This window comes from Salmonella sp. 5800 (assembly GCF_046558195.1).
In the GTDB taxonomy this organism is placed as follows: Bacteria; Pseudomonadota; Gammaproteobacteria; order Enterobacterales; family Enterobacteriaceae; genus Salmonella; species Salmonella enterica.
The window spans coordinates 57672-115342 of record NZ_JBGDOX010000005.1 but is presented as its reverse complement, the minus strand read 5'-3'; the positions used below and the strand labels follow the sequence as shown (position 1 = coordinate 115342).

Sequence of the window (57671 nt, the reverse complement as noted above, 5' to 3'; positions counted from 1 at the left end):
CCCCGTTTGAATCCCTGGATGCGAGTAATAAAATTGTGGGCTTCGATATCGATCTGGCAACCGCATTATGCAAGCAAATGCAGGCAGAATGTACTTTTACCAATCATGCTTTCGATAGTCTTATCCCGGCGCTGAAATTCAGAAAATATGATGCCGTCATTTCCGGAATGGACATTACCCCGGAGCGCAGTAAGCAGGTCGCCTTTAGCAATCCCTATTATGCGAACTCCGCGCTGGTGATTGCCAAAAAAGACACCTATAAGACCTTTACCGATCTAAAAGGTAAGCGTATCGGTATGGAAAATGGCACCACGCATCAAAAATATCTCCAGGATAAACATCCGGAGGTCAAAACCGTGGCCTACGACAGCTACCAGAATGCGATTATCGACCTGAAAAATGGCCGTATTGACGGCGTCTTTGGCGATACCGCAGTGGTCAATGAGTGGCTGAAAACGAATCCGCAACTGGGTCCGGCAACAGAGAAAGTGACCGATCCGCAATACTTCGGTACCGGACTTGGCATCGCGGTGCGCCCGGACAATAAGGCGTTGCTGGAAAAACTGAATAATGCGCTGGCCGCCATTAAAGCGGACGGCACTTATCAGAAAATCAGCGATCAGTGGTTCCCGCAGTAAGACGTATATTATTACCCCACTGTATTGCGAAATGGCAGTATAAATACCTTATTCAGCCCACGGGTCGCCATCGGAAACTATCCTGGCCTGATAAGCGTAGCGCCATTGGGCATTCTACAGTTTGTCATCAGTCTCAAACGCCTGCATCAACAGGCGATTCGGACTAATACTTGCCGGGTGACGCTGACGCGTACCCGGCTTACAACATTGTTATGTTTTTAGACAACATCCAGACCCAGACGGCGATACTGCTCCGCCGGAGCATCATTTTCTTTCATCAAACGGATAAGTAAGTTGATCATCCTTGCTTCGATGGCCTCATCATGAATAGGATGTTGCTGCTGCGGATCGTCTCTGAGATCAAACAAGAGATGACCAAAGCTATTCACACCTTTATATTTTTCCCTGGCCGGAATACGTAATACCTGAAGCCCTTTAGTAAAGTTAAACGGAGGTGCCAGAGATAATTTTCCCAGTTCATCCACGTCATAACGCGCATTCATCTTGATCGGCATTAACGTGTAGTTCGCAATGTCATGCTCACGCCCCGGCTGCGCGGCCCGCATATAAACATAGCGTCCGTCGGTAACATTAACATGTCCGCTAAACACGCCAAACAGCGCGCCTTCCCTGACGGGTTCATCGCTGGCAATGACTTTCGCCAGCGGTTGGCCCTGCATATCTGCGGGAATAGGTTGCTGAAAATAATCCAGTAGCGTTGGCGCCCAGTCAATCATCTGCACCAGCGACTGCCGTCGCGCTCCGCTTACCGCGCTGCGCGGGTCCCAGATAAACAGCGGGTTATTCGCCACCTCGTTATAATAGGGCATTTGATTTTTAGCCCACCAACCGTGCTCCCCCAGCAAGAAGCCGTGATCGGTACCGACAATCAGCATCGTATCGCGCCAGAGATCGTGTTCATCCATCAGATCAAGGATACGTCCCAGATTGCGGTCGCACATGGAAACCAGGGCCCGATAACGACAGCGAATATGCGCTATCGCCTCCTCACTTTCACTGACTTTGCCGCGCGGCCAGTCATAATGCGGGCCTTGCCACTCATCGTCATAGAGCGATAAATATTCCTCGGTGGTATAAAACGGCTCATGCGGATCAAACGTCTCAACCTGCAATAACCAGTTATCTTCGGCATGATTTTTATGGATAAAATCGCACCCGGCGTCAAAAACTTTCGTCTGGGGAAAATCGGCTTCCTGCTGGATGTATTCGCGGTTCGCCCAGTCATGACGCCATAGCCCGGAAACGCCGCCTCCGGTTTGTTTTTGTGGAACGCGCAGTACTTCTGGAATGGGCGGCTCGCCAACGCTCGCCTTCCAGTGATCGCCCTCCTGACCGCGTACTACGTCCCAGGAGCTATAGCGGTTATGGTAGTTACCGCCGCCGTCTTCCCAGTAATGCAGATGATCGCTGATAAGATGGGTGTAGATCCCCGCTTTTTTCAATAATTCCGGCATGGAATCATCAAAGGGTTCCAGCGGCCCCCACTCGCGATGCAGGAAATTATAGCGCCCGGTGTGCAGTTCCCGACGGGCTGGCATACAGGGCATACTGCCGACATAACTATTGTCAAAGGTGGCGGCATGTGCCGCCAGGCGTTGAAAGTTAGGCGCTTTCGTTAGCAAATCACCATAGGGCGGCAAATAGTTTTTATTCAGACTGTCAAACAGCAGAATAATCGCTTTCATGACTCACCCTCATTTGTTGAGCAGGTGCGGAAAATGTTTCTCTACCACATCGTAAATCTGTTTACCTATTGATTCGCCATCCATGATATTTTCAATGGGAATGAGATATTGTCCGTGTTTAGGATCGAGGCTAACAACATCAAGCAATTTTTTCGAAATCGCATAAATATCTGCCCAGTCGGTAAATCCACCGACCTCTCCCGCTGCCGTATGCTCCATATCAAAAGAGAAGTCATATTTTGCTAACGCTTTTTTAACAACAGTCTGTAACATTACGCTACTGCCTACACCATAACCGCATACGAATAAAATATTTACAGAATCTTTCATAATAAAATCCTTTATATAAACCGAATCAATTAAATGGAATAAGGACCAAGATGGAACGTTGAAGCAATAAATTTCAGTAATTCACAAATTGCAGGCCACAGAGTCGCCCAGTCAAATATTCCCGTCCAGCCCACACCTTCTTTTGCCAGCCCGGTTAAAGGAATGGCCCATACCGTACCGAAAGTCTGAATAATCCCTAACAGGAAAGTACAAATAATAACGGAACGATATCCCCCCATTCGGTTGGCTAATACGCCGATGGGACCGCCGGAAAAGAAGAGCGGAACAAAACCAGGCAATACCATAATAGGGCTATGGATGAGCAGCAGAATGCCCATGGAAAAAATCGTGCCGAAGGTACAAAAGACGAATCCCAGCGTGGCCGCGTTCGGCGAAAAAGGTAATAAAGCAGCAACATCCACAGCCGGTATAGCGTTAGGAATAAAGCGATCCTGCCATCCTTTAAACGAACCGTTAATTTCGCCTACCATCATCCGCACGCCCTGCAGCAAGATGACCATATACATAGAGAATTGCAGGCCCAGATTGATGATATAGATATACCAGGGTTTGCCTTTCGCCATTAACTGTACGTTATCGATCCCTGTCGCCAATAGAAAACCGCCAACGAAGAGCGTCATCACAATGGCGATTGCCGTCACGTTGTGGTTAAAAATGGCTAACCAACCGGGAAGTTTCAGGTTTTCGGCGTCATGCTTTTCCGGATCGCCGAATTTATGCGCGAATTTCGAGAAAAACCACAGTCCCAGCATCTGGTTATGCGCAATGGTAAAACCGGCGTTATTGGTCACTTTGGCGATGGGTTTAACAATAAGCGTAGTTGAAAACGCCCAAAAGACCCCGGTCAATACCCCGGCAATCACAATGGATTGTACCCAACCGAACCCCAGCCAGAAGACGATTAACCACAGTACCGCCTGTGAATGAGAGACCCCGGTATTACCGGTAAGAAATATACCTTTTGCGCCGGTATAACGGCCAAATAAAACTAATAACAGGTTAGTAAAAAACGCCAGTACAAAAACGTATCCTACATAGCCGAAATTATCGCCCAGCGCTATTTGCGTCGCGGCTTTCATGGCATATGAATCCATTAAGTATCCATGCACGCCATAAGCTTTGCTGACTGCCTCTGCAACCGGTTTAAAAGTGGCTGAAAATTGAAAGCCGCCAAATAACACCATCATCAAACCGACCATCGCGCTGATCATACCGGTGATAATTTTTATAGGCGTCTTTTTATCCAGCGCATAGCCAACACCGACTAATATCCCAATTAATATTGCCGGTTCAGTTAAAAACGTTTGAATAACATCTATAAATTTGGCAAACATCGTCTGAACGCCCTCCATAAGCGTGCCTATTCGTTGTCATGATTGACCCCTTTACTGACGTTACGTATTGCTTCGCTGATGCTATTGAAAGTTACCCGATAAACCACCTTGTCTAATTTTGCCTTACACGCACTGTAATAATCAAAATTAGTCATTAAAAGATTTAAAGTGATTATTTGTGATTTGATTTGCAAAAATAGGGTAATATATAACCACGATCGATCGGAGTTTTTTATCGATCGATCATGGTTATTATTATTTATGGATAATTAGATAGTTAATATAGATATTTTGTATGTCTGGCTTTTGGCGCTACAGCCTGCAAAGCAGTGTTAACACTTCATAATGCGCGGTATGCGGGAACATATCGAAAAGCTGAACACGTTGAATACGGTAGTTCGGCAGATGACGAATATCCTGCGCCATCGTCTGCGCGTTACAGCTTGAATAAATAATAAAACGCGGCGCCATTTGTGCAAGGTAATCGCACAACGGCTTGCCAATGCCGCGGCGGGGAGGATTCACCAACACCAGGTCGGGCGTTTCACCTTGTGCGGTGGCGAATTGGGTGGAATCCAGCGCCTGGAAATGAAGGCGGGTCAATCCCAGCTCGGCAGCGGATTGCTTCGCGCAGGCAATCGCCTCCGGCGCGATCTCAATACCGGTTAATTGCATCTGCGGCGTCGCGCAGTGCAGGCCGAATCCGCCCACTCCGCAAAAAAGATCCCACATATGGCGTACCGGCAGTTGCCCTACCCAGTCGCGCGCCGTCGCATATAATCGGCTGGCGACCGTAGGGTTGGTCTGAAAGAAACTTTGCGGACGAATCCACAGCGGCACATCGTTAAAACGTTCCGCCAGCGCCTGCTGATCCGTCAGGTAGATTTCCGTCTCCCCTTCCATAATCGCCATATGTACCGGCTGAATATTTGCGGTGATCACTCTGAGCTGCGGCAGTTGCGCACGCAGCCACGGTAACGCCGCGCGCAGTTGCGTAAGTTTGGTTTCTGAACGCAACACGAAGCGTAGCATCATGCCGCCATCGAACTGACTTTCCGTCAGCAACAGGTATTTCAGTTCGCCACGTTTTCGCGCCACGTTATAAGGCGTGAGTCCGGCACGGGCAATAAAAGGTTTTAGCGCGCTGAATACGGGAGCAAAGGAGGCGGGATACAGCGGGCAGCCGCAAAGATCGACCGGCGTACCGTCGCGATGCAGCATCCCGAAGAGCGGTTTTTCTACACTACCGCTCACGACCATTTTCGCTTTGTTGCGGAAATGCTGTTCCGGGCCGCCAGTCGGCGCGCACCACTGTTCAACAGGCAGCCCGGCGAGCAAACGATGTAAATCGGCTGTTTTTGCGGAAAGTTGTTCGTTAACCGACTGCGTAATCCATTGACAGGAACGGCAGCGACCCGCGTCATAGAGTGCGCACTGCATACCAAAAAACCTTCATATTATCCGGGGCGACGATTATACACATTATTGCAGCCGGAAGAACCGACGGCTGGGAGCGGGAATAAACAGCAGAAACAGAATTAAAAGATCGGGGAGTTTTTGCATGACCAGGGAATGCAGGATATCACGCTTCGATTCTCCCGCGATGCTAAACAACTCCGGATACCCGTAGCCTAACGACGCCGCCCACAGATATCCGCTCACAATAATTTGTGTCGCCAGGTACACCCAGCGTGCCCAGCTACGGCCTTTCACCAGCGAAAACGCACAATAAATTTCAACAAAGACCAGCACTAAGCTGGCCAGAAAGACAAGGGTTAAGCTCCACGTCTGCACGCTGCGATGAATAAACTCGCCCATCCCGCGTATGCCGAGGGTATTCATAATCATCAGCACATCGAGACCGCGAATCAAAATAATCGCCATAGCCGCAACCTGCACCAGCGTAGGCACATTTAAACGGGCATGTGATGAGGTTGATTGCTTTATAAATCCCAATGAATGTCTTCCCTGAAAATGATGCCGCGACCCGCGCGGCAACGCATTGCCATAGTGGAAGATTTTAGTGGCTTCAGCCGCGTCTTGCACGCTGGATATCGCGAATCCGCTGTTTTTCCGCTCGCGCCATCAGGTACCAGGCAATAAATCCGACGATTCCTACCACGCCGAGGATTAACGTCGCCAGCGCGTTGATTTCCGGGTTCACGCCCATGCGCACGCTGGAGAAAACCAGCATCGGTAGCGTGGTGGCACCGGGACCGGAAACGAAGCTGGCAATCACCAGATCGTCAAGGGAAAGCGTAAAGGCCAATAGCCAGCCCGAGATCACCGCTGGCATGATCATCGGTAACGTAATGACGAAAAAGACCTTCAACGGCGCCGCGCCAAGATCCATCGCCGCCTCTTCAATCGAACGATCCAGTTCGCGTAATCGCGAAGCGATCACCACTGCCACATAGGCGGTACAGAAAGTGACGTGCGCCAACCAGATGGTCAGCATCCCGCGATCGGAGGGCCAGCCGATAGCATGACCGAGCGCGACAAACAGCAGCAGCAGCGACAGCCCGGTAATCACATCCGGCATCACCAGCGGCGCGGTGATCATAAACGCAAAGCCGTTTGCGCCGCGAAATCGTCCAAATCGCACCATCACCACCGCGGCGATAGTACCGAGCACCACCGCCATCGTCGCCGCGCAGGCGGCAATTGTCAGGCTTAGTCCCACTGCGCTCATCATGGCGGTATCCCGAAAGAGCTCGCCATACCAGCGCGTCGACCATCCCGCCCACACCGTCACCAGCTTCGAACTGTTAAACGAGTAAATCACCAACATTAACATCGGCGCATAGAGAAAAGTAAACCCCAGCACCAGAATCAGAATGCGCCAGGGCGAGCGAACGACCGGTAAGTTATTCATCCGTGCTCCCCCACACTTTTTTGCTGATGTTTATGGAACCACATGATCGGTACTATCAGCAGCAGCAACATAATAATGGCGACCGCAGAAGCCACCGGCCAGTCGCGGTTATTGAAAAACTCCTGCCACAGGACGCGACCAATCATGATACTGTCCGGCCCGCCAAGCAGTTCCGGGATCACAAACTCGCCCACCGCCGGGATAAAAACCAGCATCGAGCCGGCGATGATTCCGCCTTTGGTGAGCGGGACAATGATGCTAAAAAATGTTTTCAGCGGTCGGGCGCCGAGATCCAGCGACGCTTCCACCAGCGAATAATCAATACGCGTTAATGCGGTATAAATGGGCAGAACCATAAACGGCAGATACGCATAAACAATGCCGATATAGACGGCCAGGTTAGTGTGCAGGATCGTCAGCGGCTGATCGATAACCCCGAGCCACAGCAACACATTGTTCAGCACACCGTTGTTTTTCAAAATGCCCATCCAGGCATAGACGCGTATTAAAAAAGACGTCCACGAGGGCAGGATCACCAACAGCAGCAGGATATTGCGCGTGGAGGGCTTGCTGTGCGCCACCGCCCACGCCAGCGGGTAGCCCAGCAGCAGGCAGCAGATTGTGGAAATACCGGCAATTTGTAACGATTGCAGATAGGCTTCGAAATAAAGCGGATCGTCGGTCAGTTGCAAAAAATTACCGAGATTGAGCGTAATCGACAACTGACCGTCAGCCCATTCCAGCAGATCGGTATACGGCGGGATCGCCCGCGCCATTTCCGCCAGGCTTATCTTAAAGACGATAAGAAACGGCAATAAAAACAGCAGAATGAGCCAGATATAAGGCAAAGCAATAACCAGCTTACGCCCATGTTTCATTTGCATTCGCGCCAACCATAGCGCCGCGCCGCCAGGTTTACTAATGCGTGCCGGAGGTTCAAGTGTGCTCATGTTTCCCCCTTATACCGTCAGGACCACGCAGCTATCCGCTTCCCAGCACAAACGCACTTCATCGCCCCAGGTCGGTAACCCTTTCCGGTAACGGTGCGCATTCTGCAGTTGAGCGCTGATCATCTGCCCGCTTTTTAGCCGCACATGATAAATAGACAGATCGCCGAGATACGCAATATGCGCCACTTCGCCGACGGCGAAATTATAGCCATCGGCAGGCGGCGACTCACACAGCATGATTTTTTCCGGACGTAGCGCCACATATACCGGCACATTATCAACGACAGAGGCATCTGCATCGACTTTTAACGGATGAACCAAACCGGGCGCGTCAATGACCAGACCATCCTCTTCACGCGCTTTCAGTAAGCCCTCAAAAACATTTACCGATCCGATAAATTCGGCGCTGTAGCGGGTCGTCGGATGCTCGTAAATCTCCTCCGGTTCGCCAATTTGCACAAATTTTCCACGGTTCATGATGGCAATGCGCCCCGCCATCGTCATGGCTTCTTCCTGATCGTGCGTCACCATGACGCAGGTCACGCCGACGCGCTCAAGGATATCAACTACTTCAAGCTGCATCCGGTCGCGTAATTTTTTATCCAGCGCGCCCATCGGTTCATCCAACAAGAGCAGCTTAGGACGTTTCGCCAGGCTACGCGCCAGGGCCACGCGCTGACGCTGACCGCCGGAAAGCTGATGCGGCTTACGTTTCGCAAACTCCTGCATGTGCACCAGACCCAGCATCTCATTGACGCGGCTGGTAATCTCCGCCTTCGGCAGTTTGTCCTGCTTCAGACCAAAAGCGATGTTCTGCTCTACCGTCATATGCGGAAACAACGCATAGGACTGAAACATCATATTAATCGGACGCTGATACGGCGGAACATGCGCCAGATCGACGCCGTCGAGCATAATTTGCCCGCTGCTCGGCGGTTCAAAACCTGCCAGCATCCGTAGCAGAGTCGATTTTCCACAACCTGACGCGCCCAGCAGGGCAAAAATCTCGCCTTTATAGATAGTCAGACTGACATCATCGACAGCATGTTGCCCGTCGAATGACTTCGTCAGGTTGCGAATTTCCAGAAGCGGCGTCAGCGCTTTACGGGTTTTCACCTGCGGGCGGTGGGGGACATCATTCACAAGGCGCTCTCCGGCATAACACAATCAAACGATACAAACGGTGGAATGCCCGATAGCGCACGCTTATCAGGCCATACCGTTAATAAATTACTTACCGCTTTTCACCTTCGTCCATGCGCGGGTGCGGACGCGATCAATCTTCGGCTCCTGCACTTTCAAGGTAAACAACTTGGCCCGCACATCCGCCGGCGGATAAATTCCCGGGTTATCGCGCACCTGCTGGCTGACCAGCGCCGTCGCCTCTTTATTCGCATTGGCGTAGAAAACGTGATCGGAAATATGGGCAATCACATCAGGGCGCAGCAGATAATTAAGGAACTGGTAGGCCTCGTCTTTATTTTTGGCGTCAGCCGGCATGGCAAACACATCAAAAAACGCCATTGCCCCCTCTTTGGGGATCGAGAAAGAGATATTGACGCCATTTTTCGCCTCTTTCGCCCGGTTAGCGGCCTGCCAGACATCGCCCGCCCAGCCGATGGCCACACAGGTATCGCCATTAGCCAGATCGTTAATGTATTGCGAGGAGTGGAAATAGCGAATGTTTGGCCGTAGCTTCAACAACAGATCGGTTGCCGGGCCGGTGTAGTCATCCGCTTTGCTGCTATTCGGATCTTTACCCAGATAGTTCAGCACGGTGGCAAAAATTTCTTCAGGCGCATCAAGGAAAGAGACGCCGCAGCTTTTTAGCTTCTCCAGATTTTCCGGCTTGAGGACTAAATCCCAGCTATTCACTGGCGCATCATCCCCCAGCACCGCTTTCACTTTATCAACGTTATAGCCAATGCCCGTCGTGGCCCACATATAGGGCATGGCGTATTTGTTGTCAGGATCGTGCTTCGCTACCAGTTTCAGCAGTTCAGGATCGAGGTTTTTCCAGCCGGGAAGTTTGCTTTTATCCAGCGGCTGAAAAACGCCCGCGGTGAGCTGGCGCTCAAGAAAACTGGCCGATGGCACCACCAGATCGAACCCGGTGCTGCCTGCCATTAACTTGCCTTCCAGCACTTCGTTAGAGTCAAAGACATCATAGATAACGTTAATCCCGGTCTCTTTTTCAAAGTTCGCCACCGTGTCCGGCGCAATATAATCTGACCAGTTATAAATGTGCAGCGTTTTTTGTTCGGCAGCGAGCGTGCCGACAGAGACGACCATCAGAGCACCCGCAACCAGACCCGATAGCCATTTTTTCTTTAAGGCGGTCATCATCGCTTTCCTTCTGAAATCCGTTAACAAATGAACCCATTAGGCGTGTTTTAAAACATGCCTGAAATGTGCATACCTTTTCATTTGATACAAATGAAGAAGAGAGGTCGCCCTCCCTGCCATCAAGCTCGCTATAGAAGCTTCGCAAGAATAACTTTAGCTAAGGTTTGAGGCTATAGCCCAGATTAAAAAACGCCTTTTATCAATTTTTTATGCAGGTTTTGTCTATGTGATAAAGCGAAATGGTCAGAAAGGAGGTGAATAATTCTTTAAATAAAGGTTAACGGTAGCATAAAAAAACGTAAACAGCAGCCGCGCTGGCAGCGACTGCCTGATTATCGGGAGGGATCAGTGAAGAAAATGGTCAACCACGCTGGTTTTTTGCGCGTCTTCTTCCGCGTTAAACAGAAGCTGATGCGCCCCGGCCTCAAGGATCACCATAGAAATCTGCTCTTCACTTTGGCGAACAAACCATTCGAACTGTTCGTAGGTGACGCCTTGCATAACGGATAAAGACTGGCACACAACCAGTTTTGGCAGATTATCATCCTGCATATCGAGAAAGGCTTTTACCGTCAACGAACTGGCGTTGATAGCAGAGAGATCGGCCGCCAGCGGCAGCAACGCGGAAGGCCTGACCTCCGCCATCGCGGAAAAAAGAATGGTGTTGTCCACCAAATCGATTTTAGCATCGTAGACGCCGTCAAAATTCTGCATATGCGGCAAATGCAGCGCCTGGCAGGTATCACATTCGAAGAAATTCATGCCCAGGTCGTCGAGCCATTGACGCAACGTATCCAGAGTGGGAACGACCAGTGATATCATAATAATGTGCTACCTCTTACGATGACGATGAAAAAATTACCGACACAGCTTACGCAAAAAGCGTGCTTCGTACTACGGCGGAATCCACGATTGCGATTAGCCGCCGATTTTAAGGCAAAATTCAGGCGTAGCGTGACGTTCTATCCACTGAATCATTCGCCCCGCGATATCCACGCCCGTAGTCTTTTCGATACCTTCCAGTCCCGGCGAGGCATTCACCTCCATCACCAGCGGCCCGCGCGCGGCGCGTAAAATATCGACGCCCGCCACATCCAGCCCCAGCGTCTGTGCGGCTTTGATGGCGATATCCCGTTCACGGGGCGTGATCGTCGCGATGCTGGCCACCCCGCCGCGATGAAGATTGGAGCGAAAATCACCGGCTTTCGCGCACCGCTCAATCGCCGCCACAACCTCATTGCCGACGACCAGACAACGAATATCGCATCCTTTAGCTTCGGCAATGTATTCCTGAACCAGGATATGGGCATTCAGCCCCCGAAACGCATCAATAACGCTTTCAGCAGCCTGACGCGTCTCCGCCAATACCACGCCGATCCCTTGCGTGCCTTCTACCAGCTTCACGACCAGCGGCGCCCCGCCAACCATCTTAATAAGATCGCTGGTATCATCCGGCGAATGGGCGATCCCGGTAATGGGGAGATCGATCCCCTGGCGCGCCAGAAGTTGTAGCGATCGCAGCTTATCGCGCGCGCGGGTAATGGCGACGGATTCATTCAGCGGATAACTACCCAGTAGCTCAAACTGACGTAGCGCAGCGGTACCATAAAAGGTAATGGCCGAACCAATACGGGGAATAACGGCGTCAAAATGGGGCAGACGACGCCCCTTGTAATGGATCGACGACGCTGCCGGATTAATATTCATATAGCAGGAAAGAGGATCGAGTATCTCGACCAGATGGCCGCGCCGCATCGCCGCTTCGCGCAGACGTTTGCAAGAATAGAGCGTTCCATCCCTGGACAATATGGCAATTTTCACCCTGCACCTCGCTGAAAACCCTGAAAAACCCGCGTATCATACACTGGCCCGCAGGTTTTAGCGCGTCGCCCAGCCCTGTTTATGCAAATATTCAAGGATAAATGGGCGATTTTCTTTAATCAGGGTGCGACGGATATGATCGCTCCAGGTATCGCGTCGCGTATTACTGCCGCGGGTCAGATAATACTCAGCCAACTGCTCGTCATAGCGCGCCAGCAGCTTTTCATCAAGCGGTTGATACTGGTTCTCATGAACCACAAGCTCGGCAGGCAGGCGCGGTTTCAGATCCGGATTATCCGCAGGCCATCCCAAACACAGGCCAAAGAGCGGCAATACATGCTTCGGCAATTTTAACAGTTCGGTAACAGACTCAATATTGTTACGGATGCCGCCGATATACACGCCGCCTAACCCCAGTGATTCCGCCGCCGTCAGCGCATTTTGCCCCATCATCGCCGTATCGACGACACCGAGCAGCAGTTGTTCGGCAAGCCCCAACTGCGCGTCAGGGCAGATCTGCAAATGACGATTAAAATCGGCGCAAAATACCCAGAACTCAGCGGCCTGCGCCACATGCTTTTGCCCGCCCGTCAGGGGCACTAACGCCTCGCGCAGCGCCCGATCGGTAATACGGATAATAGAGCTGCACTGTAAAAAACTGGAACTGGACGTGCTGCGCGCGGCGGCAATAATGGCCTCTCGCTGCGCGTCAGTCACGGGTTCATCGGTGAAATGGCGAATAGAACGATGGCCACAAAGAAGTTCAATGGTCGGACTCATTATGCTTTTCTCTATCTGAACGGGAAGAAATGTCGGGCGGACGTTTCATCAACTGCGGCGCCAGTAACTGCGCAATACGCCACATCATCGCCACCGCGGCGGGGAGGATCAACACGACGCCGAGGAAAACCATCAATACGCCAGCCAGCGGCGTATTGAACGGCGCGGGCAGCGTAAGGTAATGATTAAGCGATAGCAGAGCAAGCGCCAGCAAAATCATACCGAGGTATTCCAGTATCAGTACGCTTTTGGGTAACACGCCAATCGTGCGCATATCAAGCCTCCCGGTTAACTGACGCACAGTGTAGAACGTTCTGGTCCGGCGTGCTTAACAGATATAGCCCTGGGTTATCAAAGGAACAGGCGTAACCTGCTTTTCATCTGCCGTAAATCGCGGCATGATAACACCTGTTCGCCGTCTGGCTTTATGTTCGAGGAGAGATATGTTTACTGTTATTTTTGGCCGCCCAGGGTGCCCTTATTGCGTGCGTGCAAAAGAGTTGGCGGAAAAACTGAGCAAAGAACGCGACGATTTCAACTACCGCTATATTGATATCCATGCTGAAGGCATTACTAAAGCGGATTTGGAAAAAACCGTAGGTAAACCTGTAGAAACCGTACCGCAGATTTTTGTCGATCAAAAACATATCGGCGGCTGTACGGATTTTGAAGCATGGGCAAAAGAAAATCTGAATCTTTTCGCCTGATTGCTCTGGCAACGCCCTCTACCGGAGGGCGCTATCGGCGTTTTTTTCGCCGGTGGCTAAACAGGCTGCTAATAAACAAATAGCAGAGCGCGCCTAACGCACACCAGAATACGGCGCTAAATAACCACGCCAGTTCTTGCCAAAACGATCGGGTAGGCATAAATACCACGCGCATTAACACCAGGCAAAACGGCGCCGCCAGCATCGCCCCGATCAGCGGTCGGATCACCTCGCGTCGGTGAGAACAAAAACTGGCCACCGCACCAGGCAACGTAAAAAATAACAGTCCAATCTCAGGATGCCCTGCCGCGCGAAAAGCGCCTTGTACATGCATAGTTAATGAAAGACACACCACAATAAAGAGTACAAAGCAGCAGACAACGCTTGCCCACCCGTGTTTATGTTTCAATCGTTCCTCCTGACACTCTCTATCGAACACGCTTTCCGCCGTGAGGCATCCAGTCAGATAAAGTCATGTGGCATTCCATGCCAAAAACACACCTGCACGATTCTTATAGCCGTTAGTACGCAATAAGATTAAACTAGCAGGATATATTGTTGTGTTGTTTTTATTTGGATGCTGTATGCAATACGATTGCACCCTTAATTCATGATAAAAACAGTAGCGTAAATTACCATTTCTTTCAACAGCTTACTCGTAAACAAGAAGTTAGTCTCCGTGAATATAAACGTCGCAGATTTGTTAAATGGGAATTACATCCTGTTATTATTTGTGGTCCTGGCTCTTGGCCTGTGTCTTGGCAAGTTACGTCTGGGTTCAGTCCAACTTGGTAATTCCATTGGCGTTTTAGTGGTCTCTCTATTATTAGGGCAGCAACACTTCAGTATTAACACCGACGCGCTAAATCTGGGATTTATGCTGTTTATTTTTTGTGTCGGCGTCGAGGCTGGCCCCAACTTTTTTTCGATTTTTTTTCGCGACGGTAAAAACTATCTGATGCTTGCCCTGGTCATGGTCGGTAGCGCTCTGCTAATCGCCTTAGGCCTTGGTAAGCTATTCGGCTGGGATATCGGCCTGACGGCCGGTATGCTGGCCGGCTCAATGACATCCACGCCCGTGCTGGTTGGCGCAGGCGATACCCTGCGACATTCCGGCATCGCCAGCACCCAACTCTCCTCCGCTCTTGATAATCTGAGCCTGGGCTATGCCCTGACCTATCTGATTGGCTTGGTCAGCCTGATCGTGGGCGCGCGCTACTTGCCTAAACTGCAGCATCAGGATTTGCAAACCAGCGCCCAGCAAATTGCTCGCGAGCGCGGTCTGGATACCGATGCTAATCGAAAGGTTTATTTGCCGGTTATCCGCGCCTATCGGGTTGGTCCGGAACTGGTGGCCTGGACTGACGGAAAAAACCTGCGCGAGCTGGGTATTTACCGCCAGACAGGCTGCTATATCGAACGTATTCGTCGTAACGGTATTCTGGCGAACCCGGATGGCGATGCGGTGCTGCAAATGGGCGATGAGATTGCGCTGGTCGGCTATCCGGACGCGCACGCCAGGCTCGATCCCAGCTTCCGTAATGGTAAGGAAGTGTTTGATCGCGATCTGCTTGATATGCGCATCGTGACGGAAGAAATTGTGGTGAAAAACCACAATGCGGTCGGTCGCCGCCTCGCTCAGCTCAAGCTGACCGATCATGGCTGCTTCCTTAACCGCGTCATCCGCAGCCAGATCGAAATGCCTATCGACGATAACGTCGTGCTGAATAAAGGCGACGTGTTACAGGTGAGCGGCGACGCCAGACGCGTAAAAACCATCGCCGATCGCATTGGTTTTATTTCGATCCATAGTCAGGTGACGGACCTGCTCGCCTTCTGCGCTTTTTTTATCATCGGGTTAATGATCGGGATGATTACCTTCCAGTTCAGCAATTTTAGTTTCGGCATCGGCAACGCGGCCGGATTGCTGTTCGCCGGGATCATGCTCGGTTTCCTGCGCGCTAACCATCCTACCTTTGGTTATATTCCGCAGGGCGCGCTTAACATGGTGAAAGAATTCGGCTTGATGGTATTTATGGCAGGCGTTGGTTTAAGCGCCGGCAGCGGTATCAGCAACGGTCTGGGCGCGGTTGGCGGACAAATGCTGATCGCCGGGCTTGTCGTCAGCCTGGTACCGGTGGTGATCTGCTTCTTGTTTGGCGCTTATGTGCTGCGCATGAACCGGGCGCTGCTGTTCGGCGCCATGATGGGCGCGCGTACCTGCGCCCCGGCGATGGAAATCATTAGCGATACGGCGCGCAGTAATATTCCAGCGCTGGGTTATGCGGGGACTTACGCTATCGCCAACGTTCTGCTAACGCTGGCGGGGACGCTTATTGTCATCATCTGGCCGGGGTTAGGATAAAACTGAAGTTTGCCTTTAAGTGAAAAAATTTTGCCAATAGGTCGAACTTTTCGTTAAAGCATCAGTCATACCTATTGCCACTGCTTTTCTTTGATGTCCCCATTTTGTGGAGCCCATCAACCCCGCCATTTCGGTTCAAGGTTGGTGGGTTTTTTGTTGCCTGACGCAGAGTGACACGACATTGACGCTCCGGCGATTCGCTTTACCATCTGTAAAATCGCTTCACGCGCCAGCGGCGTTCGATCCGTTACAAAATGCAGCGTCATCCCCTCGATAAACGCATCCAGCGCTCGGGCGGTCTGTGCGTCAAACCACTGCGCCAGCGTATTCTGGCTACGCTGCATCCAGTTTTGCATGACTATTTTTAACGCCGGCTTATCGCTGGCATAGGCATATAACTGATACATTAACGCCATATTATCCGGCGTCGTAACCTGCGAGCCGTAAATCATTTCCGTTATCGCCTGGCACGCCCCCTCCGCATCCGTCACCTGCGCAAAAAAGTCCTGGTATTGACGCGACATGTTCTCGGTGAAAAGTGTAAAAGCTTCACTCAATAACGCATCCATACCGGCAAAATAGTAGGTCATCGAGCCAAGCGGCACCTGAGCGATAGCGGCGATTTTCCGGTGCGTCACGGCATGAACGCCATAGGTCTTTACCGCTTCCAGTGTGGCCTGAATTATTTTTTCCCGTCGCTTAGGATCATTGGCGCGTCTTACGGCATTTTCTTTCATGATGAGTTCCACATCTCATTCAGGATGCAGGCGATAGTAGCCTGCCGCTTACGCTGAAAAAACAGACAGTAAAAACTGTCTGCACAACGAAGTATGACGACGATATGTACAAATGTACACAAGCTTGCTAATGTTTACCTCTCGCTTCTATTTTCTGGCCTGACGCTATGACCGTCCTCTCCTCACGTAACGCCTTAAAACGCCGTACCTGGGCGCTGTTTATGTTCTTCTTTTTACCCGGACTGCTGATGGCCTCCTGGGCAACCCGAACGCCTGCTATTCGGGATATTCTTTCCGTCTCTACCGCGGAAATGGGGGCGGTCTTATTCGGGCTTTCTATCGGTTCAATGAGCGGTATTCTTTGTTCCGCCTGGCTGGTGAAACGATTTGGCACCCGGAAGGTTATTCGCACGACGATGACCTGCGCAGTAACCGGGATGGTTATTCTTAGCGTCGCGCTGTGGTGCGCCTCGCCGCTGATTTTTGCCCTTGGATTAGCCGTTTTCGGCGCCAGTTTTGGCGCCGCCGAAGTGGCGATTAATGTCGAAGGCGCGGCGGTCGAACGCGAGCTGAATAAAACCGTTCTGCCGATGATGCATGGTTTCTACAGTTTCGGCACGCTGGCGGGCGCTGGTGTCGGCATGGCGTTAACCGCATTAAGCGTCCCGGCTAACATCCATATCATCCTCGCGGCTGCCGTGGCGATCGCGCCCATTTTTATCGCCATTCGGGCGATCCCTGACGGTACGGGTAAAAACGCATCGGAAGATGCTCACCTTCAGGAAAAAGGATTACCTTTTTATCGGGACATCCAGCTTTTGCTTATTGGCGTGGTGGTGCTGGCAATGGCATTCGCCGAAGGCTCTGCGAATGACTGGCTGCCGCTACTGATGGTAGACGGACACGGTTTTAGCCCAACCTCCGGCTCTCTGATCTACGCCGGTTTCACGCTTGGTATGACCGTTGGCCGCTTTACCGGCGGCTGGTTTATTGACCGCTATAGCCGGGTGACGGTTGTTCGCGCCAGCGCGTTGATGGGAGCGCTGGGCATTGGCCTGATTATTTTTGTCGATAGCGACTGGGTCGCCGGCGTCTCGGTCATTCTTTGGGGCTTAGGCGCTTCGCTCGGCTTCCCGCTGACCATTTCCGCCGCCAGCGATACCGGTCCCGACGCGCCGACGCGCGTGAGCGTTGTCGCCACGACCGGCTATCTGGCGTTTTTGGTCGGGCCGCCGCTGTTGGGCTATCTGGGAGAGCATTATGGATTACGCAGCGCCATGATGGTTGTGCTGGCGCTGGTTATTCTGGCGGCGCTGGTGGCGAAGGCCGTCGCCAAACCTGTATCGACTCCGCAACCGGTGATGGAGCATAACGCATGAGTATCAAATTAATCGCCGTCGACATGGACGGCACTTTTCTGAGCGATCAAAAAACCTATAACCGTGACCGGTTTATGGCGCAGTACCAACAAATGAAGCGGCAAGGCATTCGCTTTGTCGTGGCCAGCGGCAACCAGTATTACCAGTTAATCTCGTTCTTTCCGGAAATTGCGCACGAAATCGCTTTTGTCGCGGAAAACGGCGGTTGGGTGGTCAGCGAAGGAGAGGATATTTTTAACGGCGAGCTGACAAAAGCCGACTTCCAGACGGTTGTCGAACACCTGCTCACACGCGCCGATGTGGAGATTATCGCCTGTGGAAAAAACAGCGCCTATACGCTGAAACGGTACAACGATGCGTTAAAAGCCGTTGCGGCAATGTATTATCATCGTCTGGAGTTTGTGGATAATTTTAATAACATCAACGATGTCTTTTTCAAATTCGGCCTTAATATTACCGATGAACGGATACCGGAAGTACAGGCGGCGCTGCACGACGCCATTGGCGATATCATGGTCCCCGTTCATACCGGCTATGGCAGTATTGATTTAATAATTCCCGGCGTGCATAAAGCCAACGGCCTGCGTCTGTTACAGCAGCGCTGGGGCATTCATGATAGTGAAGTGGTGGTATTCGGCGACGGCGGCAACGATATTGAGATGCTGCGTCAGGCCGGGTTTAGTTTTGCCATGTCGCACGCCAGCGAAGCGGTCGCGGCGGCGGCGAAATACCGCGCCGGATCGAACAACCAGGAAGGCGTGCTGGATATCATCGACAGCGTATTAAACAACGAGCCGCCGTTTAACATCTAGCGGATGCCTCTCTATGCCTGATAACAGAAAGCTTATCAGGCGTAGCCGCTCTCTCAGACTGTTTGCAAATTCCCCGTCCGCTTATCTTTTAAGAAGACCAGCATCAGCAGTAGCCAAAGAATACCGTTTGCCAGATTAAACAGGCTAAATAGCCCATTGCCGCCGCTTAACCAGGCGTGTTTACTGACTTCAATGCCAACGGTAAAAATCAGCATTTGTAGCATTCCCATCGCCGCCGAGACCGTTCCTTTACTCATATCGCTGGAGAAGAGCGTCAGGCGCACCAGTCCGGCATTCGCCAACCCAATGCCAAAAGCGTATACGCTTAATCCCGCCGTCATCCATAAATAAGCATGGGATGAAACCACCGTCGCCGCCGCGGCGATGATCAGCCCCGCGACGATAGGCCAGCCGCCCATCACGATCAGCGAGCGAACCGTACGTCGGGAGGTTAAACGCGCCAACACCAGATTACCGGCAATGAGCGCGCCAAAAACGGGCACCTGCAGCAGACCATATTCATAGCTGCTGAGCTGTTCGCCGCTAATGATGATAATCGGCGACTGCGCAATCCAGGCCAACAGCGGCAGGCTGACAAATCCCAGCGCTAACGCCCCTGCGACGAACCGCCGGTTTTTTATCACCAGCCGATAGTCACGGCCCAGCGCCTTAAATGACAACGTTTCGCCCCGCCGCGTGGCGGTCTCCGGCATTGCGCGCTGTAGCCCGAAAAAGGCGATAGCGGCCAGTGCGGCAAATAAAATAAACATCCCCTCCCACGGCAGAACATGCACCCATGCCGCCCCAACCAGTGGTCCCAGTAGCGGCGCGATTAACGCCACGTTCGCCATCAGCGCGGTAATTTTTATACACACCGCTTCCTCAAAGGATTCCTGAATCGCGGCATACCCTACAGCGCCGATAAAACACAGGCTAATCCCTTGCAAAAAACGCAGGAATGTAAATTGTTCGATGTTTTTCGCCAGTAACGTCGCCAGGCAGGTGATAATAAACCACACGACGCCTGCCAGCATCACGGGACGACGGCCAATCCGGTCAGACAACGGGCCAAGCAGCCACTGTAAGAACATACCGCCCGCCAGATAAGCGGTCATGGACGTCGGAACCCAGTCCAGGCCCGCCTGATACTGCTCAACCACCGCCAGCATACCCGGCTGGATCATGTCGTTGCCAATATAAGTAGAAAACTCGTACAGCACCAGACAGAGAGGAAAAAGCAGCGCCTGACGTCCCAGCCTGCCGCCTGATTGTAAACGATTCTGCATACCATCTCTTCGCCAATAAAAACCGCGCAGAGTGTAATGAAAGTCGGGGAACTGAGATAGCGAATTATGAGGCTGCAAGGGAAATAGCGCACATTTTTACAGAAAGCCGCTTAGCGCTTGCGTACTTTAAGGTTAATTTAAGTTTGCGCCGTTATCATCAACGTTATTTTATGCCATTGTCTTAAATCTCTTCATGTTGCCGCCAAATAAGACAATACTGCTTTTCCTCTCTGTTACGCTGCATTTATGCTCAGTTTGCACGGGGATGAGCTGGCTATCCCTTTTGATTTCATTGCTCCGAGCCTGGATGTTATGCTGGAAAACCTTAACAACTCGCTGTTTTATTTTATTAACGCCACGCCTGATTCCGCGCAGTGGACAATTTCGCTCGCTATCTTTATCGCCAAAGATGTCATCAACATCGTCCCGCTCTTAGCCGTGGTACTCTGGCTGTGGGGTCCCCGCGATCGGGTCTGCGCCCAGCGCCAGCTGATCGTTAAAATCGGCATCGCGCTGATTATCAGTCTGGCGGTCTCCTGGACAATGGGACACCTTTTCCCGCACGACCGTCCGTTTGTCGATCATATCGGCTATAACTTCCTGCATCATGCCGCCGATGACTCGTTCCCCAGCGATCACGGTACGGTGATTTTTACCTTTGCGCTGGCGTTTTTGTTCTGGCACCGCCTCTGGTCAGGCATCGTGATGATGGCGATAGCTATTACCATCGCCTGGTCGCGCGTCTATCTCGGCGTACACTGGCCGTTAGATATGATTGGCGCGCTGCTGGTAGCGATGCTTGGCTGCCTGAGCGCACAGCTGATCTGGCAATGGTACGGCGCGCCGCTCTACCAGGCGCTGCAACGTTGTTACCGTTTCTGTTTCGCATTGCCCATTCGAAAAGGCTGGGTACGTGACTAACCAGCGAAAAAAAGAGTAATATTAAGCGCTCTGTATGGTGCGGAGCGCTTATTTAACTCTCCAGGGGAACTATGGAAACGCGACGCGACGAGCGTATTGGTCAATTGCTGCAGGCCTTAAAACGCAGCGATAAACTTCATCTAAAAGAAGCCGCGACCCTGTTGGGCGTCTCTGAAATGACCATTCGTCGCGACCTGAACCATAAAAGCGCGCCTGTCGTATTGCTGGGCGGCTATATCGTACTGGAGCCCCGCAGCGCCAGTCATTATCTGTTAAGCGATCAAAAATCTCGTCTGGTGGAAGAAAAACGCCGAGCCGCTCAGTTGGCTGCGGGCCTGGTACAAGCGCATCAGACGGTATTTATTGACTGCGGCACCACCACGCCGTGGATCATTGAAGCCATTGATAATGACCTTCCCTTTACGGCGGTGTGCTATTCACTTAATACCTTTCTGGCGCTGCAGGACAAACCCCATTGCCGCGCCATCCTGAGCGGCGGGGAGTTTCACGCCAGCAACGCCATTTTCAAACCGCTTGATTTCCATGAAACGTTAAACAATATTTGTCCGGATATCGCGTTTTATTCCGCCGCCGGGGTTCATACCAGTAAAGGCGCTACCTGCTTTAATCTGGAAGAGCTGCCGGTAAAACATTGGGCAATGACAATGGCACAGTGCCACGTACTGGTGGTGGATCACAGTAAATTCGGCAAGGTACGTCCGGCGCGGATGGGGGAATTATCACGCTTTGATACGATTATCAGCGACCGCCGTCCCGATGAGGCCTTTGTGGCCTACGCTAAAGCGCAACAAATTACTCTGATGTATTAACCGCAGGTTTGCCGGATGCGACGCGCACCCGGCAACGGAGTTATTTTACGAGAACCAACTGCCAAACCACTGATGGAGTTTCATCAGCACAAAATCCCACATCCGGCTGAAAAATCCCCCCTCCTCGACGTTTTCCATCACCATTAACGGGCGTTGCTCAATGGATTTTCCGTTAAGCTGGAAATCGATGGTGCCGACAACCTGCCCTTTCTTCAACGGCGCCGTGAGCTGTGGTTCGTTCAACGTAAAGCTGGCCTTCAGGTTTTTAAGCTGCCCACGCGGAATCGTCACAGACCCCGCATCGCCCGCCCCTAAATTGACCTCACGCTTATCGCCAAACCAGACCCGTTGCGTCACGAATGTCGCGTCAGGTTTAATCGGCGTGACCGTTTCAAAGAAGCGGAAACCCCAGGTCAGCAGTTTTTCTGACTCATTAAAACGAATACGGTCCGTTTTCGCCCCCAGCACGACAGAGATCAGGCGCATATCGCCCTGGGTGGCGGAGGCGACAAGGTTATACCCAGCGCCAGCCGTTGTCCCCGTTTTCATGCCGTCGACATGCAGATTGGTGCTCCACAACAGGCGGTTGCGGTTCGGTTGACGAATATTATTAAAAGTAAATTCTTTCTCTTTATGAATGGCGTATTCGTCAGGCACATCGTGAATCAAGGCCTTGCCGAGCAACGCCATATCGCGAGCGGTACTGAACTGCCCTGGCGCATCAAGACCGTGTACCGTCTGGAAGGTTGTATTGGTTAACCCCAGTCGTTTCGCATAGGCGTTCATCAGGCCGATAAAGGACTCCTGGCTTCCGGCAACGTAGTCGGCAAGCGCGATACAGGCATCATTACCTGACTGAATGATGATGCCTTTATTAAGATCCGCAACCGACACCTGATCGCCTGGCTTCAGAAACATCACCGACGACCCACGTAGCGCCGGGTTCCCCGTCGCCCAGGCATCTTTGCCCACCGTTACCATATCGGTTAGCTTGATTTTCCCTGCCTTCAGCGCCTGGCCCACCACGTAGCTGGTCATAATTTTTGTCAAACTGGCAGGGTCGAGTTTCTCATCGGCGTTGCCTTCCGCCAGTACTTTACCGCTGGCGTAATCCATTAAGATCCAGGCTCGCGCATCAACGCCCGGCGGCGCGATCGTTTGTTCCTCTGCCTTTACAGGCGAAGCGAAAAGGAATAAGAGAACCGAACCTGCCGCGAGGCTACGAAGGGAAGAAGCGTATTGCGTCATAGTACCACCCGAGTATCCATTCCAAAAACACACGTCACACCACCGTGTAATAAGTGCGGTGAGTAATAACGCACTCACGACGTTAAAGAAACCGTAACTTGGTAAAGTTTTTAAAGTTTATGCAATAACATCCCGTTACGCTTCCTTCATAACGATTTTTTTACAGACCATTGTGTAAATGTTAGGTTTATCTCACGGTAGGCCGATTACTGTCATCATCCTGATAAAACAGAAGGGGTTAATATGATTACGCTGTGGGGCCGGAACAACTCGACTAATGTTAAAAAAGTGTTGTGGACGCTTGAAGAGCTGGAACTGCCATACGATCAAATTCTGGCAGGCGGAAAATTCGGCGTTAACCAGGATGCCGACTATCTGGCGATGAATCCTAATGGGCTGGTGCCGCTGCTTAAAGATGATGAAACCGACCTGTTATTGTGGGAATCCAATGCCATTGTCCGCTATCTGGCGGCGCAATACGGCCAGAACCGGCTATGGGTTGATAATCCGGCGCGGCGTGCGGAGGGCGAAAAATGGATGGACTGGGCGAATCAGACGTTAAGCCCGGCGCACCGCGTGATCCTGATGGGACTGGTCAGAACCCCGCCGGAAAAACGCGATCAGGCGGCAATTGAAGCCGGTATCGAAAAGTGTGATGGCCTGTTTGCGCTTCTTGATGATGCTCTGGCCCGCCAGCCGTGGTTCTCCGGAGATAACTTTGGCACCGGCGATATCGCTATTGCGCCTTTCGTCTATAACCTGTTGAACGTGGGTCTGAAGTGGACGCCGCGCCCGAATCTGGAGCGCTGGTATCAGCAGCTTACCGAGCGCCCTGCTTTTCGCAAAGTGGTGATGATCCCGGTGACCTAACGCGTGGCTGCAGGACTTACCTTGAGTAACTGCCCGTCGGACTCATCGGTTAACACATATAAGTAGCCGTCAGGTCCGACACGCACATCCCGAATACGCTGCTTTCTGTCACCCAGAATACGGCCTTCTTCCGTCACCGTATTGCCATCGACGCGCATCACAATGACCTCTTTATCTTTTAGCGCGCCGATAAACAGTTTGTGCCGCCACGGCGCAAAAACGTCGCTGGCATAAAAAGCCATCCCGCTGATCGCCGGAGAATCCTTCCAGTAGTAAACCGGTTGCTCCGTTCCCTCGACAATTTCACCTTTGGCTTCCGGCACTTTCAGACCACTATAGTTGACACCCCATGTGGCCAGCGGCCAGCCATAATTTTTGCCTTTTTCCGGGATGTTAATTTCATCGCCGCCGCGCGGACCGTGTTCATGCAGCCATAGCGCGCCGCTCCAGGGATTGATGGCCAGCCCCTGCGGATTACGAATACCGTAAGACCAGATTTCCGGACGCGCGCCCGCCTGATGCACAAACGGATTATCCGGCGGAATTTCGCCCTGCCCGGTCAGGCGCACCAGCTTACCCTGTAATTTATCCAAATCCTGCGCGGTAGCGCGCTGGTTATTTTCACCCAGGGCAATAAAAAGAAACCCTTGCGCATCGAATACCATACGTCCGCCGAAATGGTTGCCGGTAGACAGCTTAGGCATCTGGCGAAACACGGTACGAAAATGCTCCAGACGCTGAAGATCGTCGCTCAGCCGTCCAAAACCGACTGCCGTACCGGCGTTTCCTTCGCGGTCAGCTTCAGCATAGCTCAGCCAGACGCGGCGAGACTGGGCAAAGTCAGGCGCCAGCACGACGTCCAGCAAACCTCCCTGCCCGTTTGCCCACACTTTCGGTACGCCAGCCAGCGGTTCGGAAAGTCCCCGTCCCACCTGCCAGTGGCGCAGTTGTCCCCCTTTCAGGGTAATGAGCATCCCACGGTTATCCGGCAAAAAAGCCAGCGACCACGGGTGATCGAGTCGGGTTTGCAGCACCTCAACGTTCACCGGCGCAAGATTGGCGTTCGCCCATGAAGAGAAAAGAGAGAATGAAACTATCGCGAGAAGTATTCGACGCATACCGCCTCCTTCAGGGCTCTGCGTTAAAGCGTAGTCAGCATCGCAAGAGGTCGGGTTTATTTTTACAAAACATTAAGCGGCGCGGTCCGGTAAAAAGGGGGAGTCGCCTCCCCCTTATTCAGACCTGTGTAAGCGGTGAATGTGCTTTCAGACTCTGAATACTCAGCGTCAAAGTTGTCAGACAGTTTTCAAGTTTATCTGCGTTGACGGCAATAAAGGTCGGACAATCATGGTGTCCGCTCATTAAACAAACGGCGGCGGCTGCAAGCGCGCCTTCGGCACGGCGCAGCGCGTTCCACTCTTCCTGATCGAGATGCAGTCCCTGCCGTAAAGCGTGATCGTGGAGCTCGCGATTCAGTTCAAAAAAATTGTCACGCAGAGTGTCACTTTCGCTGACTGACATATACCCCTTCGCTTTTCGCAATTGCAGATAAGCGGCAAGATCGATACGCGCGTTTATCAGCTTGTTGAGAAGATCGGTTCTCAGTCTGTCAACGACCATACCTTTTTTCCTCCTCTTTTCTACCAGGGTTCAACTTAATAGTATGGTCGTTTTTTAGACAAAGGGGTGTCAGAGATCAAGAATTTTCTTAGAATTGCCCTTTTTCACCTTTTGCTGACAACCACAACGGTTGATGCCGCCGCTCCTGATGAGATTGCGATACAATTTTTGTTCGGATATCTGTAGAATCCCTGCCCTGACCATTCCAATAAATGAACACTTTTTAAGCTATGAGTAATGTAACCCACCAGCCAAAGATCGGCTTCGTTTCCCTGGGCTGTCCGAAAAACCTCGTTGATTCGGAACGCATCCTGACTGAGCTGCGTACCGAAGGCTATGACGTTGTGCCACGCTATGACGATGCGGATATGGTTATCGTTAATACCTGTGGCTTTATTGACAGCGCGGTACAAGAGTCGCTGGAAGCCATTGGCGAAGCGCTGAACGAAAACGGTAAGGTAATCGTCACCGGCTGCCTGGGCGCAAAAGAAGATCAGATCCGCGAAGTGCATCCGAAAGTACTGGAAATCACCGGGCCGCATAGCTATGAGCAAGTTCTGCAGCACGTACATCATTACGTACCGAAGCCGAAGCACAATCCATTTTTAAGCCTCGTACCGGAACAGGGTGTAAAACTGACGCCGCGCCATTATGCGTATCTGAAAATTTCTGAAGGCTGTAATCACCGCTGCACGTTCTGCATCATCCCGTCGATGCGCGGGGATCTGGTCAGCCGTCCGATTGGCGACGTATTAAGCGAAGCGAAACGTCTGGTTGATGCCGGGGTCAAAGAGATTCTGGTGATTTCGCAAGATACCTCCGCCTACGGCGTAGATGTGAAGCACCGCACCGGATTCCATAATGGCGAACCGGTGAAAACCAGTATGGTGAGCCTGTGCGAACAGTTATCAAAACTGGGCGTCTGGACACGTCTGCACTACGTCTACCCCTACCCACACGTTGATGATGTGATTCCGCTAATGGCGGAAGGCAAAATCCTGCCCTATCTGGACATTCCGCTGCAACATGCCAGCCCGCGGATTCTTAAACTGATGAAACGTCCCGGTTCCGTTGACCGCCAACTGGCGCGCATTAAGCAGTGGCGTGAAATCTGCCCGGAACTGACCCTACGCTCCACCTTTATTGTCGGCTTCCCCGGCGAAACAGAAGAAGACTTCCAGATGCTGCTCGACTTCCTGAAAGAGGCGCGCCTCGATCGTGTAGGCTGCTTCAAGTACAGCCCGGTGGAAGGCGCAGGCGCGAATGACCTGCCGGATCAGGTGCCGGAAGAGGTGAAAGAAGAGCGCTGGAACCGCTTTATGCAACTGCAACAGCAAATCTCCGCTGAGCGCTTGCAGGAAAAAGTGGGCCGCGAAATTCTGGTGATCGTCGATGAGGTTGACGAAGAAGGCGCTATCGGGCGTAGCATGGCGGATGCGCCGGAAATTGACGGCGCGGTCTATTTGAACGGCGAAACCAACGTCAAGCCGGGCGATATCGTGCGCGTGAAAGTGGAAAACGCCGACGAATATGATTTGTGGGGCAGTCGGGTTTAACGCCACCTCCCCCGGCGCGGGTGCCGGATGTGTTACCCCACCTGGCGAGCCCGTTCCAGGCCCGCCAGGCGTCAACGCCACCGGGCTGGCTTACCCCTTAATCTTCGGGTCCAGCGCATCGCGCAACCCGTCGCCTAACAGGTTAAACGCCAGCACAGTCAGGAAAATCGCCACCGCCGGGAAGAGCGCTACGTGCGGCGCGATGACCATATCCGCCCGCGCTTCATTGAGCATCGCTCCCCACTCCGGCGTTGGCGGCTGCGCGCCTAATCCGAGAAATGACAGGCTTGCCGCGGAAATAATTGACGTACCGATACGCATCGTAAAGAAAACCACAATTGACGAGACCGTTCCCGGCAAGATATGGCTAAACAAAATCGTCGTGTCGCTGGCGCCGATACTGCGGGCAGACTCAATAAACGTCTGCTGTTTTAAGACCAGGGTATTTCCGCGCACCAGACGTGCAAACGCCGGAATAGAGAAAATCGCCACCGCAACGATCACATTAGCAATACCGCTGCCTAACACCGCCACAACGGCAATCGCCAGCAAAATGCCGGGGAAGGCGAACAGCACATCGCAAATGCGCATAATGAAACGATCCCACCAGCCTTCATAATATCCCGCCAGCAATCCCAACACCGTGCCGATTATCGCGCCGATAAATACCGCGAACACGCCCGCCGCCAGTGAGATCTGCGCCCCAACGAGAACCCGGCTAAAGATGTCTCTTCCCAGCGAGTCAACGCCAAACCAGTGCTGCAAAGAGGGGCCATTGTTCAGGCTATCGTAGTCAAAATAGTTTTCCGCATCGTAGGGCGTCAGCCAGCGGGCAAAAATCGCCACCAGAATTAACGCCAGTACGAATCCCCCGGCGACCAACGCGACATGCTGGCGGCGAAAACGACGCCAGAACTCCCGCCATGGCGTGCGTATCTGGTCGGGTTTTACCACCGGCATAGCATGTAAAATCGCCTGACGGCGCCAGTTAAATAATCGCATCCTTACTTATACCTGATAGCCGGATTAATGGCGGCATAGAGGACATCCACCACTAAGTTGATAAGAATAAATTCCAGAGAAAACAGCAGCACTTCCGCCTGAATCACGGGGTAGTCGCGCATGTCGACCGAGTCGACCAGTAATCGCCCAAGCCCCGGCCAGTTAAACACTTTTTCGACGACGATCGATCCGCCAAGCAGAAAGCCAAATTGCAGTCCCATCATGGTGACGACCGGGATCATCGCATTGCGCAGGCCATGTTTTAACACCACCCACGTTTCACTGACGCCTTTCGCCCGCGCGGTCCTCATGTAATCCTCGCTCAGGACATCGACAAACGAGGAGCGCGTAAAACGCGCCATGACTGATGCCACCGCCGCGCCAAGCGTCAGGGAGGGTAAAATATAATGTTGCCAGCTATCCGCCCCCACGGTCGGTAGCCAGCCCAGATCCACGGAAAAAATCTGCATTAACAACATTCCCAGCGCAAAAGCCGGGAAAGAAATGCCGGTCACGGCAAGCGTCATTCCTACCCGGTCAGGCCAGCGATTACGCCACACGGCGGCGGCGATGCCGATCGCCATGCCAAACAGAACCGCCCATATCATACTGGTTATCGTCAGCCACAGCGTCGGCAAAAAGCGGCTGGCTATCTCCTCAGAAACCGGGCGGCGGGAAACCATTGACGTACCGAAATCGCCTTGTAAAACATGAGTGATGTAATGCCAAAACTGGACATGAAGCGGCTGATCAAGCCCCAGCTGCTGACGAACCAGCGCGATCACCTGCGCGTCGGCTTCCGGTCCGGCTATCAGCCGCGCCGGGTCGCCGGGCAACAAATGAACAAATAAAAACACCAGCACTGCCACAATCAACAGCGTAGGAATTAATCCCAGCAGGCGCTTGAGAACATAGTTAAGCATCACACGAACCTTTTACCGGATGGCGGACAACGCGCGCGCCATCCAGCCCCATCGCATTACTTACTTCAAATCCGCATCGTCAAAGCTGAAACCGGTATCCGGCATAATCCAGAAACCGGTCAAATTCTTACTGTGCGCAGAAACCAATTTCTCCACCACCAACGGTATCCAGGGCGACTCTTTCCAGATAATATCCTGCGCCTCTTTGTATAGTCGTGTTTTCTCCTGCGGATCGTTGGTCTTTAAGGCCGCCGCCAAATCGCTGTCGACCTGCTTGTTGCTGTAAAAAGCAGTATTAAACTGCGTCGGCGGCCAGTTTTGTGATGCGAAGAGCGGCGATAACGCCCAGTCAGCTTCGCCCGTCGACGCCGACCAGCCGGTATAGAACATTCGCACGCCGCTCTCTTTTTGCCCTTTGCCCTCGACTTCCGCGGCGCGCTGGCCGGCGTCCATCGCGGTTATCCGGGCTTTAATGCCAATCTGCGCCAGTTGCTGTTGGGTAAACTGCAACACTTTTTGCGCGGTGCTATGGTTGTGCGATGACCACAGCGTGGTACTGAAACCGTCTGGATACCCCGCCTCTTTCAACAGTTCGCGCGCTTTAGCCGGATCATAGGGCCACGGCTGATAGCTTTGCGCATAGGCTATCGACGGCGGCACCACGCCCGTCGCCGGCGTGGCGTATCCGGCAAACGCCACTTTAACCAGCGCCTGACGATTGATAGCGTAATTCAACGCCTCACGCACCTTAGGATTATCAAACGGTTTCTGCGTCACATTCATACTGATATAACGCTGCATAATGGACGGGCTGGCGACCAGTTCGAGGTTTTTATTTTTCGCCAGTAACGCGGCCTGCTCATAAGGGATAGGAAAAGCAAATTGCGCTTCGCCGGTTTGCAGCATCGCCGCGCGGGTATTGTTGTCAGTAACCGGACGCCAGGTAATAGAATCCAGCTTGGGTAAGCCCTGCTGCCAGTAACCGGCGAACTTTTTCACTTTGACAAAGTCGGTCTGATTCCAGGTTTCAAGCTGGTATGGACCGGTACCGACCGGATGAAAACCAATATCCTTGCCATATTTTTCCAGCGCTTGCGGCGAGATCATCGCCGTCGCCGGGTGCGCCAGAATATTAATGAAAGCGGAGAACGGCTGTTTCAGGGTAATTTTTACCGTTGCCGGATCGACAACCTCCGTTTTTGCGATATTTTTATACAGGTTATAACGCTTGAGGTGGTTATCCGGATTGCTGGCGCGATCGAGATTCGCTTTCACCGCCGCCGCATCAAAATCCGCGCCGTCCTGAAATTTCACCCCCTGTCGTAGGGTAATGGTGTAGGTCAGACCGTCATCAGAAACGGTATAGCCTTTCGCCAGGACGTTTTTTACCTTCATGTCTTTATCCAGGCCAAACAGCCCCTGATAAAATGACTTCGCCACCGCCTGCGAGAGCGTATCGTTGGCGTCATACGGATCGAGCGTGGTGAAATTAGACCCTACCGCCACCACCACATCTTTGGCCGCCAGGGCCGGAAAAGCCGCAATGGATGAGGCCAGTCCCAGCGCCGCCAGCCATTTATGCGTAATAAATTGCGTCATGTTGTTCTCCTGAAACCCTGCCTGTCTGAATGTTATAAGCGCGAGAGCGCATTATCCTGCAGCGGCCGCGCAACATAATGTCCCGGCCCGACCAACTGTAATGAAACGGCGGGCGTCTCTTCGCCACGTTTATGAATATTGCTGGGTATATCATCTGATAGCAGAACGCGCCGCGGCCGGTGTCTGGAGGGATCGGCAACCGGCACCGCCGCCATCAATTTACGCGTATAAGGATGCTGCGGATTTTCAAAAACGGCGCGCCGCGGCCCCATTTCAACAATTTGACCAAGATACATCACCGCTACGCGATGGCTAATTCGCTCCACGACCGCCATATCATGCGAAATAAACAGGTAGGCGATCCCCATTTCCCGTTGTAAATCAAGCAGTAAATTAATGATCTGTCCGCGAACGGAAACATCCAGCGCGGAGACCGCCTCATCAGCAATAATCACTTTAGGATTCAATGCCAGCGCGCGAGCTATGCAGATGCGCTGACGTTGACCGCCGGAAAACTCATGCGGATAACGCCAGGCATGTTCAGGACGTAATCCGACACGCTCAAGCAACCAGGCCACGCGCTTTGCCGCAGCGTCCCCCTGCCCCAGGCCATGAATCCGTAAAGGTTCCATAATGGAATACCCCACGGTCTGGCGCGGGTCGAGCGAGGCGTAAGGGTCCTGGAAAATACATTGAATATCGCGGCGCAACGGCTGGAGTTTGCCCGCAGACAGCGAGTCAATGCGCTGGCCGTTAAAGATAATCTCCCCCTGCCGGGATTCAACCAACCGCAGCAGCGCGCGTCCGGTCGTCGATTTTCCGCTACCGGACTCGCCCACCAGCGATAGCGTTTCGCCGGGCCAGAGATCGAAACTGATATTCTCAACGGCATGAACTTCACGCGTAACGCGGTTAAAGAGACCGCTACGCAGCGGGAATCGCGTCACCAGCCCCCGAACCTGAAGAATAGGCTCGCCTTCCACCACCGTGTCTTGCTCAATCTGCGATTCATAAAGGGCCGGTTCGTCAGCGGAAATCAACGGGAAACGGCGTGGCAGCGAGTGGCCGCGCATCGCGCCAAGCTGAGGGACGGCCGCCAGTAACGTTTGGGTATAAGGATGCGTCGGCGCATGGAAAATCTGCTCTACGCTGCCGGTTTCCACGGCCCCGCCCTGATACATCACCAGCACGCGATCGGCGATATCCGCCACGACGCCCATGTCGTGGGTGATAAAAATCACGCCCATCGACATCTCTTGCTGCAACACTTTGATAAGTTGCAGAATTTGCGCCTGGATAGTGACATCCAGCGCCGTGGTGGGTTCATCGGCAATCAATACCGCCGGACGACAGGATAGCGCCATCGCGATCATGACTCGCTGGCGCATCCCGCCGGAAAGCTGATGCGGATAACGCGATAAAATCGCCTGCGACTCCGGGATCCGTACCTGTTCGAGCATACGTTTCGCTTCCGCCAGCGCCTCTTCGTGGCTGGCGCCCTGATGCAAACGAATAGATTCGGCAATTTGCTCGCCAACGGTAAATACCGGGTTGAGCGAGGTCATTGGCTCCTGGAAAATCATGGCGATATCCGCGCCGCGCACACGCCGCATCTGCGCGTCACTCTGCTCAGACAGCTCAATCACCTGGCGATTACGCCGACGCAACAGCATTTCGCCGCAGCGCACGTTCGCGCCCGACTGCTCAATCAGCCGCATTAACGCCAGCGCCGTCACCGATTTTCCCGAGCCCGACTCGCCGACAATCGCCAGAGTCTCTCCACGCTTCAGGCGTAATGACACATTACGCACGGCGTCTACCTGTTGCCCTTCGTGGTGAAACGCGATATTCAGCCCACTGACGGACAGAACATCGCGGCTATCCAGTTCATCGCTGTGCGGCACCTGCGGCTCCTTATTCCCGGTAAATTCCTGTGGTAGGCGTATCCCCGGCATATCCCCAAGCGCGATACATCCCTTCGCTGTTAAACGGCAACGCGACATTACCTTCGTGATCAACGGCGATTAATCCACCGCTGCCGCCCAGCGCCGGTAATTTTTCCATCACCACGCGCTCACAGGCGTCGGCAAGGCTGAGTCCGCCATATTCCATCAATGCGGCGATATCGTAAGCCGCGAGCGTGCGAATAAAGACCTCTCCCGTTCCGGTACAGGAAACGGCGACGCTGGCGTTGTTGGCATAACACCCGGCGCCGACCAGCGGGCTGTCGCCGACGCGCCCGGGCAATTTATTGGTCATCCCGCCGGTAGACGTTGCCGCCGCCAGATTGCCGAATTTATCCCGCGCCACCGCGCCGACTGTACCCATTTTTTTCGTTTCGTCCAGCGGCGCGCCGCTGTGATCGAGCGCCATTTCGCCCGCCGCACGCGCGGCCAGTAATTGCTCGTAACGCGCCGGGGTGGAAAAGATATCCGGCGAAACGCGCGCCATCCCCTGTGAAAAGGCAAAGTTTTCCGCCCCTTCCCCCACCATGAGTACATGCGGGCTGCGCTCCATCACCAGTCTGGCGGCGAGCACAGGATGGCGAACATGACTCACGCCCGCGACGGCTCCGGCTTTCAGGGTATTGCCGTCCATCACGCAGGCATCCAGTTCATGAGTTCCGTCTCGGGTATAGACCGCGCCGATACCCGCATTGAAGAGCGGACACGCTTCCAGCAGGCGCACCGCTTCCGTCACTACATCAAGCGCGCTGTCACCCGCTTCCAGCATCTTTTGCCCGCTTTCGACAATCTCTGACAGCGCCTGGATATAGCGTAGCTCCTGCTCATGGCTCATTTGCGCGCGAGCAATCGCGCCTGCGCCGCCGTGAATCGCAATCACTGCTTTATTCATTTTTAGGGTCCATTAACGGTGGCACACAACTTTTACTATAACTATCAGAATTGTTGTGAGTTATTCATTCGATTTTTGAATATAGAAAGATGCGTAAGGTATGTAAAGGCGCAAGGCCGTCTCTAAGACCGAGGTAGCATACTGCCCGCCACTGTTTTCTGACATAATAGCCGGATTCGATTTTGCCTCGCAGGAGTATGTTCATGGAATTTTCCGCCGGATTGATGCCGCTTGAAACGGCGCTGACCCAGATGCTTTCACGTATTACCCCGCTCACCGCCGTAGAAACGTTGCCGCTGGTGAACTGCTTTGGCCGCATCCTGGCGACCGATATCGTTTCTCCCCTCGATGTCCCCGGCTTTGATAATTCAGCTATGGATGGTTATGCGGTACGCGTGGCGGATTTGTCCGCCGATAAGCCGCTGCCCGTCGCCGGCAAAGCATTTGCCGGTCAGCCTTACCAGGGAGAGTGGCCTGCGGGAACCTGCATTCGCATTATGACCGGCGCCCCGGTACCGGCAGGTTGCGAGGCGGTAGTCATGCAAGAGCAGACGGAACAAACCGATGACGGCGTGCGTTTTACCGCCGATGTTCGTTGCGGACAAAACATCCGCCGCCGCGGCGAGGATATTCGCCAGGATGCGGTGGTCTTTCCGGCCGGTACGCGCCTGACTACTGCCGAACTGCCAGTGCTGGCGTCGCTGGGAATTGCCGATGCGCAGGTTGTACGTAAAGTGCGCGTAGCGCTGTTCTCGACCGGCGACGAGCTCCAGCTTCCGGGCCAACCGCTGGAGGCGGGACAAATTTATGACACTAACCGTCTAACTATACATTTGATGCTGCAACAGCTTGGCTGCGAAGTGATCAATTTAGGCATTATTCCTGACGATCCCGGTAAGCTTCGCGCCGCATTTATCGACGCCGACAGCCAGGCCGATGTAGTGATAAGCTCCGGCGGCGTCTCGGTTGGTGAAGCGGACTATACCAAAACCATCCTTGAGGAGCTGGGCGAAATCGCCTTCTGGAAGCTGGCTATCAAGCCAGGCAAACCGTTTGCCTTCGGCAAACTCAGTAATAGCTGGTTCTGTGGCCTGCCGGGGAATCCAGTCTCTGCGGCGCTCACGTTTTATCAACTGGTTCAGCCTTTACTGGCGAAGCTTGGCGGCAACACGGCAAGCGCTGTACCGCCGCGCCAGCGTGTACGCACAACATCTCGCCTGAAGAAAACGCCGGGGCGTCTCGATTTCCAGCGCGGCATCCTGCAACGTAGCGCCAACAGCGAACTGGAGGTCACGACCACCGGACACCAGGGCTCACATATTTTCAGCTCGTTTAGTCTGGGCAACTGCTTTATTGTGCTGGAGCGTGAACGCGGCAATGTTGAGCCGGGAGAATGGGTGGAAGTCGAGCCGTTTAATGCTCTGTTCGGAGGCCTGTAATGGCGGAACTTAGCGACCAGGAGATGCTGCGCTATAATCGACAAATTATTCTGCGCGGCTTCGATTTTGAAGGGCAGGAAGCGTTAAAAGATGCGCGGGTATTAGTGGTCGGGCTGGGCGGACTCGGCTGCGCGGCAACGCAGTATCTGGCCGGCGCTGGCGTCGGGCAACTGACGCTACTCGATTTTGATACCGTTTCCGTTTCCAATCTCCAGCGTCAAACCTTGCACAGCGACGCCACGGTCGGGCAGCCAAAGGTTGAGTCCGCCCGCGACGCGCTGGCGCGAATCAACCCGCATATTACCATTACGCCCGTTAACGCGCGGCTGGACGACGACGCTATGACCAGCCTGATTGCCGGGCATTCGCTGGTACTGGACTGTACTGATAACGTTAGCGTACGTAATCAACTTAACGCCGGGTGCTATACCGCGAAAGTGCCGCTAATCTCCGGCGCGGCAATTCGTATGGAAGGACAAGTTACCGTCTTTACGTATCGGGAAAACGAACCCTGTTACCGCTGCCTGAGCCGTCTGTTTGGCGAAAACGCTCTGACCTGCGTAGAGGCAGGGGTGATGGCGCCGCTGATTGGCGTGATCGGTTCGCTACAGGCAATGGAGGCCATTAAGCTGCTGGCGCATTACGGTCAGCCTGCCAGCGGAAAAATCGTCATGTACGATGCGATGACCTGTCAGTTCCGCGAAATGAAGTTAATGCGCAACCCCGGCTGTGAAGTCTGCGGACAGTAGCCACTTTACGGATAAACATACCAAAGCACGGTTTATGGCCGTGCTGTATCAACAGATAATTACTGTCATCAGACGCAAAGCCAGCTTACCCAAGCTCCGACTGACGATCGGCTCAAGCAGCGCGGCATCATCTTAAACGCCATATCACAGCCTCAAACCGTGATGTTGTACCTCATTTAACGCCTCTTTGTCAGAACCTCTCCATTCGTTGACGCACATCAAGACAGCTTTCATTCGAAAGTAATTTAATCTTTATATGAAATAAGAGAGGCCGTTTATGATCTTCAATATTCAGCGCTATTCTACCCACGATGGCCCCGGTATCCGTACCGTAGTATTTCTCAAAGGCTGTTCGTTGGGCTGTCGCTGGTGCCAGAACCCGGAAAGCCGCGCCCGCGCTCAGGATCTGTTATACGACGCGCGGCTGTGTCTCGAAGGATGCGACCTGTGCGCGCAAGCCGCGCCGGACGTCATTGAGCGCGCGCTAAACGGCCTGCTCATCCATCGCGAGAAACTGACCGACGCCCATTTTTCCATCCTGGCGCATTGCTGCCCCACACAAGCGTTAACCGTGTGCGGCGAAATAAAAAGCGTCGATGAGATCATGGCGACGGTACTGCGCGATAAACCTTTTTACGATCGCAGCGGCGGCGGTCTTACGCTTTCCGGCGGCGAACCGTTTATGCAGCCGGAACTGGCGGCAGAGCTGTTTAAAGCCAGCCATGACGCCGGTATTCATACGGCGGTTGAGACCTGTCTGCATGTCCCATGGAAATACATTGCGCCCTCACTGCCTTATATCGATCTGTTTCTGGCTGATTTGAAACATGTCGCCGACGGGCCGTTTAAGCAGTGGACCGATGGCAGCGCCTCGCGGGTGCTGGAAAATCTCAGGAAACTCGCCGCCGCGGGCAAAAAAATGGTGATTCGCGTCCCGCTGATTCAGGGATTTAATGCCGATGAGGAGACCATTAAAGCCATTACCGACTTTGCCGCCGACGAACTGCACGTCGGGGAAATTCATTTTCTGCCCTACCACACGCTGGGCATCAATAAATACCACTTACTCAGTCAGCCCTATCATGCCCCGGATAAACCACTGGATGCGCCGGCGTTACTTGATTTTGCCCAGAAGTACGCCTGCCAAAAAGGTTTAACCGCGACCCTACGAGGATAATTATCATGACCCAACTGAAACTGGACACGCTCAGTGACCGCATTAAGGCGCACAAAACCGCGCTGGTACATATCGTGAAACCGCCGGTCTGTACCGAGCGTGCGCAGCATTATACCGAAATGTATCAGCAGCATCTGGATAAACCGATTCCGGTACGCCGCGCGCTGGCGCTGGCCCATCACCTGGCGGAACGCACTATCTGGATAAAACACGATGAACTGATCGTCGGCAACCAGGCAAGTGAAGTCCGCGCCGCGCCGATTTTCCCGGAATATACCGTCTCGTGGATTGAAAAAGAGATCGACGACCTGGCGGACCGGCCCGGCGCAGGTTTTTCCGTCAGTGAAGAAAACAAGCGTATTCTGCACGACGTCTGTCCGTGGTGGCGCGGTCAAACCGTCCAGGATCGCTGCTACGGCATGTTTACCGATGAACAAAAAGGGCTTCTGGCGACTGGCATTATCAAAGCCGAAGGTAATATGACTTCCGGTGACGCGCACCTGGCGGTGAACTTCCCGCTGCTGCTGGAAAAAGGGCTTGATGGCCTGCGCGATAAAGTCGCCGAGCGCCGCTCACGCATCAACCTGACCGTGCTGGAAGATCTGCATGGCGAGCAGTTCTTGAAGGCGATTGATATTGTGCTGGATGCGGTAAGCCAGCACATCACGCGCTTTGCCGCGCTGGCGCGCCAGATGGCAGGCGAAGAGTCCCGTGAAAGCCGTCGCAAAGAGCTACTTACCATCGCGGAAAACTGCGAGGTGATCGCCCACCAACCGCCGCAGACCTTCTGGCAAGCACTGCAATTGTGCTACTTCATCCAACTGATTCTACAAATTGAGTCTAACGGTCACTCGGTGTCATTTGGTCGTATGGACCAGTATCTTTACCCCTATTATCGTCGCGATGTCGAACTAAACCAGACTCTGGATCGTGAGCACGCCATTGAACTGCTGCACAGCTGCTGGCTGAAACTGCTGGAAGTAAACAAGATCCGCTCCGGTTCGCACTCCAAAGCTTCCGCGGGCAGCCCGCTGTATCAAAACGTCACCATTGGCGGTCAGAATCTCATCAACGGTCAGCCAGTGGACGCAGTGAATCCGCTGTCTTACGCCATTCTGGAGTCCTGCGGACGTTTGCGTTCTACCCAGCCCAACCTCAGTGTGCGTTATCACGCCGGAATGAGTAACGATTTCCTTGACGCCTGCGTCCAGGTCATCTGCTGCGGCTTTGGGATGCCGGCGTTTAACAATGATGAAATCGTCATCCCGGAATTTATCAAGTTGGGGATCGAACCGCAGGACGCTTACGATTACGCGGCGATCGGCTGTATCGAAACCGCCGTCGGCGGGAAATGGGGTTATCGCTGCACCGGCATGAGCTTTATTAACTTCGCCCGCGTCATGCTGGCGGCGCTGGAAGGCGGTCGCGACGCCACCAGCGGTAAGGTATTTCTGCCGCAGGAAAAGGCGCTCTCCGCAGGCAACTTTAACAATTTTGACGAAGTGATGGCCGCCTGGGATACCCAAATTCGCTACTACACGCGCAAATCGATCGAAATTGAGTATGTGGTCGACACCATGCTGGAAGAGAATGTCCACGATATTCTCTGCTCAGCGCTGGTAGACGACTGTATTGAACGCGCGAAGAGTATCAAGCAAGGCGGCGCGAAATATGACTGGGTATCCGGTCTCCAGGTCGGTATCGCCAACCTGGGCAACAGCCTCGCCGCCGTGAAAAAACTGGTCTTCGAACAGGGCGTTATCGGTCAACAGCAGCTTGCCGCCGCGCTGGCCGATGACTTCGACGGTCTGACTCACGAGCAGTTGCGCCAGCGTCTGATTAACGGCGCGCCGAAGTACGGCAACGACGATGACAGTGTCGATACCCTGCTGGCGCGCGCTTATCAGACCTATATTGATGAGCTGAAGCAATATCATAACCCGCGCTATGGTCGTGGCCCTGTCGGCGGCAACTATTATGCCGGTACGTCCTCTATCTCAGCAAACGTGCCATTTGGCGCCGCGACCATGGCTACCCCGGACGGTCGCAAAGCGCATACACCGCTGGCGGAAGGCGCAAGCCCTGCATCAGGTACGGATCATCTCGGCCCGACGGCGGTGATTGGTTCCGTAGGCAAATTACCTACCGGTTCCATTCTCGGCGGCGTGCTGCTCAACCAGAAACTGAACCCAACGACGCTGGAAAACGAATCCGACAAACAGAAACTGATGGTTCTGCTACGGACGTTCTTTGAGGTGCATAAAGGCTGGCATATTCAGTACAACATCGTGTCACGCGAAACGCTGCTGGATGCGAAAAAACATCCGGACCAGTACCGCGATCTGGTCGTGCGTGTGGCAGGCTACTCCGCCTTCTTCACCGCGCTGTCGCCGGATGCGCAGGACGATATCATCGCCCGTACCGAACATATGCTGTAATTTGCCCTGGCGCCATCGGCAATATGTCCGAATTGCCTGATGGCGCTACGCTTAACAGGCCTGCGCAGGCCTGTTAATCAGAAGGGATCGGTGCCGTCAAGCACGGCCTGAATGACGTTGAGCGCGCCTTGATGGTTATTATCATCAGTGTGATAGCGTGAAAGCGCTTTGATATTGTCTGCAGCATTGCCCATGGCAAAAGAGTAATGCGCCATTTTCAACATTTCCGCATCATTACCGCTGTCGCCAATGGCGACGACATTCTGTGGCGACCTGTTCCAGCGCTTTAACAGACGACTGATGCCATTCGCTTTATGCAGTCCCGGGATAATCAGGTCGATAAAACCGAAGCCGCTGGTGACGGGCTTCATGATGCCATCCAGAGATACGTGCAGTTTGTCGATAACCAGCGGAATTTGTTCATCGGGCAAATTCAGGGAGAACTTAAACAGGATATCGTCAATGTCGTGATAATCGTTTACCGGCTGCAGGCGGTGATAATGTTTGGCCATCAGCGCCACGAAAGCCTCGGGAGCGTTTTTGCTGACATAAGCGCTTTTCAGACCACAGGCGACGAAGTTAAGCTGCTTATCCTTCAGCAGTTCGCCAATCACAATACGCGATTCATGCCGGGTTAGCTCCCCGTGAAACAACTGTTTGCCATGTTCATACACCAGCGCGCCATTTTCTGCGACGAAGGAAATTTCGTCTTTCAGCTCGGGGAAGAAGGAGATCAACTGGTAGTACTGATTACCGCTAGCGACCACAAATTCGATATTACGTTTTTTCAGTTCCTGGTATTGCGCCATGAAGCGTACACGATCGTACTGCTTGGCATCGTCGAGAAAAGTGCCGTCCATATCGGTAACGACAACGTTAACGGTCATACTTAAGCTCCTGGCTGTAACTGCGACCAGAAACATTTTAATAACAATGTGAGCAGAACCACAAATTTATTTCGAATGAAAAGTGGCTGAACGAAAGGAATAGCCGCATAAGACATTAAGGCGTCCTGGCCACCTTACGTTTTCCTCTCGCTTCCCTCTTTGTGTTCCCCTGCAATATTTTAAACTTGCATTAACCTTATTTTAACTTAAAGTATCACATGTAACTAATTTTACTTTCGAACGAAAGACGGTGAAGTTGATATGACGACTCCTTTTACCCACGAAACGCTGCCCGCCGACCCAAAAGCGGCCATTCGTCAGATGAAGCAGGCGCTACGCGCGCAAATCGGCGACGTACAGGCGGTGTTCGACCGTTTGAGCGCCACCATAGCAGCCCGGGTGGCGGAAATTAACGATCTGAAAGCGCAGGGACAGCCGGTATGGCCAATTATCCCTTTTAGCGAACTGGCGATGGGCAACATTAGCGATGCCACCCGCGCCGAGGTTAAGCGCCGTGGGTGCGCGGTGATTAAAGGTCATTTTCCACGCGAACAGGCGCTGGCGTGGGACCAGTCGATGCTCGACTATCTGGACAAGAACCATTTTGACGAGGTGTATAAAGGACCGGGGGATAATTTTTTCGGTACGCTGAGCGCCTCCCGGCCTGAAATCTATCCTGTCTACTGGTCGCAGGCGCAAATGCAGGCCCGCCAAAGTGAAGAGATGGCGCTGGCGCAGTCGTTCCTCAACCGTCTGTGGCAGGTAGAGCACGACGGCAAGCGATGGTTTAATCCGGATATCAGCATCATTTATCCGGATCGCATCCGTCGCCGCCCGCCAGGCACCACATCCAAAGGACTGGGAGCGCATACCGACTCCGGCGCGCTGGAACGCTGGCTGCTACCAGCCTATCAGCAGGTATTCGCCAGCGTGTTTAACGGCAACGTCGAGCAGTACGATCCGTGGAATGCGGCGCACCGTACCGACGTTGAAGAGTATACGGTGGATAACACCACCAAATGTTCGGTATTTCGCACCTTCCAGGGCTGGACTGCGCTCTCCGATATGCTGCCCGGTCAGGGGTTGCTTCATGTCGTCCCTATCCCGGAGGCGATGGCGTATATTCTGCTGCGCCCGCTGCTGGATGATGTCCCGGAAGATGAATTATGCGGCGTCGCGCCGGGCCGGGTGCTACCGATTTCTGAACAGTGGCATCCTTTACTGATGGCGGCGTTAACCAGCATTCCGCCGCTGGAAGCCGGGGATTCCGTGTGGTGGCATTGCGATGTCATCCACTCCGTCGCCCCCGTAGAAAATCAGCAGGGCTGGGGCAATGTGATGTACATTCCTGCCGCGCCAATGTGTGAGAAAAATCTGGCCTATGCGCGTAAGGTGAAAGCGGCGCTGGAGACAGGCGCATCACCGGGCGATTTCCCGCGCGAGGACTATGAAACCACCTGGGAAGGGCGCTTCACGCTGCGCGATCTGAATATTCACGGTAAACGGGCATTAGGTATGGACGTTTGATGGTCGTACAGCCCTGCCCGCTTAACTGCGGTGCGCCCTTTGTCTGGGCGCACCCGTCTTACCGGACCTACGCGCCAGGATACGTAGGCCCGGTAAGCACAACGCCACCGGGCGTCAGTGTTTAGCTTTCAATCCCTTTACTACGCAAATAATCGTCGTAGTTGCCGCTGAAGTCCACCACGCGCTCCGGCGTAATTTCAATGACGCGGGTTGCCAGCGAGCTGACGAACTCACGGTCGTGCGAAACAAAGATCAGCGTGCCCTGATACAGCTCCAGCGCCATATTCAGCGATTCGATCGACTCCATATCCAGGTGGTTAGTCGGTTCGTCCATAATCAGGATATTCGGCTTTTGCATCATCAGTTTGCCGAAAAGCATACGGCCCTTCTCGCCACCGGAAAGGACTTTCGCAGGCTTTTTGATATCATCCTGGCTAAATAGCAGGCGGCCCAGAATACTGCGCACTGCCTGCTCGTCGTCGCCTTCCTGCTTCCACTGACTCATCCATTCAAACACCGTCAGGTCATTTTCGAATTCATATTCGTGGTCCTGCGCGTAGTAACCAATACGCGCGTTTTCCGACCATTTAACGGTGCCGTGATCGGCGTCCAGATCGCCAACCAGCGTCTTCAGCAGCGTAGATTTACCCACGCCATTGGTGCCGAGTACCGCCAGCTTCTCGCCGACTTCGAGCAGCAAATTGACATTTTTAAACAGCGGACCGTTATCAAAACCTTTCGTCAGCGCTTCCACTTCCAGAGCGTTACGGAACAGTTTTTTATCCTGCTCGAAACGGATGAACGGGTTCTGACGGCTGGAGGCTTTCACCTCTTCCAGCTTGATTTTATCAATCTGCCGCGCGCGCGACGTTGCCTGACGCGATTTAGAGGCATTGGCGCTAAAACGGCTAACAAAAGATTGCAGCTCGGCAATTTGCGCTTTTTTCTTCGCATTATCGGCCAACAGACGTTCACGCGCCTGAGTCGCCGCCGTCATATACTCATCATAGTTACCCGGATAGACGCGCAAGTCGCCGTAATCCAGATCCGCCATATGCGTACAAACCATGTTCAGGAAGTGACGGTCGTGCGAAATGATAATCATCGTGCTATCGCGCTCGTTCAGCACCTGCTCCAGCCAACGGATAGTATCAATATCCAGGTTGTTGGTCGGTTCGTCGAGCAACAGGATGTCCGGATTAGAGAATAACGCCTGCGCCAGCAGCACACGCAATTTCCAGCCTGGCGCGACTTCACTCATCAGACCGTAATGCTGCTCCAGCGGGATGCCTACCCCCAACAGCAGTTCGCCTGCACGCGCCTCAGCGGAATAACCGTCCATCTCGCCGTATTTTACTTCCAGATCGGCGACTTTATAGCCGTCTTCTTCGCTCATTTCCGGCAAAGCGTAGATACGGTCGCGCTCCTGCTTGACTTCCCACAATTCGCCATGCCCCATAATGACAGTATCAAGTACGGTGAATGCTTCAAAAGCGAACTGGTCCTGACGCAGCTTACCGATGCGCTCATTCGGATCGAGGGAAACATTGCCCAGCGTCGGCTCCAGGTCGCCGCCGAGGATTTTCATAAAAGTGGACTTTCCGCTACCGTTGGCGCCGATCAGGCCGTAACGGTTGCCGCCGCCAAATTTGACGGAAATGTTTTCGAACAGCGGCTTACTGCCGAACTGCATGGTAACGTTGCTGGAAACTAACACAGGCTTATCCTGAAAAAAGATGTGACAAACCGCTTATTATGCCACAAGTCTGAAATAAGATCGCGCCCTGTACAAAGGGCTACACTGAACCGTAAGGGAAAAAAACGTGATTTCGTACACATCTGAATTCCCTGTTTACTGGAATGCACCTATAATGCGCTCCCAACATGACAGAATTCTCAACCTACTAGCCTGCTTGGCACAGAATCTCGCATAACATGAATATGAAATTAACAACGCTTTTCGCGGCGGCTTTCGCTGTAGTTGGTTTTTGTAAAACAGCCTCAGCAGTCACTTACCCGCTGCCTACCGATGGTAGCCGTTTAATTGGGCAAAATCAGGTCATCACCGTGCCGGAGGGCAATACCCAGCCGCTGGAGTATTTTGCCGCGGAGTATCAGATGGGGCTGTCCAACATGCTGGAAGCCAACCCGGGCGTGGATACCTTCCTGCCGAAGGGCGGTACCGTGCTGAATATTCCGCAGCAGCTGATCCTGCCGGATACTGTACACGAAGGCATTATCATCAATAGCGCGGAAATGCGCCTCTATTACTACCCGAAAGGCACAAACACCGTTATCGTCCTGCCGATTGGGATCGGTCAGTTAGGTAAAGACACGCCTATCAACTGGACGACCAAAGTTGAACGTAAAAAAGCCGGTCCGACCTGGACGCCTACGGCAAAAATGCACGCTGAATATCGCGCCGCCGGCGAGCCGCTGCCTGCCGTCGTGCCTGCGGGCCCGGATAACCCGATGGGCCTGTACGCGCTGTACATTGGTCGCCTGTATGCTATTCACGGCACCAACGCCAACTTCGGCATCGGGCTTCGCGTGAGCCACGGCTGCGTGCGTCTGCGCAACGACGATATCAAATTCCTGTTTGAAAATGTGCCGGTCGGCACCCGCGTGCAGTTTATCGATGAACCGGTAAAAGCCACCACCGAGCCGGACGGTAGCCGTTACATTGAGGTGCATAACCCGCTGTCAACGACGGAAGCGCAGTTTGAAGGTAAGGAAGCGGTGCCGATCACGCTTAATAAGAGTATCCTGGCCGTCACCAACGAGCCTGACGTTGATCAGACCGTCGTACAACAGGCAGTTCAGGATCGTTCCGGGATGCCGGTTCGTCTGAACTGACAGACTCTGCCTGCGAAGCCCGATAGACACTATCGGGCTTCTCTTACGGCATCAGTTGCAATAATCCATATCCCACCAGCGCCGCCCATGCCAGCATCGGCAGTGAATAGAAATGAAATCGCCACCAGATTCGGCGATCGTTCGCCATCCGTAAAGCAATAAGATTTGCCAGCGACCCCGGCAGCAGACCAAACCCGCCGATATTCACCGCCCACGCCAGCAGCGTCGAGGCCGGTACATAGTTCAGCAGGAGAATGGTACTGGGCACATTACTGATAACCTGAGACAAGCCGATAGCGGTTAGCCAAAGTCCCAGGTGAGACAGTGCGCCAACCTGGTTGAAAACGCCCTGCAACGCCGGCAATTGCGTTAGCAGATGGACATCAATAAACATCGCCATAAATACCAGCAGCAGCGTCCAGTCCACGCTGACTATCACCCTGCGCGCCAGCACAATAAACCCAGCCGCCACCAACACCAGTCCCCATAACTCTTGCCTGAGCTCCAGCGCGGTAAGAAAAACGACATATAATCCCAGGCAACTCCACACCAGACGGGGCTGCCACTGCGGCGAACGCGTACCGGTATGGTACTGTAACGCCCTACCCGGAAAACAAAACCAGCACAGGAGCAGTAACGTCAGCATCATCATGACGGCAAGCGGCGCCATTTGCCCGCTAAATTCAGCAAAGGTTAAGCCGGAGCGTCCCCACAACAGAATATTTTGCGGATTACCGACAGGCGTCAGCAGCGAACCGGCGTTCACCGCCAACGCCTCAAAAATAATCAATCGGTTGACCGGAATCGCACACAGTTTTTTCAACGTTATCGTCAGCGGCACAACGATAAACAGCGCGACATCGTTTGTCAGAAAGGTCGACAGCACCGCCGCAGCCAGCACCAGGAACATCGCCAGTTGCCGCTCGGTATGAAATCGGCGCGTCATCTTGCGTCCCAGCACATCGAAATAGCCGCTCAGCTCAACGCCTTTAGTGAGCAACATTAACCCACTGAGGGTAATAATGGTGTGCCAGTCAATCGCGCCAGGCCAGGCGCGGGGCGCAAAAGGAACAAACAGGCTTAACGCCATCCCCACAATGATCAACAACTGAAAAAAACGGTCACGCCGCAGCGCCCGTAAAAAGGCCAGATTCATTCTACAGATGTTCCATGCTGCTGCGTGAAGGCCAAAAAGGCATCCAATGTCTCCTGGCTGACATGGTGTTCCATCCCTTCCGCATCACGACGCGCGATCTCCGGACTTACGCCTAATACCAGTAAAAAATTTTCGACAATTTGATGCCGCTCGCGGCTTTCCTGCGCCAGCTTCTCCCCTTCCGGCGTCAGAAAAACGCCGCGCCAGGGGATCATTTGAATAAATCCTAACGATGCCAGGCGCTTAAGCATTTTGGCCACAGTTGGCTGGGAGACGCCGAGCCGAGCCGCCATATCCACCTGACGCGCTTCCCCTACCTCAATAATTAAATCGGAAATCAGCTCAACGTAATCGTCTATCAACTCACGGCGATGCGCCTCTCTGACCTGACGAAATCCTTCAACGTGTTCTTCTACGTTCACCAATTGCGTCACTTTTTTTGTTGTTGGCGTACCTGCGCGACGACCCATTTTGCTTCCTCGTTTCTGTGACGCGTTAACGCGTCAGCTGACAGAGCGCTCATTGTAAACCAGAGTTGTCCGGGCACAAAAAATTAACGTTTTAGCAATAGCTATAAAACATAGCCTGTGCTATATCTGTATGTAATGCAGACATCCCTCACGGATCGATGGGATAGAAACATCAGGAGGTTTATATGAACGAATTTAAGAGGTGTATACGCGTGTTCAGTCACTCTCCCTTTAAAGTCCGGTTAATGCTGCTCTCTATGTTGTGCGATATGATCAACGGCAAACCGGAACAGGATAACCCTTCCACGAAATAACGCGGCGGTGCGGTACGCCGCTTTATTTTGCATCCTCAACGGAAATGGCGCCCATTTCCCCTGTTTTTTTGTGGTTTTGCTATTCTCTTCGCAAAACATTTTCTTTCCGGCGGTTGACCTTCTTACCCGCACGCTCTATCTTCTGGCAGCCCTGAATATTTTGCGACTCGCCGTTGCGAACCCAATACCTTTTTTACGCATAATCAGGCAGGTAATGACCCTTCGCGCCAGGGTTAGCACATGGCGTTTTTGCAATAGTGGCATATGAATTCAACCCTTATCGATTCACTTCTCGCCCGTCGTCGGGCTGTAAGCCCGTGGGCGGGCCTCTACTTTTTACAGTCGCTGCTGATTAACCTCGCGCTCGGCTATCCCTTTAGCCTGCTTTATACCGCGGCGTTTACCTGCCTGTTGCTGCTGCTCTGGCGCTACCTGCCCCGCGGACAAAAAGCACTGCTCGGCATTTGTTCGCTGGTAGCCGCTTGCTATTTTCCCTTTGGCCAGGCTTACGGCGCGCCGAACTTTAATACGCTGCTGGCGCTGCACTCCACCAATATGGAAGAGTCGAGCGAAATCCTGACCATCTTCCCGTGGTATAGCTACCTGACCGGACTTTTTATTTTTGCGCTGGGTATTATTGCGCTTCGCCGCCGAAAAGAAGAGGTCAAGCCGCGCTGGAATAGCCTCGACAGCCTGTGCCTGCTGATTAGCGTCGCGGCATTTTTCGTCGCGCCGGTACAAAATCTGGCGTGGGGCGGCGTTTTTAAGGTTATTGATACCGGCTATCCGGTTTTTCGCTTCGCTAAAGACGTTATCGTCAATAACAACGAAGTCATTGAAGAGCAGCACCGTATGGCGCAGCTATCCGGCATAAAAGATAGCTGGACGGTTACTGCGGTGAAACCCAGATATCACATCTATGTCGTGGTGATTGGTGAAAGCGCGCGACGGGATGCCATGGGCGCTTTCGGCGGCCACTGGGATAATACCCCCTTCGCCAGCCATGTGAATGGCGACTTCTTTATGGATTACATCGCCGCCAGCGGCTCAACGCAAAAATCGCTCGGTTTAACGCTCAATCGCGTGGTGGATAACAAACCGCAGTATCAGGATAACTTCGTCACGCTGGCTAACCGCGCCGGTTTTCAGACATGGTGGTTTTCCAATCAGGGGCAAATCGGCGAATACGACACGGCCATCGCCAGTATCGCCAAACGCGCCGATGAAGCGCATTTCCTGAAAAACGGCGATTTTGAAGCGGATAAAAATACTCGCGACGACGCGCTGTTAACCATGACGGCGCAGGTATTGGCGACAGAACGCACGCAACCGCAGTTGATTGTGTTGCATTTAATGGGATCGCATCCCCAGGCCTGCGACCGTACTCAGGGAAAATACGCGACGTTTGTCCAGTCGAAAGAGACGTCTTGTTATTTATACACCATGACGCAAACCGACGATTTGCTCCGTCAGCTCTATACTCAGCTTCGTCATAGCGGCGACAGTTTTTCGCTCGTCTATTTCTCCGATCACGGGCTGGCGTTTAAAGAGCGCGGCAAAGCGGTACAGTACCTGGCGCATGACGACAAATTCCAGCAAAACTTCCAGGTGCCGTTTATGGTGCTATCCAGCGATAGTAAAGCGCATCGGATCATTAAAGCTCGCCGTTCCGCGAACGATTTCCTGAGTTTTTTCTCGCAATGGACAGGAATTAGCGCTAAAGAGATCAAAAATCGCTATCGTTTTATTTCGGAGCAGAAAGCCGGGCCCGTTTATATCACCAATTTCAAATTACAGAAAGTGGACTATAACCATCTGGGCAGCGATATTTTTTCACTAAAATAATGCACGTTTCAGGCAAAAAAAATCCGCCCCGAAAGGCGGATTTTTTATTTTCACCGACGTGATTAGAAGCGGTAACCCACGCCAGCAATCCAGGTGCCAACGTCAACGCTACGAATACGGCTCTGCTCGTAAGAGAAGTCCAGAGCAACATTTTCCATCGGGTTGAATTGCAGACCAGCGCCATAGGAGAAGCCATAATCGCTGGTGTCATGTTTGTAGATTGGGTAATCGGTCGTCTGGAATTTACCGTAACCCACACCGACTACACCGTAGATGCTCGCCCAATCGTTCAGACGGTAAGCCGGGCCGGCAGTGATGCCGTAGTACTGCCCTTTGTTGTAATCGCCCGCACCGTTAGTACGATCTTTTTCGGTGTAGGTGAAGGAACCGATTACGCCCAGCGGGTTGTCGTCCTGCTCGTAACGATACTTCAGGTTGAAACCGCTCATTTTATTCGCTACGCCCTGCGCGTCGCTCTGAGCGTAACCACCGGTAACGGTAGAAGTAGCAGCTACTGCAGTACCTGCGGAAAAAGCCAGAACAGCGGCCAGTGCTGAAAGACATGCAATTTTTTTCATAACCACCTCAAATGTGCTTCAAGTAAGTCCTAAGTTTTAAATATATCAAAAATTAATGGGAAACTCTTTGCGATTCACGGTGTCTAAGGGCGCCTTTCATGTAACAGAACGTTTCCATATCGCGCTATCTTATTCAATTAACATCACTTTTCCGGCTGATTGCACCAATAATGCGCGTGCGGCGCGATACATTCATCCAGATTATTCCTAAACTAACAGTCTATTTATCCATCAATTTAAGTTCATTTTATGGAATCCTGGAAATTTTTTTTCAACGAATCCTCAACCGCCGCGGGGAATTTCCATTACACTGCCACCTTTACTCGTACTGACATTTTTTGACAGGAGAAAGGATGCCGGGGTCAACACGTAAACTACCAGTATGGTTGCCCATTTTGGTTTTGCTCATTGCCATGTCCTCTATTCAGAGTGGCGCTTCACTGGCGAAATCGTTATTTCCTCTTGTCGGCGCGCCGGGCGTAACGGCGCTTCGTCTGGCGTTGGGAACGCTTATCCTTATCGCCTTTTTCAAACCCTGGCGTTTGCGTTTTGCCAAAGAGCAGCGGCTGCCTTTACTGTTTTATGGTCTGTCGCTGGGCGGGATGAACTATCTATTCTATCTGTCGATTCAGACGGTGCCGTTGGGTATTGCGGTCGCGCTGGAATTTACCGGTCCTCTGGCGGTCGCGCTGTTTTCATCCCGGCGGCCGGTAGATTTTATTTGGGTCGTACTGGCTGTGCTTGGACTCTGGTTCCTGCTGCCATTAGGGCAAGATATGTCTCACGTCGATCTTACCGGGGCCGCGTTGGCGCTCGGCGCTGGCGCCTGTTGGGCTGTCTATATTCTTACCGGCCAGCGAGCAGGCGCGGAACATGGTCCGGCCACGGTGGCGGTAGGCTCGCTGATTGCCGCCATCATTTTCGTGCCGATTGGCGCAGTTCAGGCTGGCGACGCGCTATGGCACTGGTCGATTCTTCCCTTAGGGTTAGCGGTCGCTGTGCTTTCTACGGCGCTGCCTTATTCACTGGAAATGATTGCGCTGACGCGCCTGCCAACCCGCACCTTCGGTACGCTGATGAGCATGGAACCCGCGCTGGCCGCCGTTTCCGGGATGATTTTTCTGGGCGAAACGCTTACGGGCATACAAATCATGGCCCTGTGCGCCATCATTGCCGCCTCAATGGGTTCTACCCTAACGATTCGCCGCGAACCGCAAATTAAACAAGTTGACGTAAAATAGTTTCTTATTCTGCATGATGTGCATAATCATGCAGAATATCACCTCGTTATTCACCTTTTATTATCGCGCTATTACTTCGTCATTTTTTGTCATATTTTTTCTCATTTTTTACATTAAAATGAGAATTATTACCCATCAAACAGCAAACTCGTCTAACTAATTGATTTTTAATCATAATAAATATTAAATCTTGTCTGTACTATTAAAGTGATAGGTAAATTCAAAAAAGCAAAGTTAAAAACCGGTGCTATACTTATTTTCGTTAATTACCTGGGACACAAACATCAAGAGGATATGAGATTATGAGTACCGCTAAACTGGTAAAAACAAAAGCGTCTAATCTGCTTTATACCCGTAACGATGTATCAGAGAGCGATAAAAAAGCGACGGTTGAGTTGCTTAATCGTCAGGTGATCCAGTTCATTGACCTGTCGCTGATCACGAAACAGGCCCACTGGAACATGCGCGGTGCTAACTTTATTGCCGTTCATGAGATGCTGGATGGCTTCCGTACCGCACTGACCGATCATCTGGATACTATGGCCGAGCGCGCCGTACAGCTTGGCGGTGTGGCGTTAGGCACCACGCAAGTTATCAACAGCAAAACTCCACTGAAAAGCTATCCGCTGGACATCCATAACGTGCAGGATCACTTAAAAGAACTGGCCGATCGCTACGCTGTTGTCGCTAATGATGTTCGCAAAGCTATCGGTGAAGCCAAAGATGAAGACACTGCCGATATCTTTACCGCCGCATCACGCGACCTCGATAAATTCCTGTGGTTTATCGAATCCAACATCGAATAAATCTATCTCTACCCTGAATACTTCGAGTTGCAGGAAGGTACAAACGCAGCGAATCCGCAGAAGCCTGACTTCCGTCGGTCAATGAAGCGAACGCACCTGCAACTTGATGTACACAAGTATATAAGTCATCCCTATACCCCTGCCTGGCACAGGGGTTTTGCACTTAAATAGTGCACACGTCTTGTACTCCCCTCCGATAAAAGTGAATTATTTGTAATAATTACATCACACAATCGTTAATTAAAGATTGTTTTAACAACAATTTTTACGCTAAATAGACCCTGTATCTCTACTTTGTTATTCATGCACTAAATCAGTGCCCCAAAACGGTGCGGCATACTGGTTTTGCCCGACTTATTGTGCACAGGAATGATTCACGCTTCTGTTAAAACAATGAGTTACATAATTGGCATGATTTTTTCATTACGCTACATGTTCTCGCAGGGGATCGCCCCGTGGATAGAAAAGGAAATGCTATGAAGTCTCTATTAAAAGTTTCACTGGCTGCACTTACCCTGGCTTTTGCGGTGTCTTCGCACGCCGCGGATAAGAAACTCGTTGTGGCAACCGATACGGCGTTCGTTCCGTTTGAATTTAAACAGGGCGACAAATACGTCGGTTTTGATGTCGATTTGTGGGACGCTATCGCGAAAGAACTGAAGCTGGACTACACCCTGAAACCGATGGATTTCAGCGGCATTATTCCGGCATTACAAACCAAAAATATCGATCTGGCGCTGGCGGGTATTACGATTACGGACGAGCGTAAAAAAGCGATCGACTTTTCCGATGGCTATTACAAAAGCGGTCTGCTCGTGATGGTGAAAGCCAACAATAACGATATTAAAAGCGTTAAAGACCTCGATGGCAAAGTCGTTGCCGTGAAGAGCGGAACCGGGTCGGTGGATTACGCGAAAGCGAATATCAAAACCAAAGATCTGCGTCAGTTCCCGAACATTGATAACGCGTACATGGAATTAGGCACCAACCGCGCAGACGCCGTTCTGCACGATACGCCGAACATCCTGTACTTTATCAAAACCGCAGGCAACGGCCAGTTCAAGGCGGTAGGCGAATCGCTGGAAGCACAGCAATACGGAGTTGCCTTCCCGAAAGGCAGCGATGAACTGCGCGAGAAAGTCAACGGCGCGCTGAAAACGCTGCGTGAGAATGGCACCTATAACGAAATCTACAAAAAATGGTTCGGTACAGAACCTAAATAAAACGACCTGATGTTGGCTTGTGGCCCGGTAGTGAGGACGCTCACCGGGCCTACAGCTCTTTTCCGTGACGGATAAGACACTTTCACGCCATTTCCGCGCCGGATAGAGCATTTGACTATTTACACCACGGTAACAGGAACGACATATGCAGTTTGACTGGAGCGCCATCTGGCCCGCCATTCCGCTTTTACTTGAGGGCGCTAAAATGACCCTGTGGATCTCGGTCCTCGGTCTGGCTGGCGGCCTGGTTATTGGACTGGCGGCAGGTTTTGCCCGTACGTTTGGCGGCTGGTTCGCCAACCATATCGCCCTGGTTTTCATTGAAATTATTCGCGGCACGCCCATCGTTGTCCAGGTCATGTTTATCTACTTTGCCCTGCCGATGGCATTTAATGATTTGCGTATTGATCCGTTCAGCGCAGCGGTCGTGACAATTATGATTAACTCCGGCGCTTATATCGCGGAAATTACTCGCGGCGCAGTACTATCCATTCACAAAGGTTTTCGCGAAGCGGGTCTGGCGCTGGGCCTTTCTCGCCGGGAAACCATCCGCCATGTTATTTTACCGCTTGCTCTGCGCCGTATGCTGCCGCCGCTGGGCAACCAGTGGATCATTAGCATCAAAGACACCTCGTTGTTTATTGTTATCGGCGTAGCCGAGCTGACCCGTCAGGGCCAGGAAATTATTGCCGGTAACTTTCGCGCTCTGGAAATCTGGAGCGCCGTGGCCGTCTTCTATTTGATCATTACGCTGGTGCTGAGCTTTATTTTGCGTCGTCTTGAAAGAAGGATGAAAATCCTGTGATTGAATTTAAAAACGTCTCCAAGCACTTTGGCCCCACCCAGGTGCTGCATAACATTGATTTAAACATCCGTCAGGGCGAAGTGGTTGTGATTATCGGCCCTTCCGGTTCGGGTAAATCCACGTTATTACGCTGTATCAATAAACTGGAAGAGATCACCTCCGGCGATCTGATTGTCGATGGTCTGAAAGTCAACGATCCTAAAGTAGACGAACGGCTGATTCGCCAGGAAGCCGGCATGGTGTTTCAACAGTTTTATCTGTTCCCGCATCTGACCGCGCTCGAAAACGTGATGTTCGGTCCTCTGCGCGTGCGCGGCGTAAAGAAAGAAGAAGCGGAAAAACAGGCGAAAGCTCTGTTAGCGAAAGTTGGACTGGCGGAACGGGCGCACCACTACCCCTCCGAGCTTTCCGGCGGTCAACAACAGCGCGTCGCCATTGCCCGAGCGCTGGCAGTGAAGCCGAAAATGATGCTCTTTGACGAGCCAACCTCCGCTCTGGACCCTGAACTGCGCCATGAAGTGCTGAAAGTCATGCAGGATCTGGCGGAAGAAGGCATGACCATGGTCATTGTCACTCACGAAATCGGCTTTGCCGAAAAAGTCGCCTCACGGCTGATTTTCATCGATAAAGGCCGTATTGCCGAAGATGGCAGTCCGCAGGCGTTGATCGAAAACCCGCCAAGCCCACGTTTACAGGAATTTTTACAGCACGTCTCCTGAGATATCGCCCTTCCTGCCCTGCGGCAGGGAGGGCATCATGGAATAGTCCCATTTCATTTTCCCTCCCCTGCGCCATCTATACTTAGTGTTTTGCGTCTCTTTTCTCACTGGAGGAGTCATGCGGTGGACCCTGTTCATCCTTTTTTGTCTACTGGGCACACCTGCCCATGCGGTCGCCATACCCGGCGTGACCACGGGGACATCAACCAGCCAGCAGGCAGCGCCAGAGCCCAGTCCTGAACAAAAAAAAGCGGCCTATGCGGCCCTGGCTGACGTACTGGAGAACGAGGCTTCACGTAACGAATTAATAGCGCAACTCCGCGAAGCCTCAACCACGCCGCCGACCGAGCCAGCGCCAGCGCTTGCGCCGCCTGCGGCCAAAGATGAGAAAACGGTACTGGAGAACGTCACCACCGTTACCCGTCAGTACGGCGATGCTTTCGCTACCCGTTTCGCCCAGCTTTATCGCAACATCACCGATGCGCCGCACAAGCCGTTTAACTCGCAAACCTTTACCAACGCGTTAACCCACTTTTTATTTCTGGCCGTCGCGGTATTTGGTTTTTATAGCGTGATACGGCTTTGCGCCCTGCCGTTATATCGAAAAATGGGCCTGTGGGCGCGCAAGAAAAACCGTGAACGCAGCAACTGGTTACAGCTCCCGGCGATGATCGTCGGCGCGTTTATTATCGACCTGCTGCTACTGGCGCTCACCTTATTTATCGGTCAGATGCTCAGTGATAATTTCCATGCGGGAAGTCGAACTATCGCTTTTCAGCAAAGCCTGTTCCTGAATGCCTTCGCGCTGATAGAGTTCTTTAAAGCGATTCTGCGGCTTATTTTTTGCCCTAATGTACCGGAATTACGCCCATTCGCGATTCAGGATGCGACAGCGCGTTACTGGAATCGCCGTATGAGTTCCCTTAGCAGTTTGATTGGCTACGGGCTGATTGTTGCCGTTCCGATTATTTCCAACCAGGTGAATGTTCAGGTTGGCGCGATGGCTAATGTGGCGATCATGCTCTGCATCACCATCTGGGCGCTGTACCTGATCTTTAAAAACAAAGCGGAGATTACGCAACATTTATTAAGTCTGGCGGAACGATCATTAGCCTTTTTTAGCCTGTTTATCCGCGCCTTTGCGCTGGTGTGGCACTGGCTGGCCAGCGCCTACTTTATCGTGCTGTTTTTCTTCTCGTTATTCGACCCAGGCAATAGCCTGAAGTTTATGATGGGCGCGACCGTGCGCAGTCTGGCGATTATTGGTATCGCGGCGTTTATCTCCGGTATGTTTACCCGCTGGATAGCGAAAACCATCACCCTGTCGCCCCATACCCAGCGCAATTACCCGGAATTACAAAAGCGGCTTAACGGCTGGCTCTCCTCGGCGCTAAAAGTCGCACGCTTTTTGACCGTCTGCGTCGCCGTTATGCTGTTGCTCAACGCCTGGGGATTATTCGATTTCTGGCACTGGCTACATTATGGCGCGGGGGAAAAGATGGTCGATATCCTCATCCGTATCGCGTTAATCTTATTCTTCTCCGCCGTGGGATGGACGATTCTCGCCAGTCTGATTGAGAATCGCCTGGCCTCCGATATTCATGGTCGCCCGCTACCCAGCGCCCGCACGCGCACGCTGCTGACGCTGTTCCGCAATGCGCTGGCAGTGATTATCAGTACCATAACCATCATGATCGTGTTATCGGAAATCGGCGTCAATATCGCGCCATTGCTGGCTGGCGCGGGGGCGTTAGGTCTGGCTATCTCTTTCGGTTCGCAAACCCTAGTGAAAGATATTATTACCGGCGTCTTTATTCAGTTTGAAAACGGGATGAATACCGGCGACTTAGTCACCATAGGCCCGCTGACGGGGACGGTCGAAAGAATGTCGATTCGTTCCGTCGGCGTGCGGCAGGATACCGGGGCATACCATATTATCCCGTGGTCCTCGATCACCACTTTCGCCAACTTTGTGCGCGGTATCGGCTCAGTTGTCGCCAACTATGACGTGGATCGCCATGAGGATGCGGATAAAGCGAATCAGGCGCTGAAAGACGCGGTAACGGCGCTGATGGAGACGGAGGATATTCGCGGGCTGATTATCGGCGAACCCACATTCGCCGGTATTGTCGGTTTAACGAACACGGCGTTTACTTTACGCGTATCGTTCACCACCCTACCGCTCAAGCAGTGGACGGTGCGTTTTGCCCTTGATAGCCAGGTGAAAAAGCATTTTGATCTGGCCAATGTGCGCGCGCCGGTGCAAACGTATCAGGTTCTGCCCGCCCCCGCCGGCGGCCCGTCGCCTGATTCACTGCCGCCGCGCGAACCGACGATTTAGCGTTTACGGGTGATAAAACGGCGACGCTGGTCGTCATCCATAAAGGTCCAGGCAATAAAGCGGCTTTGCTTTTGCCCCTGGGCCATCTCTTTTTTCACCACTTTCACCGCGCCAGCCTCCGTCAACGCCCGGTAAAGCGGCGGTAAATTCTCGCCGCGCGACACCAACGTCGTAAACCACAACACCTGACGGCGGAAGGTTTGGCTTTCAGCAATCATTTTTTTAATAAAGGCGACTTCGCCGCCTTCGCACCATAGCTCCTGCTGTTGACCGCCAAAGTTCAGCGCATCATCTTTATTCTGCCCCAAATTGCGGCGCTTACGCTCGCTGCCCGCGCGGGCTGCGGCGGCGGAGTCGTGAAAAGGCGGGTTACAAAGCGTTGCGTCATAAAATTCATTTTTATGAATAATACCGGTAAAAATGGCCGCCGGATCTTTTTGCCGACGCAGACGAATGGCGCGGCTTAACCCCGTATTAGCCTGAATGATAGCCTGCGCGCTGGACATCGCTGCGTCGCTGACTTCACTACCGGTAAATCGCCAGCCATATTCATGGACGCCGATAAGCGGATAAATACAATTGGCGCCCACGCCCACGTCCAGAATAGTTGCCTGCGCCGGAATACTCCCTGTTGTTTCGCCAAGCAGATCCGCCAGATGATGGATATAATCCGCACGACCAGGCACCGGCGGACATAAAAACCCTGGCGGAATGTCCCAGTGTGTGACGGCATAAAAATGCGCCAGCAACGCCTTATTGAGCGCTTTTACCGCTTGCGGATTAGCAAAATCAACGCTCTGTTCACCGGCGGGCGTGCGGATAAGAAAGTACGTCAATTCCGGCGTGGTCTGACACAGTGCGGCGAGATCATAACGGTGTTGGTGGCGGTTGCGCGGGTGTAACCCCGGTTTCTGGGCGGACATGGCATTCTCCTTTTAGCAGCGGCGTAAGATACCCGTATAACGCCACGGGGTAAATATACCACCGCGAATTCCCTGCCTCGCTCGTTTGATCGGATATCTGAATGACATGGGTTCTGCTCATGGTCTGAAAAGATCGCGCGATGCGATTTTTTCACCTGACGGCGCTACACTTAACCTCAGGTACCCTAAAATCAGGAGAGCGTGATGGCATCCGGCTGGGCAAATGACGACGCAGTGAATGAACAAATCAACAATACCATTGAAGATGCTGTTGCCCGCGCTCGCGGCGAACTTCCCCACGGCGAAAGTCGCGATGAATGCGAATCTTGCGGCGATCCTATCCCTGAAGCGCGGCGTAAAGCCGTACCGGGCGTTCGGTTATGCATATCCTGTCAACAGGAGAAAGATTTACATAACGCAACATTTTCAGGATATAATCGTAGAGGTTCAAAAGACAGCCAGTTACGCTGACTTTTCTTTACCGAAACCGCCAGTATCATCCATTCCTTTACGCTCATGCTTTTTAGCGTTCTGCGTCGCAGAATGTGCCGTTAACCTCGACTCTGTAAAGCCAGATGACAAGAACGGTAAATTCCACCGTTGAATTAATTAATAATCAATAGGTTATTTGTCATTCAAAAATTTTGAGCAAGGCCGTCAATTCT

At 52.7% G+C, this 57671-nt stretch carries 54 protein-coding genes (1 of these 54 only partly in view); 24 read left to right on the top strand and 30 right to left on the bottom strand.

Annotated elements, in window-relative coordinates:
- Positions 1-638 carry the 3' portion of an arginine ABC transporter substrate-binding protein ArtJ gene (artJ, locus tag ACLJZ5_RS11665; protein WP_000737538.1) on the top strand. Its footprint begins 94 nt before the window's first position, so only the last 638 of its 732 coding nucleotides appear in the window; its start codon lies beyond the left edge, outside the window; its stop codon occupies positions 636-638.
- A gap of 218 nt (positions 639-856) precedes the next feature.
- Here artJ and ACLJZ5_RS11660 read toward each other — a convergent pair whose 3' ends face one another.
- From ACLJZ5_RS11660 to ACLJZ5_RS11600, 13 genes are all read right to left on the bottom strand, one after another.
- Positions 857-2344 carry a sulfatase gene (locus ACLJZ5_RS11660; protein ID WP_024798102.1) on the bottom strand — a complete coding sequence of 496 codons (1488 nt, stop codon included), beginning with the start codon at positions 2342-2344 and terminating at the stop codon, positions 857-859.
- A 9-nt stretch (positions 2345-2353) separates the two neighbouring features.
- Positions 2354-2674, bottom strand: a complete 321-nt coding sequence (locus ACLJZ5_RS11655) for a PTS sugar transporter subunit IIB (RefSeq protein ID WP_024798101.1) — start codon at positions 2672-2674, stop codon at positions 2354-2356.
- Positions 2675-2703: 29 nt separating this feature from the next.
- The gene (locus ACLJZ5_RS11650; RefSeq protein ID WP_000399323.1) at positions 2704-4047 is read right to left on the bottom strand and encodes a PTS sugar transporter subunit IIC; all 1344 of its coding nucleotides are present in this window, start codon (positions 4045-4047) and stop codon (positions 2704-2706) included.
- Positions 4048-4341: 294 nt separating this feature from the next.
- A complete protein-coding gene (gene rlmC / locus ACLJZ5_RS11645; protein ID WP_001149792.1) occupies positions 4342-5469 on the bottom strand; it encodes a 23S rRNA (uracil(747)-C(5))-methyltransferase RlmC in 1128 nt (375 codons plus the stop codon).
- Positions 5470-5511: 42 nt separating this feature from the next.
- Entirely contained in the window at positions 5512-5985 is a 474-nt protein-coding gene (locus ACLJZ5_RS11640) for a YbjO family protein (protein ID WP_000505788.1), read from the bottom strand.
- Positions 5986-6058: 73 nt separating this feature from the next.
- Positions 6059-6904: a putrescine ABC transporter permease PotI gene (gene potI, locus ACLJZ5_RS11635; RefSeq protein ID WP_001061629.1), complete on the bottom strand. Its 846-nt coding sequence runs from the start codon at positions 6902-6904 to the stop codon at positions 6059-6061.
- On the bottom strand, positions 6901-7854 hold the full coding sequence (gene potH, locus ACLJZ5_RS11630; protein ID WP_000105453.1) for a putrescine ABC transporter permease PotH: 954 nt from the start codon (positions 7852-7854) through the stop codon (positions 6901-6903). The genes potI and potH overlap by 4 nt, the downstream gene beginning before the upstream one ends.
- A 9-nt stretch (positions 7855-7863) precedes the next feature.
- Positions 7864-8997 carry a putrescine ABC transporter ATP-binding subunit PotG gene (potG, locus tag ACLJZ5_RS11625; RefSeq protein ID WP_001000698.1) on the bottom strand — a complete coding sequence of 378 codons (1134 nt, stop codon included), beginning with the start codon at positions 8995-8997 and terminating at the stop codon, positions 7864-7866.
- Positions 8998-9084: 87 nt separating this feature from the next.
- A complete protein-coding gene (gene potF / locus ACLJZ5_RS11620; RefSeq protein ID WP_000125769.1) occupies positions 9085-10197 on the bottom strand; it encodes a spermidine/putrescine ABC transporter substrate-binding protein PotF in 1113 nt (370 codons plus the stop codon).
- Between the two features lie 348 nt (positions 10198-10545).
- Entirely contained in the window at positions 10546-11022 is a 477-nt protein-coding gene (locus tag ACLJZ5_RS11615) for a YbjN domain-containing protein (RefSeq protein ID WP_000624811.1), read from the bottom strand.
- Between the two features lie 96 nt (positions 11023-11118).
- Positions 11119-12021, bottom strand: a complete 903-nt coding sequence (rimK, locus tag ACLJZ5_RS11610; RefSeq protein WP_000684361.1) for a 30S ribosomal protein S6--L-glutamate ligase — start codon at positions 12019-12021, stop codon at positions 11119-11121.
- 57 nt (positions 12022-12078) lie between these two features.
- Positions 12079-12801, bottom strand: coding sequence for a nitroreductase NfsA (gene nfsA / locus ACLJZ5_RS11605; protein ID WP_000075300.1), 723 nt, complete (start codon positions 12799-12801; stop codon positions 12079-12081).
- Positions 12785-13075, bottom strand: coding sequence for a YbjC family protein (locus tag ACLJZ5_RS11600; protein ID WP_001259137.1), 291 nt, complete (start codon positions 13073-13075; stop codon positions 12785-12787). Before ACLJZ5_RS11600 ends, nfsA begins: the two co-directional genes overlap by 17 nt.
- Before the next feature lie 169 nt (positions 13076-13244).
- Here ACLJZ5_RS11600 and ACLJZ5_RS11595 point away from each other — a divergent pair, with 169 nt between their 5' ends.
- The gene (locus ACLJZ5_RS11595; RefSeq protein ID WP_000495513.1) at positions 13245-13508 is read left to right on the top strand and encodes a GrxA family glutaredoxin; all 264 of its coding nucleotides are present in this window, start codon (positions 13245-13247) and stop codon (positions 13506-13508) included.
- 31 nt (positions 13509-13539) lie between these two features.
- Here ACLJZ5_RS11595 and ACLJZ5_RS11590 read toward each other — a convergent pair whose 3' ends face one another.
- Positions 13540-13917, bottom strand: coding sequence for an inner membrane protein YbjM (locus ACLJZ5_RS11590; RefSeq protein ID WP_000680850.1), 378 nt, complete (start codon positions 13915-13917; stop codon positions 13540-13542).
- 270 nt (positions 13918-14187) lie between these two features.
- Here ACLJZ5_RS11590 and ACLJZ5_RS11585 point away from each other — a divergent pair, with 270 nt between their 5' ends.
- On the top strand, positions 14188-15873 hold the full coding sequence (locus tag ACLJZ5_RS11585) for an aspartate:alanine antiporter (protein ID WP_001024853.1): 1686 nt from the start codon (positions 14188-14190) through the stop codon (positions 15871-15873).
- 116 nt (positions 15874-15989) lie between these two features.
- Here ACLJZ5_RS11585 and ACLJZ5_RS11580 read toward each other — a convergent pair whose 3' ends face one another.
- Complete coding sequence (locus ACLJZ5_RS11580; RefSeq protein WP_000661870.1) at positions 15990-16610, bottom strand: TetR/AcrR family transcriptional regulator; 621 nt, start codon at positions 16608-16610, stop codon at positions 15990-15992.
- A 167-nt stretch (positions 16611-16777) separates the two neighbouring features.
- Here ACLJZ5_RS11580 and ACLJZ5_RS11575 point away from each other — a divergent pair, with 167 nt between their 5' ends.
- Positions 16778-17989: an MFS transporter gene (locus tag ACLJZ5_RS11575; RefSeq protein WP_000217430.1), complete on the top strand. Its 1212-nt coding sequence runs from the start codon at positions 16778-16780 to the stop codon at positions 17987-17989.
- The gene (locus ACLJZ5_RS11570; protein ID WP_000023553.1) at positions 17986-18801 is read left to right on the top strand and encodes a Cof-type HAD-IIB family hydrolase; all 816 of its coding nucleotides are present in this window, start codon (positions 17986-17988) and stop codon (positions 18799-18801) included. The genes ACLJZ5_RS11575 and ACLJZ5_RS11570 overlap by 4 nt, the downstream gene beginning before the upstream one ends.
- A gap of 53 nt (positions 18802-18854) precedes the next feature.
- Here ACLJZ5_RS11570 and ACLJZ5_RS11565 read toward each other — a convergent pair whose 3' ends face one another.
- Positions 18855-20087: an MFS transporter gene (locus ACLJZ5_RS11565; RefSeq protein WP_023204041.1), complete on the bottom strand. Its 1233-nt coding sequence runs from the start codon at positions 20085-20087 to the stop codon at positions 18855-18857.
- A 312-nt stretch (positions 20088-20399) separates the two neighbouring features.
- Here ACLJZ5_RS11565 and ybjG point away from each other — a divergent pair, with 312 nt between their 5' ends.
- Both ybjG and deoR read left to right on the top strand, forming a co-directional pair.
- Positions 20400-21008, top strand: a complete 609-nt coding sequence (gene ybjG / locus ACLJZ5_RS11560) for an undecaprenyl-diphosphate phosphatase (RefSeq protein ID WP_001531378.1) — start codon at positions 20400-20402, stop codon at positions 21006-21008.
- A 71-nt stretch (positions 21009-21079) separates the two neighbouring features.
- Positions 21080-21838, top strand: coding sequence for a DNA-binding transcriptional repressor DeoR (gene deoR, locus ACLJZ5_RS11555; protein WP_000450103.1), 759 nt, complete (start codon positions 21080-21082; stop codon positions 21836-21838).
- 45 nt (positions 21839-21883) lie between these two features.
- On the opposite strand, the gene dacC is transcribed toward deoR, so the two are convergent.
- Complete coding sequence (gene dacC / locus ACLJZ5_RS11550; protein WP_000195712.1) at positions 21884-23086, bottom strand: serine-type D-Ala-D-Ala carboxypeptidase; 1203 nt, start codon at positions 23084-23086, stop codon at positions 21884-21886.
- Positions 23087-23329: 243 nt separating this feature from the next.
- Here dacC and ACLJZ5_RS11545 point away from each other — a divergent pair, with 243 nt between their 5' ends.
- Entirely contained in the window at positions 23330-23956 is a 627-nt protein-coding gene (locus ACLJZ5_RS11545; RefSeq protein ID WP_000631904.1) for a glutathione S-transferase family protein, read from the top strand.
- On the opposite strand, the gene ACLJZ5_RS11540 is transcribed toward ACLJZ5_RS11545, so the two are convergent.
- Positions 23953-25074: a PQQ-dependent sugar dehydrogenase gene (locus tag ACLJZ5_RS11540; protein ID WP_024798100.1), complete on the bottom strand. Its 1122-nt coding sequence runs from the start codon at positions 25072-25074 to the stop codon at positions 23953-23955. The two genes, ACLJZ5_RS11545 and ACLJZ5_RS11540, sit on opposite strands and share 4 nt — an antisense overlap.
- A 118-nt stretch (positions 25075-25192) precedes the next feature.
- Positions 25193-25576, bottom strand: coding sequence for a biofilm formation regulator BssR (bssR, locus tag ACLJZ5_RS11535; protein ID WP_000259651.1), 384 nt, complete (start codon positions 25574-25576; stop codon positions 25193-25195).
- A 230-nt stretch (positions 25577-25806) separates the two neighbouring features.
- Between bssR and rimO the strand changes: the two genes are divergently transcribed.
- A complete protein-coding gene (rimO, locus tag ACLJZ5_RS11530) occupies positions 25807-27132 on the top strand; it encodes a 30S ribosomal protein S12 methylthiotransferase RimO (RefSeq protein ID WP_000073314.1) in 1326 nt (441 codons plus the stop codon).
- Positions 27133-27222: 90 nt separating this feature from the next.
- Here rimO and gsiD read toward each other — a convergent pair whose 3' ends face one another.
- Genes gsiD through iaaA form a run of 5 tightly spaced genes read right to left on the bottom strand, consistent with a single transcriptional unit; the run spans position 27223 to position 33512 of the window.
- The gene (gene gsiD / locus ACLJZ5_RS11525) at positions 27223-28134 is read right to left on the bottom strand and encodes a glutathione ABC transporter permease GsiD (protein WP_001236024.1); all 912 of its coding nucleotides are present in this window, start codon (positions 28132-28134) and stop codon (positions 27223-27225) included.
- A 2-nt stretch (positions 28135-28136) separates the two neighbouring features.
- Entirely contained in the window at positions 28137-29057 is a 921-nt protein-coding gene (gene gsiC, locus ACLJZ5_RS11520) for a glutathione ABC transporter permease GsiC (RefSeq protein WP_000936066.1), read from the bottom strand.
- Positions 29058-29117: 60 nt separating this feature from the next.
- On the bottom strand, positions 29118-30656 hold the full coding sequence (gene gsiB, locus ACLJZ5_RS11515) for a glutathione ABC transporter substrate-binding protein GsiB (protein WP_000191439.1): 1539 nt from the start codon (positions 30654-30656) through the stop codon (positions 29118-29120).
- A gap of 32 nt (positions 30657-30688) precedes the next feature.
- Positions 30689-32560, bottom strand: a complete 1872-nt coding sequence (gene gsiA / locus ACLJZ5_RS11510; RefSeq protein WP_024798099.1) for a glutathione ABC transporter ATP-binding protein GsiA — start codon at positions 32558-32560, stop codon at positions 30689-30691.
- Positions 32561-32570: 10 nt separating this feature from the next.
- Positions 32571-33512, bottom strand: a complete 942-nt coding sequence (gene iaaA / locus ACLJZ5_RS11505; protein ID WP_001030503.1) for a beta-aspartyl-peptidase — start codon at positions 33510-33512, stop codon at positions 32571-32573.
- Between the two features lie 203 nt (positions 33513-33715).
- On the opposite strand from iaaA, the gene moeA reads away from it, so the two are divergent.
- From moeA to ACLJZ5_RS11485, 4 genes are all read left to right on the top strand, one after another.
- A complete protein-coding gene (moeA, locus tag ACLJZ5_RS11500; RefSeq protein WP_024798098.1) occupies positions 33716-34951 on the top strand; it encodes a molybdopterin molybdotransferase MoeA in 1236 nt (411 codons plus the stop codon).
- Complete coding sequence (gene moeB, locus ACLJZ5_RS11495) at positions 34951-35700, top strand: molybdopterin-synthase adenylyltransferase MoeB (RefSeq protein ID WP_000829280.1); 750 nt, start codon at positions 34951-34953, stop codon at positions 35698-35700. Before moeA ends, moeB begins: the two co-directional genes overlap by 1 nt.
- Positions 35701-35977: 277 nt before the next feature.
- Positions 35978-36877: a glycyl-radical enzyme activating protein gene (locus ACLJZ5_RS11490; protein WP_000576948.1), complete on the top strand. Its 900-nt coding sequence runs from the start codon at positions 35978-35980 to the stop codon at positions 36875-36877.
- Positions 36878-36882: 5 nt separating this feature from the next.
- The gene (locus ACLJZ5_RS11485; protein ID WP_024798528.1) at positions 36883-39315 is read left to right on the top strand and encodes a glycyl radical protein; all 2433 of its coding nucleotides are present in this window, start codon (positions 36883-36885) and stop codon (positions 39313-39315) included.
- A gap of 77 nt (positions 39316-39392) precedes the next feature.
- Here ACLJZ5_RS11485 and ACLJZ5_RS11480 read toward each other — a convergent pair whose 3' ends face one another.
- A complete protein-coding gene (locus ACLJZ5_RS11480) occupies positions 39393-40202 on the bottom strand; it encodes a Cof-type HAD-IIB family hydrolase (protein WP_000217907.1) in 810 nt (269 codons plus the stop codon).
- Positions 40203-40463: 261 nt separating this feature from the next.
- On the opposite strand from ACLJZ5_RS11480, the gene ACLJZ5_RS11475 reads away from it, so the two are divergent.
- Complete coding sequence (locus ACLJZ5_RS11475) at positions 40464-41729, top strand: DUF1479 domain-containing protein (protein ID WP_000210951.1); 1266 nt, start codon at positions 40464-40466, stop codon at positions 41727-41729.
- A gap of 121 nt (positions 41730-41850) precedes the next feature.
- Here ACLJZ5_RS11475 and ACLJZ5_RS11470 read toward each other — a convergent pair whose 3' ends face one another.
- The gene (locus ACLJZ5_RS11470; protein WP_000961434.1) at positions 41851-43446 is read right to left on the bottom strand and encodes an ABC-F family ATPase; all 1596 of its coding nucleotides are present in this window, start codon (positions 43444-43446) and stop codon (positions 41851-41853) included.
- Between the two features lie 218 nt (positions 43447-43664).
- Between ACLJZ5_RS11470 and ldtB the strand changes: the two genes are divergently transcribed.
- Positions 43665-44585 carry a L,D-transpeptidase gene (gene ldtB, locus ACLJZ5_RS11465; protein WP_001056404.1) on the top strand — a complete coding sequence of 307 codons (921 nt, stop codon included), beginning with the start codon at positions 43665-43667 and terminating at the stop codon, positions 44583-44585.
- A gap of 43 nt (positions 44586-44628) precedes the next feature.
- Here the strand turns inward: ldtB and ACLJZ5_RS11460 are convergent, their stop codons facing one another.
- A complete protein-coding gene (locus ACLJZ5_RS11460; RefSeq protein WP_001046525.1) occupies positions 44629-45741 on the bottom strand; it encodes an anion transporter in 1113 nt (370 codons plus the stop codon).
- A complete protein-coding gene (gene mntR / locus ACLJZ5_RS11455; protein WP_000533543.1) occupies positions 45738-46211 on the bottom strand; it encodes a manganese-binding transcriptional regulator MntR in 474 nt (157 codons plus the stop codon). Before mntR ends, ACLJZ5_RS11460 begins: the two co-directional genes overlap by 4 nt.
- 185 nt (positions 46212-46396) lie before the next feature.
- On the opposite strand from mntR, the gene mntS reads away from it, so the two are divergent.
- Both mntS and ACLJZ5_RS11445 read left to right on the top strand, forming a co-directional pair.
- Positions 46397-46525 carry a manganase accumulation protein MntS gene (gene mntS, locus ACLJZ5_RS11450; protein ID WP_001001755.1) on the top strand — a complete coding sequence of 43 codons (129 nt, stop codon included), beginning with the start codon at positions 46397-46399 and terminating at the stop codon, positions 46523-46525.
- 264 nt (positions 46526-46789) lie between these two features.
- A complete protein-coding gene (locus tag ACLJZ5_RS11445) occupies positions 46790-48370 on the top strand; it encodes a phosphoethanolamine transferase (protein ID WP_001089315.1) in 1581 nt (526 codons plus the stop codon).
- A gap of 62 nt (positions 48371-48432) precedes the next feature.
- Here ACLJZ5_RS11445 and ompX read toward each other — a convergent pair whose 3' ends face one another.
- Positions 48433-48948 (bottom strand): outer membrane protein OmpX, encoded by a 516-nt coding sequence (ompX, locus tag ACLJZ5_RS11440; protein WP_024797842.1) that lies wholly within the window; start codon positions 48946-48948, stop codon positions 48433-48435.
- Positions 48949-49301: 353 nt separating this feature from the next.
- On the opposite strand from ompX, the gene rhtA reads away from it, so the two are divergent.
- From rhtA to ybiO, 6 genes are all read left to right on the top strand, one after another.
- Positions 49302-50189 (top strand): threonine/homoserine exporter RhtA, encoded by an 888-nt coding sequence (rhtA, locus tag ACLJZ5_RS11435; protein WP_001119555.1) that lies wholly within the window; start codon positions 49302-49304, stop codon positions 50187-50189.
- A gap of 302 nt (positions 50190-50491) precedes the next feature.
- The gene (gene dps / locus ACLJZ5_RS11430) at positions 50492-50995 is read left to right on the top strand and encodes a DNA starvation/stationary phase protection protein Dps (RefSeq protein ID WP_000100805.1); all 504 of its coding nucleotides are present in this window, start codon (positions 50492-50494) and stop codon (positions 50993-50995) included.
- Between the two features lie 476 nt (positions 50996-51471).
- Complete coding sequence (glnH, locus tag ACLJZ5_RS11425) at positions 51472-52218, top strand: glutamine ABC transporter substrate-binding protein GlnH (RefSeq protein WP_000838671.1); 747 nt, start codon at positions 51472-51474, stop codon at positions 52216-52218.
- 145 nt (positions 52219-52363) lie between these two features.
- Complete coding sequence (gene glnP, locus ACLJZ5_RS11420; RefSeq protein ID WP_001159076.1) at positions 52364-53023, top strand: glutamine ABC transporter permease GlnP; 660 nt, start codon at positions 52364-52366, stop codon at positions 53021-53023.
- Positions 53020-53742, top strand: a complete 723-nt coding sequence (gene glnQ, locus ACLJZ5_RS11415; protein WP_000569093.1) for a glutamine ABC transporter ATP-binding protein GlnQ — start codon at positions 53020-53022, stop codon at positions 53740-53742. The genes glnP and glnQ overlap by 4 nt, the downstream gene beginning before the upstream one ends.
- Before the next feature lie 118 nt (positions 53743-53860).
- Positions 53861-56083, top strand: coding sequence for a mechanosensitive channel protein (ybiO, locus tag ACLJZ5_RS11410; RefSeq protein ID WP_017441938.1), 2223 nt, complete (start codon positions 53861-53863; stop codon positions 56081-56083).
- Here ybiO and rlmF read toward each other — a convergent pair.
- A complete protein-coding gene (gene rlmF / locus ACLJZ5_RS11405; protein WP_024797843.1) occupies positions 56080-57006 on the bottom strand; it encodes a 23S rRNA (adenine(1618)-N(6))-methyltransferase RlmF in 927 nt (308 codons plus the stop codon). The genes ybiO and rlmF overlap by 4 nt on opposite strands.
- Before the next feature lie 204 nt (positions 57007-57210).
- Here rlmF and ACLJZ5_RS11400 point away from each other — a divergent pair, with 204 nt between their 5' ends.
- On the top strand, positions 57211-57477 hold the full coding sequence (locus tag ACLJZ5_RS11400; RefSeq protein WP_000146332.1) for a DksA/TraR family C4-type zinc finger protein: 267 nt from the start codon (positions 57211-57213) through the stop codon (positions 57475-57477).
- Positions 57478-57671: the final 194 nt, after the last annotated feature.

Coding starts and splice junctions, on each gene's coding strand:
- ACLJZ5_RS11660 (WP_024798102.1), bottom strand. CDS start 2,344: ATGAAAGCGATTATTCTGCTGTTTGACAGTCTGAATAAAAACTATTTG.
- ACLJZ5_RS11655 (WP_024798101.1), bottom strand. CDS start 2,674: ATGAAAGATTCTGTAAATATTTTATTCGTATGCGGTTATGGTGTAGGC.
- ACLJZ5_RS11650 (WP_000399323.1), bottom strand. CDS start 4,047: ATGGAGGGCGTTCAGACGATGTTTGCCAAATTTATAGATGTTATTCAA.
- rlmC (WP_001149792.1), bottom strand. CDS start 5,469: ATGCAGTGCGCACTCTATGACGCGGGTCGCTGCCGTTCCTGTCAATGG.
- potI (WP_001061629.1), bottom strand. CDS start 6,904: ATGAATAACTTACCGGTCGTTCGCTCGCCCTGGCGCATTCTGATTCTG.
- potH (WP_000105453.1), bottom strand. CDS start 7,854: ATGAGCACACTTGAACCTCCGGCACGCATTAGTAAACCTGGCGGCGCG.
- potF (WP_000125769.1), bottom strand. CDS start 10,197: ATGACCGCCTTAAAGAAAAAATGGCTATCGGGTCTGGTTGCGGGTGCT.
- ACLJZ5_RS11615 (WP_000624811.1), bottom strand. CDS start 11,022: ATGATATCACTGGTCGTTCCCACTCTGGATACGTTGCGTCAATGGCTC.
- nfsA (WP_000075300.1), bottom strand. CDS start 12,801: ATGAGTCCGACCATTGAACTTCTTTGTGGCCATCGTTCTATTCGCCAT.
- ACLJZ5_RS11600 (WP_001259137.1), bottom strand. CDS start 13,075: ATGCGCACGATTGGCGTGTTACCCAAAAGCGTACTGATACTGGAATAC.
- ACLJZ5_RS11595 (WP_000495513.1), top strand. CDS start 13,245: ATGTTTACTGTTATTTTTGGCCGCCCAGGGTGCCCTTATTGCGTGCGT.
- ACLJZ5_RS11580 (WP_000661870.1), bottom strand. CDS start 16,610: ATGAAAGAAAATGCCGTAAGACGCGCCAATGATCCTAAGCGACGGGAA.
- ACLJZ5_RS11575 (WP_000217430.1), top strand. CDS start 16,778: ATGACCGTCCTCTCCTCACGTAACGCCTTAAAACGCCGTACCTGGGCG.
- ACLJZ5_RS11570 (WP_000023553.1), top strand. CDS start 17,986: ATGAGTATCAAATTAATCGCCGTCGACATGGACGGCACTTTTCTGAGC.
- ACLJZ5_RS11565 (WP_023204041.1), bottom strand. CDS start 20,087: ATGCAGAATCGTTTACAATCAGGCGGCAGGCTGGGACGTCAGGCGCTG.
- ybjG (WP_001531378.1), top strand. CDS start 20,400: ATGCTGGAAAACCTTAACAACTCGCTGTTTTATTTTATTAACGCCACG.
- deoR (WP_000450103.1), top strand. CDS start 21,080: ATGGAAACGCGACGCGACGAGCGTATTGGTCAATTGCTGCAGGCCTTA.
- dacC (WP_000195712.1), bottom strand. CDS start 23,086: ATGACGCAATACGCTTCTTCCCTTCGTAGCCTCGCGGCAGGTTCGGTT.
- ACLJZ5_RS11545 (WP_000631904.1), top strand. CDS start 23,330: ATGATTACGCTGTGGGGCCGGAACAACTCGACTAATGTTAAAAAAGTG.
- ACLJZ5_RS11540 (WP_024798100.1), bottom strand. CDS start 25,074: ATGCGTCGAATACTTCTCGCGATAGTTTCATTCTCTCTTTTCTCTTCA.
- bssR (WP_000259651.1), bottom strand. CDS start 25,576: ATGGTCGTTGACAGACTGAGAACCGATCTTCTCAACAAGCTGATAAAC.
- rimO (WP_000073314.1), top strand. CDS start 25,807: ATGAGTAATGTAACCCACCAGCCAAAGATCGGCTTCGTTTCCCTGGGC.
- gsiD (WP_001236024.1), bottom strand. CDS start 28,134: ATGCGATTATTTAACTGGCGCCGTCAGGCGATTTTACATGCTATGCCG.
- gsiC (WP_000936066.1), bottom strand. CDS start 29,057: ATGCTTAACTATGTTCTCAAGCGCCTGCTGGGATTAATTCCTACGCTG.
- gsiB (WP_000191439.1), bottom strand. CDS start 30,656: ATGACGCAATTTATTACGCATAAATGGCTGGCGGCGCTGGGACTGGCC.
- iaaA (WP_001030503.1), bottom strand. CDS start 33,512: ATGAATAAAGCAGTGATTGCGATTCACGGCGGCGCAGGCGCGATTGCT.
- moeA (WP_024798098.1), top strand. CDS start 33,716: ATGGAATTTTCCGCCGGATTGATGCCGCTTGAAACGGCGCTGACCCAG.
- moeB (WP_000829280.1), top strand. CDS start 34,951: ATGGCGGAACTTAGCGACCAGGAGATGCTGCGCTATAATCGACAAATT.
- ACLJZ5_RS11490 (WP_000576948.1), top strand. CDS start 35,978: ATGATCTTCAATATTCAGCGCTATTCTACCCACGATGGCCCCGGTATC.
- ACLJZ5_RS11485 (WP_024798528.1), top strand. CDS start 36,883: ATGACCCAACTGAAACTGGACACGCTCAGTGACCGCATTAAGGCGCAC.
- ACLJZ5_RS11480 (WP_000217907.1), bottom strand. CDS start 40,202: ATGACCGTTAACGTTGTCGTTACCGATATGGACGGCACTTTTCTCGAC.
- ACLJZ5_RS11475 (WP_000210951.1), top strand. CDS start 40,464: ATGACGACTCCTTTTACCCACGAAACGCTGCCCGCCGACCCAAAAGCG.
- ldtB (WP_001056404.1), top strand. CDS start 43,665: ATGAATATGAAATTAACAACGCTTTTCGCGGCGGCTTTCGCTGTAGTT.
- ACLJZ5_RS11460 (WP_001046525.1), bottom strand. CDS start 45,741: ATGAATCTGGCCTTTTTACGGGCGCTGCGGCGTGACCGTTTTTTTCAG.
- mntR (WP_000533543.1), bottom strand. CDS start 46,211: ATGGGTCGTCGCGCAGGTACGCCAACAACAAAAAAAGTGACGCAATTG.
- mntS (WP_001001755.1), top strand. CDS start 46,397: ATGAACGAATTTAAGAGGTGTATACGCGTGTTCAGTCACTCTCCCTTT.
- ACLJZ5_RS11445 (WP_001089315.1), top strand. CDS start 46,790: ATGAATTCAACCCTTATCGATTCACTTCTCGCCCGTCGTCGGGCTGTA.
- ompX (WP_024797842.1), bottom strand. CDS start 48,948: ATGAAAAAAATTGCATGTCTTTCAGCACTGGCCGCTGTTCTGGCTTTT.
- rhtA (WP_001119555.1), top strand. CDS start 49,302: ATGCCGGGGTCAACACGTAAACTACCAGTATGGTTGCCCATTTTGGTT.
- dps (WP_000100805.1), top strand. CDS start 50,492: ATGAGTACCGCTAAACTGGTAAAAACAAAAGCGTCTAATCTGCTTTAT.
- glnH (WP_000838671.1), top strand. CDS start 51,472: ATGAAGTCTCTATTAAAAGTTTCACTGGCTGCACTTACCCTGGCTTTT.
- glnP (WP_001159076.1), top strand. CDS start 52,364: ATGCAGTTTGACTGGAGCGCCATCTGGCCCGCCATTCCGCTTTTACTT.
- ybiO (WP_017441938.1), top strand. CDS start 53,861: ATGCGGTGGACCCTGTTCATCCTTTTTTGTCTACTGGGCACACCTGCC.
- rlmF (WP_024797843.1), bottom strand. CDS start 57,006: ATGTCCGCCCAGAAACCGGGGTTACACCCGCGCAACCGCCACCAACAC.
- ACLJZ5_RS11400 (WP_000146332.1), top strand. CDS start 57,211: ATGGCATCCGGCTGGGCAAATGACGACGCAGTGAATGAACAAATCAAC.